Raw genomic sequence first — 57,671 nt, forward strand, 5'->3', positions numbered from 1 at the left:
ATAAGTCGCTGGGGGCATAATTGCAGCTAACGGCCTGCATCATGAAAGACGACAGGTAAATTATTTGCCGCGCACCAGAGGCAAGTTTTCGCCAGCCCAGCCAGCGACGCCGTCTTTCAGCACGAATACTTGCGCAAAACCAGCTTTCGTCAGCGCGTTTGCAGGCTCCTGGCACTGCATGCCAGAACCGTCTACCACGATAACCGGTTTGTCTTTGTGCTTCTCAAGCTCACCAACATTGTTGGCTTTGATTTCGCTCGGCAACAGATTGATAGATCCTGCGATATGGCCTTTACGGAAGTCATCACGCTGACGTAAATCCACAACCACAGCGTCTTCTTTGTTGATCAGACGCGTAGCTTCACCACGAGTAATCACCTTAACTTTCGAGGTCAGGCTCTTAAACGTAGTGACAAGAACCGCCACCAGTAACGCGATCCAGGCGATACTCAGTATGGGATGACGGCCAACAAATTGCATAATTTCTTGCATGGGGGGTAACAACTCCCGACGTAGTGATTAAAAAACCAGGAAAGGAGTATACCTGCGCAGTGCGGCAAATACAGCCAGCGCGTTAACTGGAATGCAATTTTGCGGGGCGCTACGAAAAAAAATCGCAAATCTGGCATCGGCTTGCCGCGAGCGGTCGTATATTTTGATCTTCAGAGGCTATTTTATCGATTCAGCTGTAGTAAAATTACGCAAATTTTGACTCTTGAGTATGAGGTTGTCGCAATGTCGGTTTCTAAAAAACCTATGGTACTGGTGATTCTGGATGGCTATGGCTATCGCGAAGAACAGCAGGATAACGCCATTTTTAGTGCTAAAACCCCGGTAATGGATGCACTGTGGGCCAATCGTCCGCATACCCTGATCGACGCTTCCGGTCTGGAAGTCGGTCTGCCTGACCGTCAGATGGGTAACTCCGAAGTAGGTCACGTTAACCTGGGTGCCGGCCGCATCGTGTATCAGGACCTGACTCGTCTGGACGTTGAAATCAAAGATCGCGCTTTCTTTGCTAATCCGGTGCTGACTGGTGCGGTAGATAAAGCGAAAAATGCGGGCAAAGCAGTACACATTATGGGTCTGCTCTCCGCAGGGGGCGTACACAGCCACGAAGATCACATCATGGCGATGGTAGAACTGGCAGCTGAACGCGGTGCAGAAAAAATCTACCTGCACGCATTCCTTGACGGTCGCGACACTCCGCCGCGCAGTGCTGAATCTTCGCTGAAAAAATTCGAAGAGAAATTTGCCGCACTGGGCAAAGGTCGCGTAGCGTCCATCATTGGCCGTTACTACGCGATGGACCGCGACAACCGTTGGGATCGCGTTGAAAAAGCTTATGACCTGCTGACTCTGGCGCAGGGTGAATTCCAGGCCGATACTGCCGTTGCTGGTTTGCAGGCTGCTTATGCTCGCGACGAAAACGACGAATTCGTGAAAGCGACCGTTATTCGTGCAGAAGGCCAGCCAGATGCAGCAATGGAAGACGGCGACGCGCTGATTTTCATGAACTTCCGTGCTGACCGTGCGCGTGAAATCACTCGTGCATTCGTGAACGCTGATTTTGACGGCTTCGCGCGTAAGAAAGTGGTTAACGTCGATTTCGTGATGCTGACCGAATACGCCGCTGACATCAAAACCGCAGTGGCTTACCCACCGGCTTCCCTGGTTAACACCTTCGGCGAGTGGATGGCGAAAAACGACAAAACTCAGCTGCGTATTTCCGAAACTGAAAAATATGCTCACGTCACTTTCTTCTTTAACGGTGGTGTAGAAGAGTCGTTCAAAGGCGAAGACCGCATTCTGATCAACTCGCCGAAAGTCGCTACCTACGACCTGCAGCCGGAAATGAGCTCCGCAGAGCTGACCGAAAAACTGGTTGCGGCAATCAAGAGCGGCAAATACGACACCATTATCTGTAACTATCCGAACGGCGACATGGTAGGTCACACCGGGGTGATGGAAGCGGCGGTTAAAGCGGTAGAAGCGCTGGATCACTGTGTTGAAGAAGTGACAAAAGCCGTTGAGTCCGTGGGTGGACAACTGCTGATCACCGCTGACCACGGTAACGCTGAACAGATGCGCGATCCGGCAACGGGTCAGGCACACACGGCACACACCAACCTGCCAGTTCCGCTGATTTACGTTGGTGATAAGAACGTGAAAGCGGTTGAAGGCGGTAAGCTTTCTGACATCGCACCGACCATGTTGTCGCTGATGGGGATGGAAATCCCACAAGAGATGACTGGTAAGCCGCTGTTCATCGTGGAATAATCCCTCCCCATGAGGGGAAAGGCGATTAATACCATGACACGGGCCACGAAACCGCGCAGGTTTGCAGTCAGGCCCATCATTTACGCCAGCGTTCTTAGCGCTGGCGTATTGTTGTGCACGTTTTCCGCCCACGCGGATGACCGCGATCAACTCAAATCTATTCAGGCCGATATCGCCGCGAAAGAGCGCGCGGTACGCCAACAGCAGCAACAACGCTCAAGCCTGCTTGCTCAGCTGAAAAAGCAGGAAGAGGCGATCTCCGAAGCCACCCGCAAGCTGCGCGAAACGCAAAACACGCTCAATCAACTGAATAAACAGATTGATGAGATGAACGCGTCGATTGCCAAACTGGAGCAGCAAAAAGCCGCCCAGGAACGCAGCCTCGCCGCGCAACTGGATGCCGCGTTTCGTCAGGGTGAACATACCGGTATTCAGCTGATTCTCAGCGGTGAAGAAAGCCAGCGCGGTCAACGATTGCAGGCTTACTTCGGCTATCTCAACCAGGCGCGACAAGAAACCATCGCCCAGTTGAAGCAAACGCGTGAAGAAGTCGCCATGCAGCGTGCTGAACTGGAAGAGAAACAAAGCGAGCAACAAACGCTGTTATATGAGCAGCGTGCCCAACAGGCGAAACTGACTCAGGCGCTGAACGAGCGTAAAAAGACGCTGGCGGGGCTGGAATCTTCCATCCAGCAAGGTCAGCAGCAGCTAAGTGAACTGCGTGCCAACGAATCCCGTCTGCGTAACAGCATTGCCCGTGCAGAAGCGGCAGCGAAAGCGCGTGCTGAACGTGAAGCGCGCGAAGCCCAGGCGGTTCGCGACCGTCAGAAAGAAGCGACGCGTAAAGGCACCACCTACAAACCGACTGAAAGCGAAAAATCGCTGATGTCCCGTACCGGTGGTCTGGGCGCGCCGCGCGGTCAGGCATTCTGGCCGGTTCGCGGGCCAACGCTGCATCGCTATGGCGAACAGCTACAAGGCGAACTGCGTTGGAAAGGGATGGTTATCGGTGCTTCTGAAGGTACTGAAGTTAAAGCGATTGCCGACGGTCGGGTGATTCTGGCTGACTGGCTGCAAGGCTACGGTCTGGTGGTGGTGGTTGAGCACGGTAAAGGCGACATGAGTCTTTACGGCTATAATCAGAGCGCACTGGTGAGCGTTGGTTCGCAGGTTCGCGCGGGCCAGCCAATTGCACTGGTGGGCAGCAGTGGTGGTCAGGGTCGACCTTCACTCTATTTCGAAATTCGCCGCCAGGGTCAGGCGGTCAATCCACAACCGTGGTTGGGAAGATAAGTTTTGTTTCCATTTCGTCGTAACGTTCTTGCATTTGCCGCGCTGTTGGCGCTCTCCTCCCCCGTAATTGCTGGCAAACTAGCCATCGTCATTGATGATTTTGGTTATCGCCCGCACAACGAAAACCAGGTGCTGGCAATGCCCTCCGCGATCTCCGTCGCCGTGTTACCCGATTCACCGCACGCCAGAGAGATGGCGACCAAAGCGCATAACAGCGGTCACGAAGTGTTGATCCATCTGCCAATGGCACCGTTGAGTAAACAGCCGCTGGAGAAAAACACGCTGCGCCCGGAGATGAGCAGCGACGAAATTGAGCGCATTATTCGTAGTGCGGTCAATAACGTGCCCTATGCCGTGGGAATCAACAACCACATGGGCAGCAAAATGACCTCTAACCTGTTTGGTATGCAGAAAGTGATGCAGGCGCTGGCGCGTTACAATCTTTACTTCCTCGACAGCGTAACCATCGGTAATACCCAGGCGATGCGCGCCGCACAAGGCACTGGCGTGAAGGTTATTAAACGGAAGGTGTTCCTCGACGATTCGCAAAATGAAGCGGATATTCGTGTACAGTTTAATCGTGCAATTGACCTGGCGCGTCGCAACGGTTCGACCATCGCCATTGGTCATCCACATCCCTCAACGGTACGCGTATTGCAACAAATGGTTTATAACCTGCCGCCAGACATTACGCTGGTGAAAGCCAGCAGCTTGCTGAATGAACCACAGGTCGATACATCTACACCGCCGAAAAATACTGTGCCCGACGCACCGCGTAATCCGTTCCGTGGCGTGAAGCTGTGTAAACCGAAAAAACCGCTGGAGCCAGTTTATGCAAATCGCTTCTTTGAAGTATTAAGCGAAAGCATCAGCCAGAGCACGCTGATCGTTTACTTTCAACATCAGTGGCAAGGCTGGGGCAAACAGCCCGAAGCGGCGAAGTTTAACGCTAGCGCAAATTAAAGGCGCTACGCGTAATGCGATGGTGCGATCGTGTTTTGTCGCGCCATTGCCATAAGCGGAAAGACCACAGTAATGCCTGATAACCCACCTTTACGCTGCGGACATTAGTAATCAGGCGCTTATACATGCCGGAAGTAAATATCTCAGCAATCATCCGTTGGCGGATAATAATATCTGGCTCTTTGCGTACCGCATGGCAAACACGCAATGCTTCGTAAGTTATTTGCTGATGAAATTCCGGATAAATTGTAATTTTGTCGGCATAATTTCGATTTAATTTCTCCAGCAGGCGGGTAATCTTAATATAGTGACGTTGATAATTAAGGTTTTTATTCCCTTGTCTATTCAACCGACTCACTGACGTATTATGCAGATAATATTTATATAACGATTGCTCGGTATATCGCGCACGCAGCGCGTTAAACATAAATTCTGTTGTCCAGACAATATCCTGATGATGTAATCCGGTAATAAATTTAATGTTATTTTTTACAATAACATCGCGGCGATAAACACCCATCCAGACAACGTGAGTCCAGCGGCGAGAAGAAAGTCCCATCCGCAGCCAGTCCGGGCCGGTTAATACGCCGGTTGAGCGTATGCGATCGGTGGGAATGGATTGCCAGGTTTCCCCCGTTTCACGAAAACACCAGTCAGCGTTGCACTGCGCCACGTCGAGATCGTCCTCTAACGCCATGGTCATCAGCGTTTCATACATGGTGGGATAGACTTCATCATCAGCATCGACAAAAGCAACATATTTGCCCGTCGCTGCCTCGATCCCGCGATTACGCGCCACCGATGCGCCAGCATTCGCCTGATGCAGCAAGCGAACATGTGGATGTTTTTCTGCGTAATGCTTTGCTATTTCAACAGAATTATCCGTTGATCCATCGTTAATAATAATAATTTCCAGAGCAGTCCAGGTTTGCGCAATTAAAGATTCCATGCAAGCGTTGAAATCATCTCCCGCATTATATAACGGGATAATAACACTTAGTTTATAGGTGCTGTTCATCATAAATTACCGACGACCTCTGAAGTTACCCTAACGTTGTACAGGCTTTGTATTAAGAAACCATTAAGCTTGTGAAATATTATTTTTACGGGTGAGAAAGTCACTTCAGGCTAGAGAGATAATGAAAGCAGCAATATAAGATAACAGCGCAATTACGATATCTTTATTACACTGACAGGATTTTACATATTTAACGGATTATCCTCAGGAGAAAGGGCTGGAATACCAGCCCTTGTTCGTGTTAATCCCAGCTCAGAATAACTTTCCCGGACTGGCCAGAACGCATGGCATCAAAGCCTTTCTGGAAATCGTCGATGGAGAAACGATGGGTAATGATTGGCGAGAGATCCAGACCAGACTGAATCAGCGCCGCCATCTTGTACCAGGTTTCAAACATCTCACGACCGTAAATACCTTTAATGAACAGGCCTTTAAAGATCACTTTTGTCCAGTCGATAGACATATCAGACGGCGGGATACCCAGCATCGCAATACGACCACCGTGATTCATGGTGTCCAGCATCGTGCGAAACGCTGACGGCGCACCAGACATCTCCAGACCAACATCAAAGCCTTCAGTCATGCCCAGTTCTGCCATCACGTCATTGAGGTTTTCTTTGGCGACGTTAACCGCACGAGTGATGCCCATTTTGCGCGCCAGCCCCAGACGGTATTCGTTAACATCAGTGATCACCACGTTGCGTGCACCAACGTGTTTCGCTACCGCCGCGGCCATAATACCAATTGGGCCTGCACCAGAAACCAGCACATCCTCGCCGACCAGATCAAACGATAGCGCCGTATGCACCGCATTTCCGAACGGGTCAAAAATTGCGGCTAAGTCATCGGAAATATTGTCGGGGATTTTGAAGGCGTTGAACGCCGGGATCACCAGATATTCGGCGAAGCAGCCCGGACGGTTAACGCCGACGCCGATCGTGTTGCGGCACAGATGGGTACGACCGCCACGACAGTTGCGACAGTGACCGCAGGTGATATGGCCTTCGCCAGAAACGCGATCGCCGATCTTGAAGCCTTTCACTTCCTGACCGATGCCAACCACCTCACCGACATATTCATGGCCTACAACCATCGGTACTGGGATGGTTTTTTGCGACCACTCATCCCAGTTATAGATGTGAACGTCAGTCCCGCAGATGGCTGTTTTACGGATTTTAATCAGCAGATCGTTATGTCCGAGTTCCGGTTCAGGAACGTCGGTCATCCAGATGCCCTCTTCCGCTTTCAGTTTGGATAACGCTTTCATCTCACATCCTCACTCAGGCGATTACGCCCAGTTGTTTACCAATACGCGTGAACGCTTCTACCGCACGCGTAATTTGCTCAGGGGTATGCGCCGCAGACATCTGGGTACGAATACGCGCCTGACCTTTCGGAACGACCGGATAGAAGAAACCGGTGACGTAAATGCCCTCTTTTTGCAGCTCACGAGCAAATTTCTGCGCCACTACCGCATCGCCAAGCATGACCGGAATAATGGCGTGATCGGCTCCCGCCAGGGTAAAGCCCGCTGCCGACATTTGCTCACGGAACTGACGCGCGTTCGCCCACAGACGGTCACGCAGCTCGCTACCCGCTTCGACCATCTCCAGCACTTTGATGGATGCGGCAACAATGGCCGGTGCCAGCGAGTTGGAGAACAGATACGGACGAGAACGCTGGCGCAGCCACTCAACCACTTCTTTGCGCGCCGCGGTATAACCACCAGAACGCCCCGCCCAGCGCTTTACCAAGCGTACCGGTGATAATATCGACCCGGCCCATCACATCGCAGTATTCATGGGAACCACGACCATTTTCACCGACAAAACCGACCGCGTGGGAGTCGTCTACCATCACCAGGGCATCGTATTTATCTGCCAGATCGCAAACGCCTTTCAGGTTGGCAATCACGCCGTCCATCGAGAACACACCATCGGTGGCAATCAGCACATGACGCGCACCGGCTTCACGCGCTTCTTTCAGACGTGCTTCCAGCTCCTGCATATCGTTGTTGGCATAGCGATAGCGTTTAGCTTTACACAGACGCACACCATCAATAATAGACGCGTGGTTCAGTGCGTCGGAGATAATGGCGTCTTCCGCGCCCAGCAGCGTTTCAAACAGGCCACCGTTAGCATCAAAGCAGGAAGAGTAGAGAATCGCATCTTCCATCCCCAGGAATGCCGCCAGTTTTTGTTCAAGCTCTTTATGGCTGTCCTGAGTGCCGCAAATAAAACGCACCGAAGCCATGCCGAAACCGTGAGAATCCATTCCCGCCTTTGCCGCCGCAATCAGATCCGGATGATTCGCCAGTCCGAGATAGTTATTGGCACAAAAGTTTATGACGTGACTTCCATCAGCCACAGTGATGTCTGCTTGCTGCGCAGACGTAATAATGCGTTCTTCTTTAAACAACCCTTCCGCCCTTGCGGTTTCCAGATCGTTAGTTAACTGCTGATAAAATTCTCCACGCATTGCGATTCTCCAGACAGGGCAATTTCCAGCACATATTACCCAAACTTATAGTTCGCGACGAGATGACGCGTTAACACTTCTGTAAAATTTAGAATAAATAACGTCCATCCCCCTCACTTTCGGCGAATGGCTGAAGCCAACGCCGTGTAGTGATATGATAGAAGTATTCGTGTCTGAGATTGTCTCTGACTCCATAATTCGAAGGTTACAGTTATGATCATCGTTACCGGCGGCGCGGGCTTTATCGGCAGCAACATCGTTAAGGCCCTGAATGATAAAGGCATCACCGATATTCTGGTGGTGGACAACCTGAAAGACGGCACCAAGTTTGTGAACCTGGTGGACCTGAACATCGCGGACTATATGGATAAGGAAGACTTCCTGATCCAGATTATGGCGGGCGAAGAGTTCGGCGATGTCGAAGCGATTTTCCACGAAGGTGCGTGCTCTTCCACTACCGAGTGGGACGGCAAGTATATGATGGATAACAACTATCAATACTCCAAAGAGCTGCTGCACTACTGTCTGGAGCGCGAAATCCCGTTCCTGTACGCCTCTTCCGCAGCCACTTACGGCGGTCGCACCTCCGACTTTATTGAATCCCGCGAGTACGAAAAACCGTTGAACGTCTACGGTTACTCAAAATTCCTGTTTGATGAATATGTTCGTCAAATCCTGCCTGAAGCGAACTCGCAGATTGTTGGATTCCGTTATTTCAACGTTTATGGACCGCGTGAAGGCCATAAAGGCAGCATGGCGAGCGTCGCTTTCCATCTCAACACCCAGCTTAACAACGGTGAGTCTCCGAAACTGTTCGAAGGTAGCGAGAACTTTAAACGCGACTTCGTCTACGTGGGCGACGTGGCTGATGTGAATCTGTGGTTCCTGGAAAATGGCGTTTCCGGCATCTTCAACCTCGGCACCGGTCGTGCGGAATCCTTCCAGGCAGTAGCAGATGCTACGCTTGCTTATCACAAGAAAGGCCAAATCGAATACATTCCGTTCCCGGATAAACTGAAAGGCCGCTACCAGGCGTTTACTCAGGCAGATCTGACTAATCTGCGCGCTGCGGGTTACGACAAACCGTTCAAAACCGTTGCTGAAGGTGTAACGGAATACATGGCCTGGCTGAATCGCGACGCATAAGAGCTCTGCATGAAAATACTGGTGATCGGCCCGTCTTGGGTTGGCGACATGATGATGTCGCAAAGTCTCTATCGCACGCTCCAGGCGCGCTATCCCCAGGCGATAATCGACGTGATGGCACCGGCATGGTGCCGTCCATTATTATCGCGGATGCCGGAAGTTAACGAAGCTATCCCTATGCCTCTCGGTCACGGGGCGCTGGAAATCGGCGAACGCCGCAAACTGGGTCATAGTCTGCGTGAAAAGCGCTACGACCGCGCCTACGTCTTACCCAACTCCTTCAAATCCGCATTAGTGCCTTTCTTCGCGGGTATTCCTCATCGCACCGGCTGGCGCGGCGAGATGCGCTACGGTTTACTCAACGATGTACGTGTGCTCGATAAAGAAGCCTGGCCGCTAATGGTGGAACGCTATGTGGCGCTGGCCTATGACAAAGGCGTGATGCGTACCGCACAAGATCTACCAAAACCGTTGTTATGGCCGCAATTGCAAGTGAGCGAAGGTGAAAAATCATATACCTGTAATCAATTTTCGCTTTCATCAGAACGTCCGATGATTGGCTTTTGTCCGGGCGCGGAGTTTGGCCCGGCGAAACGCTGGCCACACTACCACTATGCAGAGCTGGCAAAGCAGCTGATTGATGAAGGTTATCAGGTGGTTCTGTTTGGCTCGGCGAAAGATCATGAGGCGGGCAATGAGATTCTTGCCGCTTTGAATACCGAGCAGCAGGCATGGTGTCGGAACCTGGCGGGGGAAACACAGCTTGAGCAGGCAGTCATTTTGATTGCCGCCTGTAAAGCCATTGTCACGAACGATTCTGGCCTGATGCACGTTGCTGCGGCGCTCAATCGTCCACTGGTTGCTCTGTATGGGCCGAGCAGTCCGGACTTTACGCCGCCGCTTTCCCATAAAGCGCGCGTGATCCGCCTGATTACCGGCTATCACAAAGTGCGTAAAGGTGACACTGCAGAGGGTTATCACCAGAGCTTGATCGACATTACTCCCCAGCGCGTACTGGAAGAACTCAACGCGCTATTGTTACAAGAGGAAGCCTGACGGATGCGGGTATTGATCGTTAAAACATCGTCGATGGGCGATGTTCTCCATACGCTGCCCGCACTCACCGATGCCCAGCAGGCAATCCCGGGGATTAAGTTTGATTGGGTGGTGGAAGAGGGATTCGCACAGATTCCTTCCTGGCACGCCGCCGTTGAGCGGGTTATTCCGGTGGCGATACGTCGCTGGCGCAAAGCCTGGTTCTCGGCCCCCATAAAAGCGGAACGGAAAGCGTTTCGTGAAGCCCTTCAGGCAGAAAACTATGACGCAATTATCGACGCCCAAGGGCTGGTAAAAAGCGCAGCGCTGGTGACACGTTTAGCACATGGCGTTAAGCATGGAATGGACTGGCAAACCGCTCGCGAGCCTTTAGCCAGCCTGTTTTACAATCGCAAACATCATATTGCGAAACAGCAGCATGCCGTAGAACGTACCCGTGAACTGTTCGCAAAAAGCCTTGGGTATAGCAAACCGCAGGCCCAGGGCGATTATGCTATTGCGCAGCATTTCCTGACAAATCCTCTACCGGATGCTGGGGAGTATGCTGTATTCCTTCATGCGACCACCCGCGATGATAAACACTGGCCGGAAGAGCACTGGCGAGAATTAATTGGTTTACTGGCAGGTTCAGGGATTCGAATTAAACTACCGTGGGGAGCGCCGCATGAAGAAGAGCGGGCAAAAAGGCTGGCGGAAGGCTTTGATTATGTCGACGTACTGCCGAAGATGACTCTGGAAGGCGTTGCCCGTGTGCTGACTGGAGCTAAATTTGTTGTGTCGGTCGATACAGGATTAAGCCATTTAACTGCGGCACTCGATAAACCCAATATCACAGTTTATGGGCCTACAGACCCTGGATTAATTGGCGGTTATGGGAAGAATCAGGTAGTTTGCATGGCACCGGGGAAAAGTTTAATTAATCTCAACGGTCAAGCAGTTTTGGAAAAATTATCATCATTATAAAGGTAAAACATGCCAACCTTCATTAAACTTCATTCATGGAAACCTTACACTCTGAAATCATCTATGATTTTAGAGATAATGACTTATATATTATGTTTTTTTTCATTGATAATTGCATTCGTCGATAACACTTTCAGCATAAAGATATATAACATCACTGCTATGGCTAGCTTATTATCACTAATTTTACGTGGCAGACAAGGAAATTATCATATAAAAAACCTTATTCTTCCACTTTCTATATTTTTTATAGGATTGCTTGATTTAATTTGGTATTCTGTGTTTAAAGTAGACAACTCTCCATTTCGTGCTACTTACCACAGTTATTTAAACACTGCCAAAATATTTATATTTGGATCTTTTATTGTTTTTTTGGCACTAACTAGCCAGCTAAAAACAAAAAAAGAAAGTGTGTTATACATTTTATATTCCCTGTCATTTATAATTGCTGCATATGCAATTTATATTAATAGCATTCATGAATATGACCGCATTTCTTTTGGTATAGGAGCGGCAACAGGAGCGGCATATTCAACAATGCTAATAGGGATAGTTAGTGGTGTTGCAATTCTTTATACTAAAAAAAACCATCCTTTTTTATTTTTATTAAATAGTTGTGCGGTACTTTATGTTCTGGCACTGACACAAACCAGAGCAACTCTACTCCTTTTCCCTGTAATTTGTGCTGTTGCACTAATTACATATTACAACAAATCCCCCAAAAAATTCACTTCCGCTATCGTTCTACTAATTGCCATATTGGCCAGTGTTGTAATTATATTTAATAAACCAATTCAATATCGCTATAACGAAGCATTAAATGATTTAAACAGTTATACCAATGCTAATAGCGTGACTTCTTTAGGTGCAAGACTGGCAATGTACGAAATTGGTTTTGATTTATTCAAAGAATCGCCTTTTTCATTTAGATCTGCAGAGTCGCGCGCTGAAAGTATGAATTTGTTAGTCGCAGAAAACAATAGACTAAGAGGAGCATTGGATTTTGCTAACGTACACCTACATAATGAGATAATTGAAGCAGGGTCACTGAAAGGTCTGATGGGGATTTTTTCCACCCTTTTCCTCTATTTTTTCACTATTTTATACAGCATATAAAAAAACGCGCATTGGGTTTGTTGATATTAACGCTTGGCATTGTGGGGATTGGACTCAGTGATGTGATCATATGGGCACGCAGCATTCCAATTATCGTTATATCCGCGATAGTCCTCTTACTCGTTATTAATAATCGTAACAATACTATTAATCAAGAATAGACAAGTTTAAGAAGTGAGTTAAAACTCACTTCTTATCTATACAACTTAATCTCTTTACTGAATCAGTTAAAGTTTCAGTATCGATATCTTTTATCGTAAATGTTGGGGATACTATTTGTATAGATTGATGATTATTCGGTGCCCAAATTAAATGTGAGGGATATTCCGGAGTACGTGAATTAGGATAAAATGCAAGCGTTGGTTTATGATAAGCCGCAGCGATATGAACAAGAGCTGTATCAACAGAAATGACAAAATCACTATACCGGGTCAAAGCAACAGTATAAATAAACTCGTCAAATGGTAGTGTTTCAATTTCAGGTATTGGTATTGTCAATAAATCTTGCGGTAACCCGGTAAATATCACTCGATAATTTTCAAACTGTGCTTTCACTTCTTGATATATAATTTTTATTTGCTCAAACGTAAGTCGGCATATTTTTTTTGCACCTAATGGGTTAATGATGACTATTCTTGTATTTCCAATAAAATCTTTTATTTTATTTTCAACATCTACAGGTAAATGCAAGTCGTAGTCGGTGGAAAATTCACCCTCACCATAAATATGCTTCAGGATTTCTGTTGCTCGTGTACTCATATGTTCTTTTAAACATTCATCGTGGGGATGGTAAAATGAATAGTAACGCTTATACCATTGATCAAAACCCAGAATGTAAGAATCTTTTAAACTTGATAATATTAAACTATGCTTAAATGAGGGCATTGTTTCAAAGGGGTCTAATACAATATCGAACTGTAAATCCCGCAGATGCTTACATAGAGTAAGCATTTTAAGGGAACCCGTAGATTCTTTGATACAGAACTCAAATATATTTTTATTATTAGAGAGAAACTCCCCACCCTTTCTATTTGTGAGAATGGTTATTTTAACTCCTTTACTATAAAGCTCACGATAAATCGAACTTAATACAATTAGATCACCGAGTTTATTATTATCATGAATGATTAGGCATGATTTAATTTGTGCTGGTTCTGTAACTTGGTCATTGATTTTCTTACGAAATAAAAAAGAAAGGAAATTAATTTTGATTTTGTTTATATAAAATCTTTTCTTTTTGTGAAAAGTTCCTAAACGCATTTTTATACCATATTATTTTAGTTTCAGGATGACTAATTAGCATAAGAATCAGTTGAAGCTTTATATTGCATTTTTTTTCTTGTCTTATCCTTTGACTCTTCTGTACTGATATCTTGAAGTTTAATAAATGGAATTACATCGTAAGAAATAGCCGTATCATCCGACAAATTATAAATATTAATATCATCTATATTATCACGCATAAAACGGAAAAATGGCAAAATTTTAAATAAATCTCTACTCAATTCCGAAGGCATAGGATTCTTATTTTCATCATAGAAACGCGAACAACTACCAGTTAAATCAAGACCAGAACAAATAATTCGTGCATACTTAAGTGAATATGCTATTTGAATTGCAGCAAAAGCAATAGTATGGCATGAGCAATAACCAAGACTAATGTCCTTGCAAAATCCGACCAGACGACCTTTTTTTAGACAACGGTACAGAGATCAGCAGTTCTTTGTGAATCTGGCTCAAAATATTAAATTTAATCTTCTTTATCAAACCGCCTTTTTCTCGGCGGTAAAAGGATCGTAATACGAGGCAGTTCTGGAGGATATATAGTTTATCTTCTTTGGAAGCGTGTTCATAAACGTCAACGTTTACTATGGTATAACGACTTCTCTGGCTAAATTTATAAAAATCATCACGACGCTGATGTAAAAAGCGGACATCTGTAAGTACATAAATGAAAGGAACGATATTATGACTTAACAAATATTGCGCAGAACCATTGACAGCAATAATATCCTTTGTTCGTAATGCTGACAAAGGTGTTTTTTGCGATGTAGGGCCAGAAAGAAAAATAATAACATCATCAGATGTTCTATTTTCAATCAGGTTTTCAACATCTTTTTTGTCAATGTATCTAATATTCTTCATGATAAACCTGTGAAATAAATAACTCCGCTTAAAACTGTCCGGGTGAAGACACGTAATTGTGGGTATTTCTATTTTAGCGCGCTGGTTTCCCTTTCAAACGCCGCATAAAATTGCGCATTTTTTTTACGATATACTAAAAGATAATAGCCTAGATCTTTAATCTCATTTTTAATACCGTAATGACGCTCTAAGTCAATACGATCTTTCGCTTTACGCTGCGCTGAAGCACGTTTTCCGGAGAGATCAATAATTCGAACCTCACCATTTTTTATAATGAAGTTACCACGATGGGGGTCGCCAGAAACCATGCCATGTTGATGTAAGGAATTAATTGATTGCTGAATTTTATTTTTTAGCACATCATCAATATCAGGCATATCACACAACTCTATGCCATCAATATACTCGATGATCATGATATAAGTATGGACAAATCGTAAGGTTTTCCGTTCAGCCAATAAATAAAAATCATTGAGTGTATTTAACCCTTCATTTCGTACTTTTTGGGTTTGCTCAAAAAGGCGTTCGTAATAATCACCTTTTAACAGAGACTTAAAGAAACGTTCGTTACGCTTAACTTTCGGAGAAAAAACCTTAAGAATCAATTTACCGTAATCGGTATCAATAAGCATAACTTTTGTATCATCAATAGAACGAAAAACCTTGATGATATTTATATTATAAGACAAGAAGTCATTTAATACATTGAGATACTTTGAATTGTTTTCATCGGTAAAAACAACCAAGTCTTTGATCTTGCTCTTCTGAATCATAATAAACCAGTTAAATGTTATTTACGGTAATATTTTCGGCCAAGATAACAGACTCCTGCTATAATTCCTGAGATATATTTATGCTGCACTAAAAGATGTTTATATCGTTTTTTAAATTCAATAATTGATTTTGCATCTCGCGGAGAGTCATCTTTCCACGGTGAATTTTCTAAAGCTATTTTATAGTATTTTACCGATGGATAAATTGCCCATTTGTGCCACGGTTTAGTTGCACCTGTATAATGAATAAGCAGAGTACTTTCTGTAATCAGCTTTTTATAGTTTTGATGTGTTTTGTCTTTTAATTCACTTTTAATTGTATAAATTGTATTATACTCACGAGGCAAAAATATTGTCATCCCTTTCAGTAAGATATTCATAACATCCTGATCAGGGTATTTATAAACATTATCTTTACTCATAAGAATAGACAACGCTTTTTCTGTTAGTTTTGCGTCAGCCCATTTTTTTAAGTCTAAATAAACGACGCCGGAATTAAAGTACTGCCCAAGTAATTCAGGATCGGACAACCTGGATACCGCCTTTTCCTGCATTGGCTCAACATCTTTAACAACAGCAGCGACCGCTCCGTTTAAATCCAGATGCAATAGTTGGCTAATATCGCCTTTACAAACAACATCTGCATCAAGATAAAGCAAACGATCAAGCGTTAAACCCAATAATTGAAATGCAAATAAACGGAAGTACATTGCTCTTGACCAGACCTGTGTACAAGGCAAGCACTGGAGCTTATCAGTGTTAATTCTATATAACGTGATTCTTAATTGGTATTGCTCTGCAAGCTTTGCGACTTTTTGAAAAAAACCATCATTATAAACGTCAGCAATAATATAAAAATCAAGATTAATATGTCGATTGTTTAGGACAATTGATGTGATGGAAACACCTACACCATCAAGATAATTAGCATCGACACCATAGGCAACATTTAAACATTCAGAAGTATTTATATTAACTAGCCGATAATCCCAGGCTTTAACTTTATCTATCTCTATGGCAGGAAATGCGTCCACAATGCTACCCTTATATCATTACTTTATAGTTTCCCAGTTTTAATGCTTTATCTTTTCAATAAAATAAAAAAGATAATTGCTAAATCCTTTTAGATATCTATGCTTTTTAAGCATATGTTTTGCGCTATATCTTAATTGATTGCTATTGTTCGGTTTCAGCAACGCCGTACTCTTCCATGGCGAAGCATTTTTTGCCTCCATAAAGGCTTGTGATACAGGATAATCCCAGGCCCAATCATGCCAGGGCTTGGTTGGACCGATATAGTGGATAAAAATAGTATCGTTGGTTACTGGGTTTGTAAAACTTTCTTTGAGTTGATAGTTTAAGCTAAACTGGGTGTTATATTTTATATCAGCAAAAATAAGTCTGTCTGCCAGCAACATATTTAATACATCCTGATCAGGATGTGTTATTTTTTTGACTATTTCTGGATCATTTAGCATTGCAATGGCTCGTGCAGAAACCTGCTGAGCAGCCCATTGGTCAGTATTAATCAATAAAAAACCGGAGTTAAAGTAACCTTTAGCAATTCCCGCAACACCTAACGAATGTGCGCGTTTTTCCCACCAGTCAGTTTGCCCTTCTGTAACAACCATTGCGACTTTATTGTCAGGAAATGAGAAATTAATTAGTGGCTCAATACTCCCCTGACAAATGATATCTGCATCCAGATAAAGGACTTTAGACGCCTTATTAATAAAGTAATCTGCAATAACAAAGCGAAAATATATTGCATGAGTCCAGTTCTTAGTGCTAGGCAATGAGCGGAGTCGATCAGCATTAATCAGATATATTTTAATTCTGGTTTTATACTGCAGCGCCAGGGCATCAAAATACTTACGATCATCATCACCAAAATAGTCAGTAAAAATATGGAAACACAATCGAATTCCTTCATTATACTTTAATATTGAAGCAATCGAAATTCCGCAACCAAATAGAAAATTTTTGTCAGTTCCATAAGCGATGTCCAGACAAAGATTTTCTGTTTCTACTTTATGATTATAATCAATAACTGAATTAAGAAACTCAGTTTCCTGGAAAAACACCTGCTGCATTATTTCCTCCGGGAAATAGCAGAAATAATTATCTTATGTAATCTATCGTAATACTTCGATTGGTAAAATTTATCGATCGACGCAGGAATTTTTTTCATGTTCGATATAAATTTCACCTGCTATATATTTATTGAGAAGAGATACAAAACCAGCAATATCTCCCGGTTGATACAGATGACCATTAACATCAGGTTGAATAATGTCAGCAGGCCCGGAGACACAATCGGCGCTGATGCAAGGAATTCCCCATGACAAGGCTTCAAGTAGGGTCATTGGGAAACCTTCAAAAGATGACGTGAGCAATAATGCACTCACTTTTTTAATATCTTGCTGGACCAATTCCCAGGGATGTTGTTGCCAACCATACCAGACTATTCGATCATCAATATTTAATTCTCTACCATAAGCCTGGCATTTTTCGAAATCGGAACCATCACCCAATACATGGAGTTTCCAGTTACCTTGCGCTTGTGATAAGCCATCAAGGAGGTCTTTAACCCGCTTCTGGCCCTCGAATTTCATACGCCCAACATAAATGAACGTTGCCGTTTCGCCTTCCTCAGGCGCAGGAATGACTGTGCCTTTAGCTTCGACTGGATTAAAAATAACATTTATCGTCGATTCTGGTACACCCCGATTAATCATTTGCTGTTTAATGCCAGAGCTGATTGCTAAATGATAGTCGGCACAGGTGATATATTCAGCATGTTTTTTGTGATCTAAAGAAAAATGCGGCCATGAAAATACTGGCACATCAATTCCTGATTTTTTACGTGCTTTGGCCGCATACAAACACGAGATAACGTCAATACAAATAACAACATCTGGCTGATAATTCTGAAGCCATTTGCTTAAAGCATGAATATGTTTCGCCCGACGCAAAAAACCTAAGCGAATATTGGAAAATGAACACGAGTACTTAATACCTTCCAGCCATCCCTTATCCATTTTATCATTACGACAAAAGAAAAACATTTCACTTTGGATATGTTGTTGCCTGAAGGTAGTAATAACATCACGAATGACTGTTTCCATGCCGCCAAATCCAGAAACAGCTTCGCCGATAAATGCTATTTTCATTGAAACTCTCATTAATTGAGTAAAACTCACTGTTTTAACGGTTTTATTTTTCTATAAAATCAGAAACAATTGTTGACATCATTTTATCAGGGCTGAATTTATATAAACTATCATAATCCATTGGTTTAACAGATGAGTTAATAAAATACTCTAACTTATCCCAATCATCATGACCTATTATAAAAAAACGAGACTCACTATAGATTTCTGAGCCAAGTATATTTATATTATTAGTAATTAATTTTTTATTGAAAAATAGTGCCTCAAGTATACGAAGAGTCCAGCCAGATTGGTTTTCTTTAGTTATATCAACAATTATATTAGCATTTAATGTTCTTCTAATATTCTCTTCGTACGGTATTTGTTTTTCAATCAAATACTTTGAAGTCGGAGATGATGTTTTATCTTTGACAACATTAAAATCCAGTTTACATCCTAGTGTTGTTAATCTATCGGCTAATTCATTAATTATTTGAAGACGTCCTTTATCACGACCAAGAAAAAAACATATTGGCTGACTGTTATTTTTGTCAGATAAACTATAATTTCTAATTTCATCCATTCCTATAGGAAAAAATTGTTCTATTGCCTTGGTCTTTTCATTCCCTATAAATCTATGCTCAAAATCATAGATAATATCAAAATAATTAGTGTTATCAAAAATAAAATCTTCGTTGACAGTATTTCTTAGAAGTAATAGCTTATGACAATTAATATTTATTAATATTTGCTTGTTAATACCTTTATTAATGACACTGTCATTAAAGATAATTATATCATCCTTTTTTACAGCATTTAGGTGATGTTTGATAAATAATCGTCCCAGCCATGCATTATCCATCCCTAATTTCGAAATTTTCTTATTAACCCAGTTGTATTTTTTGGTGTTGTTATATTTTTTATCTTGTACTTTTTTTTCAGGTACTGGATCATTTTTAATTCATAATCTGCAACCCAGTTTATAAAATAAATAGTCATAATGAAGTTAGTTCCAGTACATACTGATAAATATTTTTTATAATCCTTTACGTTGTGTTCGCTCTTTAATATGCTCGGCCTTAACACTTGCCATGTTCAATAAATTCCGTTCAAGAGATAATATATTACGTAAAGGCATCCCAAAATAAACCTTCATAAATCGCCAGATATCTCTCTGCGTCAGCCCAATATTCATTGATGAGAAATACAAACCAATTAAATCTTTATCCCGCCAACGACGCGGTACTTTTGCCCGTATCTGTGCCCGATGCAGATCGATAACCGAAATTTTTAATTCATCTTCCCGGCCAGTAAATGGCAAATGAAGCAAAAAGTGGCAAATATAACAGTCGCGGTGGTTTATCCCTGCGGCGTGCATTTTACGCACCATGGTTGCCACACGCGCGATCAGCATACGTTTAACACGTATATCTGGAGGATTAACGGCCCAATCAGCACAATAATCTTCAAGGCTAATCGTGGGAGTGAGATCTTCGGTAATAATAAATGATGTGCGAGTTAATGGATTTAACCCTTTTTCACCAAACCCAATGCCCTTCATTGTATCAACGCCAACATCACTCAGGCGATGAATAGCGTGCCACTCTCTGTCTGCGCCTAAAACGGGCATCCGCAATGAGAGCAGGTTTTTTATAATTTCTTTTAAAGTCGTCCCTTTGTGCCATTTGAGGAAATAGCTTTTCCCGGCCAGTTCAAAGCGTAATGTGCGACGCGTCTCGAGTTCACGAAAGACCTCGCCATTTAGTTTTTTGACTTCTGCAAAAGCATCTTTACCACGCCAAAGTGTGGCAAGCGGCTCTTTTAATTCAACCATCTAAACCACCTGTAATGATATCTGCGGCTTTCTCTGGCAGGCTATACAAATCCTGAGTATCGGCATAATGGCGAGCATTCTCCGCCCAGGCCATTCGTAATGGAGACTGAGTTAACGCTTTACGTAAAACTTCATTTAATTGTTCCTGGGAGAAAGGTTCAGCAATGACCGTTCCACAATTGGCATCTGCAATATAATGCGCATACCCACATACTGCAGTTGTTAAAACAGGTAATCCAGCAGTGATCGCTTCAAGAAGAACGATACCCGCGGCTTCCTGATAAGCGGGATGCAGTAATAAATCAGCGGCTGCCATTAATTCTGACACATCATTGCGGCCAGAGAAGAAATGCACATTGCTCCGCACGCCGAGTTTTTCTGCCAACGCTTCAAATTTCCGCGGTTTATCCTGACCAACAACAAATAAAAGCGTATTGTGACGTAATGATTCCGGTAACGATGCCAAAGCCTCAATTGAGCGATCCACACCTTTACGGCCAAAATCTGATCCAACCTGCAGTAATAAGTTTTGTTGCTCTTTTATGCCATTTTTCTGGCGATAAATTTCACGACTGTTTGGGATTTGCTCGCTGTATTTTCTGTCCGGATAAATACCGGGAGGAAGAATTTGAAAACGTTCAGATTCAGTTTGATAATGCTTCTGGAAATCGGCGATTTGCTTATCGGTCAGCATCATAAGTTTCGTCGATTTACCCTGCTCGAAAGTCGCTCGCTCAAATGCGGCATAATGGCGATATCGTGATGTTAAACGATATAAAAAACCTTTTTCTTGCGCAACTTTCTCGGCGTAACAAACATCAGCGGCAAAATAAACATCCAACCCTGGCATCTTATTAAACCCAACAACGCGATCAGCGGGATGCGCTTTGAGATGATTTTGTACCCAGGCATAATATTCTGCATTGCGTCCATGGTTGGTATGGGACTTAACTGGCACCTGAATAAGCTCAAATGCTTTCGGGCAATCACCTTCCCACGACTGCGTATAGATCCGAACATGGTGGCCCCGTGCGGCAACTGTTGATGCAATGCGCATAAAGTCACGTTGAAGCCCACCAAATGGAAAATATTTATATAAACAAAACGCCACGATCATAATTGTGCATTCCTGTCAGCTGAAGGGACAGCTTCTGGCAACAGCTTTTCCGTAGCGGCGATCACATCTTCCGCTGGAATAACAGAAAGATATTTTTTGTTGCGGTCAAGTTCATGCCGGGTCGGCATTTTCTGATAATTCCCCGCCCAGAACTGAATAATATTCTCGGTCCATGGGCGCCAGAATACATGATCAGTGGCCCCAAATAGGCTAATAACTGGCGTCTTCACCGCCGCCGCAATATGCCCCGGCGCAGAATCCACGCCAATAAAAAGCACAGCATGATCAATTAATGCGCCTAGTTCAGGAAAACGTGTTTTACCTGCAAGGCCAGTAATGGGTTTCGTTTCGCAACCTCGTGCAATCTCATCTACACAAGCGAGATCATCTGCCGAAGGCCCACAGGTCAGGACAACCTGATACCCTCGCTGTTGCAGCGCATCGATAACCTTAGAAAATTTATCGTTATCCCAGCACTTAAATATCTGACGCGCTGTCGGTTGGATGACAACATAATGATCTTTTACGCCCAGGGCATCTAACTCCTGGCGCATCTTCTTCCAGCAATCTTCGGCGTAACTCATTGTTGTGTCGGTGTAGAAATCGGTAATACCTAATGGCTCAAGGACCGATAAATTACGCTCAACAATATGTGTGCCGTGTATTGGCGCTAAGTGTGTTGAAGCTTTTTTTCCAAATGCCATGCTGCCGATGACCATAAAGTTGCGATATTTTCATCCGTGCGGGTAAAAAACGTACCAGCAGCGCCACCATCCACTGATCCGTAAGATTAATGACCAAGTCATAATTATTCGCACGCAGAGTTTTTATCAACGAAAGCACATTTTTAATTTTATCGAATGTTCCCGCACCTTTATTGCTTATCCCGTAGAGCGCATTAATTTCCGGGTTTTCAGACAAAATAGGGATGGTATCCTGATAAAGCAGCATATCGATTTTTGCATCAGGATAATTCTGCTTGAGCGTACTGATGACAGGAGTAGTTAATAACATATCTCCATGATATCGCATCTTTATGACCAGGATTTTTCGAAATGGCTTTTCCACTAGCGACTCTTTTGTGTGATTGTCTGGTTAAGTTAAGCAGAAAAAAGCACGCTACCGCCCCAGGCTCAACAGCTACCTGAATACTGATAACGCACTTACTTGACGTGCTAGTGTATCATTTCTTTCGCAGCAATCCGACCCGAATGATTTTTATACACAAAATATGTTTTAATCATATAAATCAAATAGATAATAAACAGCATGTCGATAATGTCGGTACGGCCAATGTAGAGTTGAAAATGGGGCCGAGTTTCAATGATTCGCATAAAAATACAAAAAAAATGAAGATGTAGCGGCAGATCAGACCAAACTGAAGCTATTTAAGTCAAAAACGGGAAAAGTAATGGTAAAGCCACCGTTAAATACATAGAATCCCCAGCACATCCATAAGTCAGCTATTTATTATGCTCGAATTGCTTTACACCGCCCTTCTCTACCTTATTCAGCCGCTAATCTGGATACGGCTCTGGGTGCGCGGACGTAAGGCTCCGGCCTATCGAAAACGCTGGGGTGAACGTTACGGTTTTTACCGCCATCCGCTAACACCAGGCGGCATTATGCTGCACTCCGTCTCCGTCGGTGAAACCCTGGCGGCAATCCCGTTGGTGCGCGCGCTGCGTCATCGCTATCCTGATTTACCAATCACAGTCACGACTATGACGCCGACTGGTTCGGAGCGCGTACAATCGGCTTTTGGAAAAGATGTTCAGCACGTCTATCTGCCTTACGATCTGCCCGATGCGCTCAACCGTTTCCTGAATAAAGTCGACCCAAAACTGGTGTTGATTATGGAAACCGAACTATGGCCTAACCTGATTGCGGCGCTACATAAACGTAAAATTCCACTGGTTATCGCTAATGCGCGACTCTCTGCACGCTCTGCCGCAGGTTACGCCAAACTGGGTAAATTTGTTCGTCGCTTGCTCCGCCGTATAACACTGATTGCTGCGCAAAATGAAGAAGATGCTGCGCGCTTTGTGACGCTAGGTGCAAAAAATAATCAGGTCACCGTCACCGGTAGCCTGAAATTCGATATTTCAGTGACGCCGCAGTTGGCCGCTAAAGCAGTAACACTGCGCCGCCAGTGGGCGCCGCATCGTCCGGTATGGATTGCAACCAGTACTCATGATGGCGAAGAGAGCGTAGTGATTGCCGCCCATCAGGCGCTGTTACAACAGTTCCCGAATTTATTGCTCATCCTGGTACCCCGTCATCCGGAACGCTTCCCGGATGCGATTAACCTTGTCCGCCAGGCTGGACTAAGCTATATCACACGCTCTTCCGGAGAGGTCCCTTCCGCCAGTACACAAGTGGTGGTTGGCGATACGATGGGCGAACTGATGTTGCTGTACGGTATTGCCGATCTCGCGTTTGTTGGCGGTTCACTGGTTGAACGCGGTGGGCATAATCCGCTGGAGGCCGCCGCACACGCTATCCCGGTGTTGATGGGGCCGCATACCTTTAACTTTAAAGACATTTGCGCGCGGCTGGAGCAGGCAAGCGGGCTGATTACCGTCACCGATGCCACTACGCTTGCAAAAGAGGTTTCCTCTTTACTCACCGACGCCGATTACCGTAGTTTCTATGGCCGTCATGCCGTTGAAGTGCTGTATCAAAACCAGGGCGCGCTACAGCGTCTGCTTCAACTGCTGGAACCTTACCTGCCACCGAAAACGCATTGAGGTTGTTATGCAAAAACGGGCGATTTATCCGGGTACTTTCGATCCCATTACCAATGGTCATATCGATATCGTGACGCGCGCCACGCAGATGTTCGATCACGTTATTCTGGCGATTGCCGCCAGCCCCAGTAAAAAACCGATGTTTACTCTGGAAGAACGTGTGGCACTGGCACAACAGGCAACTGCGCATCTGGGAAACGTTGAAGTGGTCGGATTTAGCGATTTGATGGCAAACTTCGCCCGCAATCAACACGCCACTGTGCTGATTCGTGGTCTGCGTGCGGTGGCAGATTTTGAATATGAAATGCAGCTGGCGCATATGAATCGCCACTTAATGCCAGAACTGGAAAGTGTGTTTCTGATGCCTTCAAAAGAGTGGTCGTTTATCTCTTCATCGCTGGTTAAAGAAGTGGCGCGCCATCAGGGCGATGTCACCCATTTCCTGCCGGAGAATGTCCATCAGGCGCTGATGGCGAAGTTAGCGTAGCGTTTATGCCGGATGGTATGCCATCCGGCAAGCATCAATTATTTCTGGCAGTGCTTGCAATAAAACGTTGCCCGCTGCGCATGTTTAGACGCCACAATCGGCGTACCGCACACCCGACACGGCTCGCCTTTTCGCCCGTAAACCTGCAATTCCTGCGCGAAATAGCCCGGTTTACCGTCGCTTTGCAGAAAATCTTTCAGCGTTGTACCGCCCTGCTCAATCGAACGCAGTAACACCGCTTTAATCACCCGAGCTAACAATTCACATTCTGCCAGCGACAGTGATGACGCCAGCCGATCCGGATGGATCCCCGCCGCAAACAGAGATTCGCTGGCATAGATATTCCCTACGCCTACCACCAGTTTGTTATCCATCAGCCACGGTTTAATCGCCGTTTTTTTCTTCGCGCACTTCTGATGCAGGTACTCACCGTTGAAATCGTCGCTAAGCGGCTCCGGCCCAAGATGTGCCAGCACATTGTGGCCTTCCAGCTCTTTGGTCCACAGCCAGGCACCAAAGCGACGCGGATCGGTGTAGCGCAGCACTTTGCCGTTGCTCATCACCAAATCAACATGGTCATGCTTTTCGGGGGGAAGCTCTTCTGGAAGGATGCGCAGGCTGCCAGACATCCCCAAATGAATGATAATCCAGCCCTCAGGCAGCTCCAGCAGCAGATATTTAGCACGGCGCTGTACACTTAGCACTGGTTGATCGCTTAAACGGTAGATTTCTTCCGAAACCGGCCAGCGCAAGCGTCCGTTGCGCACCACCGCATGAAGAATGGTTGCACCAACGAGATGCGGTTCTATGCCGCGACGGCTGGTTTCAACTTCGGGTAATTCAGGCATAGCATCTCCAGGAATGAACAGATGCAGTCAATATGGGGGCAGGCAGATAACAAAAAACCCCGCCGTAGCGAGGTTTTTCGTTACATCAAAGCGAAAATTATTTGATTTTCGCTTCTTTGTAGATCACGTGCTGGCGAACAACTGGATCGAACTTTTTCAGTTCCAGTTTTTCCGGCTTAGTACGTTTGTTCTTCGTAGTGGTATAGAAGTGACCAGTACCAGCAGAAGAAACCAGCTTGATTTTCTCACGAATACCTTTAGCCATGATTTATTTCCTCTAAGTACTTAGTACTTTTCGCCACGGGCACGCAGTTCAGCCAGAACTGTATCAATGCCTTTTTTATCGATTACACGCATACCTTTAGCAGATACGCGCAGGGTGACAAAACGCTTCTCGCTCTCAACCCAGAAACGGTGAGAGTGCAGGTTCGGCAGGAAACGGCGTTTAGTCGCGTTCAGTGCGTGGGAACGGTTGTTACCGGTCACCGGACGCTTGCCAGTAACTTGGCAGACTCGGGACATGTCTATTCTCCAAAAATCAAATTAGCTCGAGCTTCGTATGGGGTATTGGCGCCTCGTCAGGCTTTACAGCCCGGTCATCGCAGTTCTATGTGAACTCTCGATTGCCAGGCCCAAATGCCAAACCCGAGATTCTCAAAGGTGGCGTAGTATACGCTGACTCGGCGATGTGCTCAAGTCCCGAACAGACAAAGATCCCGAAGGATCGCGCATAGCGGATTAAATCCAGCCGCGTTCGGCAAAAGAAACATATTCTCCACGCCCAATCACGATATGGTCGAGCACGCGTAAATCCATGAACTGACAACTTTTTATTATCCGTTCGGTAATGAGTTTATCCGCTTTACTGGGTTCAGCACAACCAGAAGGGTGATTATGGGCAAGGATCAGCGCCGAGGCGTTTATTTTTATCGCTTCACGAATAATTTCTCGTGGATGGACTTCCACATGATTTAACGTGCCGGAAAAGAGTCGGCTGTGAGTAAGGACCCGGTGTTGGGAATCGAGAAAGATCACCATAAAGATCTCTCGTTCCTCTCCCGTAAGTTGGCTTTGTAAAAACTCCCTCGTCATCTCCGGGCTGAGCAACGGGCTTTCTTCGCGCATCCGCACGTTGTAGTAACGCCGCGCCAGTTCCGCAACTCCCTTTAACTGGGCGAATTTCGCCACACCAATTCCATGAACGCCACTAAATTGTTCATATTCAGAGGATAACAAGCCGTATAGCGACCCAAAATTCTCCAGCATCTCTTTCGCCAGGGTTAACACATCCTTACCGCGCGTCCCCGTACGCAGAAATAACGCCAGCAGTTCAACATCCGTTAACGCGCCAATGCCCAACTTCAGCATTTTTTCGCGCGGCATCAACAATTCTACCTTGTTTTTCACCTTCACCTCCTTTGTGGAGGGCGCATGCTGTCATAGTCGTTTGGTTAAATCGACGGCCAGTTTTCAATCCTGGAAAGCGCCTCGCAAAGTGATTCTCAGGTGAAAGCACGACAACAAAAGTATTGTGATAAAATCGCCAACTTCTGGTGTCCCCCTACAGGAAAAATCATCATGAGCCTGGCCGGTAAAAAAATCGTTCTCGGCGTCAGCGGCGGTATTGCTGCCTATAAAACCCCTGAGCTGGTGCGTCGTTTGCGCGATCGCGGAGCAGACGTCCGCGTAGCCATGACCGAAGCGGCAAAAGCCTTTATCACCCCACTTAGCTTGCAGGCGGTTTCGGGTTATCCCGTTTCCGATAGTCTGCTGGATCCAGCAGCCGAGGCGGCTATGGGTCATATTGAGCTGGGTAAATGGGCTGATTTAGTGATTCTCGCCCCAGCCACCGCTGATTTGATTGCCCGCGTAGCTGCCGGGATGGCGAATGATCTGGTATCAACGATTTGCCTGGCCACGCCTGCGCCTGTTGCCGTACTGCCAGCCATGAACCAGCAGATGTATCGTGCTGCGGCTACCCAACATAATTTAGAGGTACTTGCCTCACGTGGTTTGCTGATCTGGGGGCCAGATAGCGGCAGTCAGGCCTGTGGTGATATCGGCCCTGGGCGAATGCTCGATCCATTAACCATTGTGGATATGGCGGTAGCGCATTTTTCGCCCGTCAACGACCTGAAACATCTGAATATTATGATTACCGCCGGCCCGACGCGTGAACCGCTCGATCCCGTGCGTTATATCTCTAATCACAGCTCCGGCAAGATGGGCTTTGCTATCGCCGCTGCCGCTGCCCGTCGCGGAGCGAACGTTACACTGGTTTCCGGACCGGTTTCGCTACCGACACCGCCGTTTGTTAAACGTGTTGATGTGATGACCGCACTGGAGATGGAAGCCGCTGTGAAGGCCTCTGTACAGCAGCAAAATATTTTTATCGGTTGCGCCGCCGTGGCTGATTATCGCGCAGCCACTGTCGCCAGTGAAAAAATCAAAAAGCAGGCGACTCAGGGGGATGAATTAACAATAAAAATGGTCAAAAACCCTGATATCGTCGCCGGAGTTGCCGCACTAAAAGACCAAAGGCCTTATGTTGTTGGATTTGCGGCCGAAACAAATAATGTGGAAGAATACGCCCGGCAAAAACGTATTCGTAAAAACCTTGATCTGATCTGCGCGAACGATGTTTCCCGGCCAACTCAAGGATTTAACAGCGACAGCAATGCATTACACCTTTTCTGGCAAGACGGAGATAAAGTCTTACCGCTTGAGCGCAAAGAGCTCCTTGGCCAATTATTACTCGACGAGATCGTGACCCGTTATGATGAAAAAAATCGACGTTAAGATTCTGGACCCGCGCGTTGGGAAGGAATTTCCGCTCCCGACTTATGCCACTTCTGGTTCTGCCGGACTTGACCTGCGCGCCTGTCTCGACGACGCCGTAGAACTGGCGCCGGGCGACACCACCCTGGTACCTACCGGGTTGGCGATTCATATTGCCGACCCTTCACTGGCGGCGATGATGCTGCCGCGCTCCGGGCTGGGCCATAAGCACGGCATCGTGCTCGGTAACCTGGTGGGATTGATCGATTCTGACTATCAGGGCCAGTTGATGATTTCCGTGTGGAACCGTGGTCAGGACAGCTTCACCATTCAACCTGGCGAACGTATCGCCCAGATGATTTTTGTTCCGGTGGTACAGGCCGAATTTAATCTGGTGGAAGATTTCGACGCCACCGACCGCGGTGAAGGCGGCTTTGGTCACTCTGGTCGTCAGTAACACATACGCATCCAAATAACGTCATAACATAGCCGCAAACATTTCGTTTGCGGTCATAGCGTGGGTGCCGCCTGGCAAGTGCTTATTTTCAGGGGTATTTTGTAACATGGCAGAAAAACAAACTGCGAAAAGGAACCGTCGCGAAGAAATACTTCAGTCTCTGGCGCTGATGCTGGAATCCAGCGATGGAAGCCAACGTATCACGACAGCGAAACTGGCCGCCTCTGTCGGCGTTTCCGAAGCGGCTCTGTATCGCCACTTCCCCAGTAAAACCCGCATGTTCGATAGCCTGATTGAGTTTATCGAAGATAGCCTGATTACTCGCATCAATCTGATTCTGAAAGATGAGAAGGACACCACAACGCGCCTGCGTCTGATTGTGTTGTTGCTCCTCGGTTTTGGTGAGCGTAATCCTGGCCTGACCCGCATCCTTACCGGGCATGCGCTGATGTTTGAACAAGACCGCCTGCAAGGGCGCATCAACCAACTGTTCGAGCGTATTGAAGCGCAGTTGCGTCAGGTATTGCGTGAAAAGAGAATGCGTGAGGGTGAAGGTTACACCACCGATGAAACGCTGCTGGCAAGCCAGTTGCTGGCATTTTGTGAAGGTATGCTTTCACGCTTTGTCCGCAGCGAGTTTAAATACCGCCCGACGGATGATTTTGACGCCCGCTGGCCGCTAATTGCTGCGCAGTTGCAGTAATTCTCCCCTAAACGTTCAGGCAGAAACGTCTGCCTGACGCTTTTCTTACCATGCCACCAGCATTCGCTTTACACTTTCCCTCGCCTGTTTAAAGGCCTCATCCTCAGGGTTGATTTGCAATAACCAGTTTATTCTTCCCTGCAAAGCATACAGATACGCCGTTGCCTGTGCGTGGAGATCGCCTGAAGGATCAAGTTCACCACGATGACTAAGATGCGAAATAACGCCATATTTTTGGCACAAATGCACCTCCTGACGCAGCGCCCGGCGAGCTTCACGGGCAAGCTGTGGTTTGTGATTAACAACAATCCCGGTTACCTGCTGGCGCTTACAGGCACCTATCAGGCAGCTTTTGCGTTGATTGAGGCTCAGGCCCAGTTCCGCTAACAATCCGCACACTTTATTTTTAACCTGGCGGGCATTGAAGTGACCGGAAAAGGTCATGTCATCGCAGTAGCGGGTGTAGGTAATTCCCCGAGTCTGACACCATTCCCCTATGCGCTCATCAAAACAGCGCATCACAAGATTGGAAATGGCAGGCGAAGTTGGTGCCCCCTGCGGTAACGCGTCGTTATAACAACAAAGCCAGGTCAGCATGGTTACCACATTACGTGGCAACTGGGCCTGGCGAAATACACGCCAGACCTGTAACCAGCTAATGCTATCGAAAAAGTTTTCGATATCGAGTTTCAGGATCTGCGGCTGTTGGCAGTGTGGCTGCGCGTTGCTGACGATTGGGCAACCCGGTCGGTAGGCGGTAGCAAAAGAGGAAAGTGGAAATTGTGAAAGGACGTTCTTAAGAATGTTGCGCTGTACGGTTTTGAGCAAGTAATCAGGGGCTAGCAGCATCCGCTGACCACCGTGGCGCTTAGAAAGAATAATGCGTCGGTAATGGCGTCCGACATGATTACTGAGCGCATACAGCCGCTGTATTTCTTTATCGGCACTCCAGCCCGGCGAGCCGAACAAATCGAGCGCCAGAAGGGTTATCCGGGTAGCATCCATTCCACTCTCCACATCACGGCGGCCAAAAGAGGCACCAACAGCGGCAATACCATCAAACCATCCCGAAGGCGCGTAACTGTACTGAGCGCGTCAGCGCGACGTACGCGAAGCGTACTTAAGTACAATGAAGCGGCTTTGGGTATATGGACAAACTACTGGCGTTAAGTCGGCGACTCGCCGACCCTCCCGGCACAAAAGGCCGGAAACGCTATCGCCACTGCTGGCGAAAGCAGATTAACACGATATCTTAAAGCACATCACGCTGCGCACAGCAAAAACCCTGCGCAGCGCATATTTTTAAACGCCAAACTCTTCGCGATAGGCCTTAACCGCCGCCAGATGTTCCGCCATTTCTGGTTTCTCTTCCAGATAGGCAATCAGATCTTTCAGGGTGATGATAGAGATCACCTTGCAGTTGTAATCACGCTCAACTTCCTGAATCGCCGAAATTTCGCCGCGACCCCGTTCCTGACGATCGAGCGAAATCAGCACGCCAGCAAGCGTCGCGCCATTGGCCTGAATAATTTCCATCGACTCGCGAATCGCCGTCCCGGCGGTGATCACATCATCCACCAGCATCACACGGCCTTGTAACGCGCTACCAACCAGATTGCCGCCTTCACCGTGATCTTTTGCTTCTTTGCGGTTAAAGCAGTATGGCAGGTCCAGGTCATGATGCTCCGCCAGCGCCACGGCGGTTGTGGTGGCAATCGGGATCCCTTTGTAAGCAGGGCCAAACAGCAGATCGAACTCAATGCCGGAATCCACCAATGCTTCAGCGTAAAAACGGCCTAACAGTGCCAGGTCGCGCCCGGTATTAAACAGCCCGGCGTTGAAGAAATAGGGGCTTTTACGCCCGGATTTCAGCGTAAACTCGCCAAACTTTAACACCTGCTTGCTAAGCGCAAATTCAATAAACTGGCGCTGATATGGTTTCATGCCTTCGCTCCTCATCTTACTTTTCTACAGACAAAAAAAAGGCGACTCATCAGTCGCCTTAAAAATCAGTTTGCCAGCGCCGCCTTCTGCGTCGCTACAATGGATTCGATTCCCCCTCGAGCCAAGGCCAACAAGGTGAGTAGCTCTTCATGGGTGAACGGCTCGCCTTCTGCCGTCCCCTGCACTTCAATGATGCGCCCGTCTTCGGTCATCACTACGTTCATGTCCGTTTCAGCCGCTGAGTCTTCAACGTATTCCAGATCGCAAATCGCTTCGCCGTTAACAATACCGACAGAAACCGCGGCTACCATCCCTTTCATTGGATTGGTTTTCAGCTTGCCATTTTCAACCAGCTTATTCAGGGCATCGGCTAGTGCAACACAAGCACCGGTGATAGAAGCAGTGCGGGTGCCGCCATCGGCCTGAAGTACGTCGCAATCCAGCGTAATAGTAAACTCACCGAGGGCTTTCAAATCTACTGCGGCGCGCAATGCACGGGCGATCAGACGCTGGATTTCCATCGTGCGGCCGCCCTGTTTACCCTTCGCCGCTTCACGGGCATTACGGGTATGAGTAGAACGCGGCAGCATACCGTATTCTGCGGTGATCCAGCCCTGGCCCTGACCTTTCAGGAAGCGCGGCACGCCTTCTTCAATAGAGGCGGTACACAGCACTTTGGTATCGCCAAATTCGACCAGCACCGAGCCTTCTGCATGTTTTGTATAGTTACGAGTCAGGGTAACGGGACGCACCTGATTATTGCTACGGCCTGCTGGACGCATATTGAAATCTCCGGCTTGAAACAAATGTGGCTGCGCATTATACGGACTTCCGGCGGTTATTCCTATCCTGACAAGGCATCGATGGCTATAATCCTTCCACCTCTCCTTTTATAAACAGGAACGTCTATGATCCGCAGTATGACCGCCTACGCCCGGCGTGAAATCAAGGGTGAATGGGGGAGCGCAACCTGGGAAATGCGCTCGGTAAACCAGCGTTATCTGGAAACTTACTTTCGTCTGCCGGAGCAGTTCCGTAGCCTTGAACCTGTCGTTCGCGAGCGTATTCGTTCTCGCCTGACGCGCGGTAAAGTGGAATGTACCCTGCGCTATGAACCCGATGTCAGCGCGCAAGGTGAGCTGATCCTCAACGAAAAAACTGGCTAAACAGCTGGTAACTGCTGCGAACTGGGTAAAAATGCAGAGCGATGAAGGGGAAATCAACCCGGTTGATATCCTGCGCTGGCCGGGCGTGATGGCAGCCCAGGAGCAGGATCTTGACGCCATTGCCGCTGAAATTCTTGCTGCTCTTGATGGTACGCTGGATGACTTTATCATCGCGCGCGAAACCGAAGGACAGGCGCTGAAAGCGTTGATCGAGCAGCGTCTGGAAGGCGTCACCGCCGAAGTGGTCAAAGTCCGCGCCCATATGCCGGAAATCCTGCAATGGCAGCGCGAGCGTCTGGTCGCAAAGCTGGAAGATGCCCAGGTACAGCTGGAAAATAACCGTCTGGAGCAGGAGTTGGTTCTGCTGGCACAACGAATTGACGTTGCCGAAGAGCTGGACCGCCTCGAAGCGCATGTTAAAGAAACGTACAACATTCTGAAGAAAAAAGAAGCGGTTGGCCGTCGTCTGGACTTTATGATGCAGGAATTTAACCGCGAGTCGAACACTCTTGCGTCGAAATCTATCAATGCCGAAGTAACAAACTCCGCCATCGAGCTGAAAGTGTTGATCGAGCAAATGCGCGAGCAGATTCAGAACATCGAGTAAGCGACATATCTCCGTAGGCCGTTGTTGATTACAGCGGCGCTACGCATATAGTTTCGTCCTCATATTTATTTACTCCATACTTTTTCTAATGCATTTTACTTATCACAAAATCAGAAAAATGCATTCTTACTACAGAAAATAGCAATTTCACATAACTACAAGTTATCAATCCATTCTCTCCTTAAAAAATCTCAATCGTGACAATGCACACAAATCGCTACCCTGCCAGGCAGATTTTTAGGGAGAGAACCATGCTGTTACACATTTTGTATTTGGTTGGCATTACTGCCGAAGCAATGACAGGGGCGCTGGCGGCCGGACGGCGGCGCATGGATACATTTGGCGTAATTATCATTGCTACCGCCACCGCAATTGGCGGAGGATCAGTACGTGATATTCTGCTGGGCCACTATCCGCTTGGCTGGGTCAAACACCCGGAGTATGTGATTATCGTCGCCACCGCCGCCGTGTTCACCACCATCGTTGCTCCCGTGATGCCTTACCTGCGTAAAGTCTTTCTGGTGCTCGATGCACTCGGACTGGTGGTTTTTTCTATCATTGGCGCACAGGTCGCGCTGGATATGGGACACGGCCCGATCATTGCCGTTGTCGCGGCTGTGACGACTGGCGTGTTTGGCGGCGTTTTGCGCGATATGTTCTGTAAACGCATCCCACTGGTATTCCAGAAAGAGTTGTACGCCGGGGTTTCTTTTGCTTCCGCCGTGCTGTATATCGCACTGCAACACTATGTTTCCAACCATGATGTGGTGATTATTTCCACCCTGGTATTCGGCTTTTTCGCTCGCTTGCTGGCGCTGCGTCTTAAACTGGGATTACCGGTTTTTTATTACAGCCACGAAGGCCACTAAGGCACAAAACCTGTGATCTGCTGGGCAGCCAGCCAGTTGCCCAGCATCTTGATTTGCGCATTATTCTTCCATTCCATAACCTGACTTGCGCGACGCAGCCCTGTCCCCGGTAGTTGCTGCCAATACTGTTCGCTTCTCTGCAAAAGTTGCGCCCAGGAGCTGAAGTCGTTGGCATTAAGCGCCGTTTGGGTTAACGGTATTCCCATTGCCATCACCCAGCGAGTAAAAGGCTGCTGACGTGCCAGGTTAAACTGATGCCACAACTGCTCACCTTTACTCTTCGCGATCCCCGGCGTGTGCTGCAATTGCTCTGGCGTTAATGAAAGCCAGGAAAAAATATGCTCAAAGCGATGCGTCTGATGTAGCGAGCGCCAGCCAGATTCACCGATGCCCTCCAGCCCCAAAACCTGTTTTGATCCCAGCCAAACTAATCGCGATATGAATTGTTCCTGACAAACATCAGAAGCGAAGTAGCAGGTCAACGCGTTAAAACGGTTTTCTGGCGGCGTCGGTTTTGTGCGTTCTGCTCCGCGCCAGACCACTTCATCAATGCGTGGAATACCCTGACCGGCAAGACTCACAAGGATTTGATCGTCAGGTGCAATGTCCCACTCCTGCCAACGTCTGACGGAACCAATGTTCACCCGCTGGACTTTTTTATCATCCAGCATGACAGGCGCGAGTGACGCCACCACCGAGATTTTTCCGCTCTTACCGACAGCAAACTGTATCGCGTTTACTTCAGTAACCTGGGCCACAGGCTGATATTTCCACGCTATCAGCCAGTCCGCCTGACCCGGTAGCCAATGACGGGATTCGGGTTCCTTAGCCGCTCGCACCACCACGCCATCGGTGACGAAGGGCAATTTCGCTTTCCACCACTCATTACGTGCTCGCTCAACCTCGTCTGCGCTTTTCACCGCAAGGGTATACTTCTGCGTCAAAGTAAAGCCCGCAGTAGCAAGCTGCTGTAATCGCTCGGCCATCAACTGTGGTCCATCCGGCCATGCCCAGATAAACACGCCCAGTGAATGCAGCGTGTCGCTATTGTCCTGGCGCATCAAAATGCCAGCGACCTTTGAACGGGCATTCATTCCTCCCATTTGTTGTTGGATATGCCCCTCACGCTGGAGAAATATCTCACCCTGCAGGGTGCTGTTGGCCAAAGCTCCGCTAACAGATTGCGGTACAGAAGGAATCAAGCGTATTTTCTGCGTCCAGTCCTCACCTTTAAGCCCATTGCCACGACTGATCGCTTTAATCAGTTTTCCATCACGGTAGACCAGTGTTACCGCAACGCCATCAACTTTTGGCTGCACCCAAAGATCGCTGTGCTCATGCATCCACAGACGTAACGCATTTTTATCCACTAACTTACGTACCCCCGTATGCGCAACCGGATGGATAACCGTGCCACTCAACGGCGGCGGCATAGCGTCACCCGTTGTCTCTTCGCCAAAACAGCGTTGCCACTGTGCAAGGCGGGCGCTTAACTGATCGTAAACCCCATCTTCCACGTCACTTTTCCCTTTTTTCCAGTAATCATCGTCCCACTGTTTTACTTGCTGTTGTAGACGGGAGATTTCTTCATGCGCTCTGGCTGGAGACCAGGCCGGGCAGACCGCCTTCGCTGATGATTGCCAGCACAAAATACTCATTAACACTGCAATCCATACTTTCATCGTCACCTCCGCTGTAGTCAGGCGGGCAGATATACAACGAGATGAATGCAAAACCGAGGGGCAAAAATAAAGTGTGAGATGACGCTTCCAGAGAATCGTCTTTGTTGCAGTAAATGACCGGGAATTGCGGAAACAGGTACGCAAAACGCAACAACTTTGCGCAAAAAGTGTGAGCAAGGGCTACGTCACATGGCCGCGCCGTGTATAATAAGCCCGTATGTAGGCTTTATTTCGCTTAATCACATACGAAAGATACTCATGGCTCAAGGCACGCTTTATATTGTTTCTGCCCCCAGTGGCGCGGGTAAATCCAGCCTGATTCAGGCTTTATTAAAAACCCAACCGTTGTACGACACTCAGGTTTCTGTTTCACATACCACGCGCGCACCGCGTCCGGGTGAAGTACATGGCGATCACTACTTCTTTGTTAATCATGATGAATTTAAAGAGATGATTAGCAGAGATGCATTCCTTGAGCACGCGGAAGTGTTCGGTAATTACTATGGCACTTCACGCGAGGCCATTGAGCAAGTATTGGCGAGCGGCGTGGATGTTTTTCTGGATATTGACTGGCAGGGCGCGCAGCAAATTCGCCAGAAAATGCCGCATGCGCGGAGTATCTTTATTCTACCGCCGTCAAAAATTGAGTTAGACCGCCGTTTACGGGGTCGAGGTCAGGACAGCGAAGAGGTCATTGCAAAGCGTATGGCGCAAGCAGTTGCAGAAATGAGCCATTACGCCGAATATGATTATTTAATAGTGAATGATGATTTCGACACCGCTCTGGGTGATCTAAAAACTATCATTCGCGCCGAACGCTTGCGCATGAGCCGCCAAAAGCAGCGTCATGACGCTTTAATCAGCAAATTGTTGGCAGACTGAACCTTCTTTCAGTATCATGCCCAGTCATTTCTTCACCTGTGGAGCTTTTTAAGTATGGCACGCGTAACTGTTCAGGACGCTGTAGAGAAAATTGGTAACCGTTTTGACCTGGTACTGGTCGCCGCGCGTCGCGCTCGTCAGATGCAGGTAGGCGGAAAGGATCCGCTGGTACCGGAAGAAAACGATAAAACCACAGTAATCGCGCTGCGCGAAATCGAAGAAGGTCTGATCAACAACCAGATCCTCGACGTGCGCGAACGCCAGGAACAGCAAGAGCAGGAAGCCGCTGAATTACAAGCCGTTACCGCTATTGCTGAAGGTCGTCGTTAATCACAAAGCGGGTCGCCCTTGTATCTGTTTGAAAGCCTGAATCAACTGATTCAAAACTACCTGCCGGAAGACCAAATCAAACGTCTGCGGCAGGCGTATCTCGTTGCACGTGATGCTCACGAGGGGCAAACACGTTCAAGCGGTGAACCCTATATCACGCACCCGGTAGCGGTTGCCTGCATTCTGGCCGAGATGAAACTCGACTATGAAACGCTAATGGCAGCGCTGCTGCATGACGTGATTGAAGATACTCCCGCCACCTACCAGGATATGGAACAGCTTTTTGGTAAAAGCGTCGCCGAACTGGTAGAGGGAGTATCAAAGCTTGATAAGCTCAAGTTCCGCGATAAGAAAGAAGCGCAGGCCGAAAACTTTCGCAAGATGATTATGGCGATGGTGCAGGATATCCGCGTCATTCTCATCAAACTCGCAGACCGTACCCACAACATGCGCACGCTGGGCTCACTTCGCCCGGACAAACGTCGCCGCATCGCCCGTGAAACTCTCGAAATCTACAGCCCGCTGGCGCACCGTTTAGGCATCCACCACATTAAAACCGAACTCGAAGAGCTGGGTTTTGAAGCGCTGTATCCCAACCGTTATCGCGTAATCAAAGAAGTGGTGAAGGCCGCGCGCGGCAACCGTAAAGAGATGATCCAAAAAATCCTCTCGGAAATCGAAGGGCGTTTGCAGGAAGCGGGAATACCGTGCCGCGTCAGTGGTCGCGAAAAGCATCTTTATTCGATCTACTGCAAAATGGTGCTCAAAGAGCAGCGTTTTCACTCGATCATGGACATCTACGCCTTCCGCGTGATCGTCAATGATTCCGACACCTGTTATCGCGTGCTCGGCCAGATGCACAGCCTGTACAAGCCGCGTCCGGGTCGTGTGAAAGACTATATCGCCATTCCCAAAGCGAACGGCTATCAGTCTTTGCACACCTCGATGATTGGCCCGCACGGTGTGCCGGTTGAGGTCCAGATCCGTACCGAAGATATGGATCAGATGGCGGAGATGGGTGTTGCCGCGCACTGGGCTTATAAAGAGCACGGCGAAACCAGCACCACCGCGCAAATCCGCGCCCAGCGCTGGATGCAAAGCCTGCTGGAGCTGCAACAGAGCGCCGGTAGTTCGTTTGAATTTATCGAGAGCGTTAAATCCGATCTCTTCCCGGATGAAATTTACGTTTTCACACCGGAAGGGCGCATTGTCGAGCTGCCAGCCGGTGCAACGCCTGTCGACTTCGCTTATGCGGTGCATACCGATATCGGTCATGCCTGCGTGGGCGCACGCGTTGACCGTCAGCCTTACCCGCTGTCGCAGCCGCTTACCAGCGGCCAGACGTTGAAATCATTACCGCACCTGGCGCTCGCCCGAATGCCGCATGGCTGAATTTTGTCGTCAGCTCGAAAGCGCGCGCCAAAATTCGTCAGTTGCTGAAAAACCTCAAGCGTGATGATTCTGTAAGCCTGGGCCGCCGCCTGCTCAACCATGCGTTGGGTGGTAGCCGTAAGCTCAATGAAATCCCGCAGGAAAATATTCAGCGTGAACTGGACCGCATGAAGCTGGCTACGCTTGACGATCTGCTGGCGGAAATTGGTCTTGGCAACGCGATGAGCGTGGTGGTCGCGAAGAATCTGCAACATGGGGACGCTTCCATTCCACCGGCGACCCAAAGTCACGGACATCTGCCAATTAAAGGTGCCGATGGCGTGCTGATCACCTTTGCGAAATGCTGCCGCCCTATTCCTGGCGACCCGATTATCGCCCACGTCAGCCCCGGTAAAGGACTGGTGATCCACCATGAATCCTGCCGTAACATCCGTGGCTACCAGAAAGAGCCAGAGAAGTTTATGGCTGTGGAGTGGGATAAAGAGACGGCGCAGGAGTTCATCACCGAAATCAAGGTGGAGATGTTCAATCATCAGGGCGCGCTGGCAAACCTGACGGCAGCGATCAATACGACCAACTCCAATATTCAAAGTTTGAATACAGAAGAAAAGGATGGTCGCGTCTACAGCGCCTTTATTCGTCTGACCGCCCGTGACCGTGTGCATCTGGCGAATATCATGCGCAAAATCCGCGTGATGCCAGACGTGATTAAAGTCACCCGAAACCGAAATTAATGTTTTATGAACCCAACACGTTATGCACGTATCTGCGAAATGCTCGCCAGGCGGCAGCCTGATCTGACCGTCTGCATGGAGCAGGTCCACAAACCCCATAACGTTTCTGCGATCATTCGTACCGCAGATGCCGTTGGCGTACACGAAGTCCACGCCGTCTGGCCTGGCAGCCGGATGCGCACTATGGCTTCAGCTGCGGCTGGCAGCAACAGTTGGGTACAGGTGAAAACGCACCGTACCATTGGCGATGCCGTCGCCCATCTGAAAGGCCAGGGCATGCAGATTCTGGCAACCCATCTTTCTGATAGCGCTGTCGATTTCCGCGAAATTGATTACACCCGCCCGACCTGTATTTTGATGGGTCAGGAGAAAACGGGCATCACTCAGGAAGCATTAGCCCTGGCGGATCAGGACATCATCATTCCGATGATCGGCATGGTGCAGTCGCTGAATGTTTCCGTTGCCTCAGCCCTCATTCTTTACGAAGCCCAGCGCCAGCGGCAAAACGCAGGCATGTACCTGCGTGAAAACAGTATGTTGCCGGAAGCAGAGCAACAACGTTTGTTGTTTGAAGGCGGCTATCCGGTGCTGGCGAAAGTCGCAAAACGCAAAGGTCTGCCTTACCCCCACGTCAATCAGCAAGGCGAAATTGAAGCCGATGCCGACTGGTGGGCCACGATGCAGGCCGCAGGGTAAGCGCCATGAAAGGTCGCCTGTTAGATGCTGTCCCGCTCAGTTCCCTAACGGGCGTGGGCGCAGCGCAAAGTAACAAACTGGCGAAAATCAACCTGCATACCGTGCAGGACTTGTTATTACACCTTCCCCTGCGCTATGAAGATCGCACCCATCTCTACCCCATCGGTGAGCTACTGCCGGGCGTTTATGCCACGGTGGAAGGCGAAGTGCTGAACTGCAATATCTCCTTCGGCGGTCGGCGAATGATGACCTGCCAGATTAGCGACGGTTCCGGCATTCTCACCATGCGCTTTTTCAATTTCAGCGCGGCGATGAAAAATAGCCTGGCGACGGGCCGCCGCGTGCTGGCCTATGGCGAAGCAAAGCGCGGTAAATATGGTGCGGAGATGATCCACCCGGAATACCGCGTACAGGGCGATCTCAGTACGCCAGAGTTGCAGGAAACGCTCACGCCGGTTTACCCAACCACCGAAGGCGTAAAGCAGGCGACGCTTCGAAAACTGACCGATCAGGCGTTGGATCTGCTCGACACCTGCGCCATTGAAGAACTCCTGCCGCCGGAACTGTCACAAGGAATGATGACGTTACCGGAAGCGTTGCGCACTCTGCATCGCCCACCGCCAACGCTGCAACTTAGCGATCTGGAAACCGGGCAGCATCCGGCGCAACGTCGTCTGATTCTGGAAGAACTGCTGGCGCACAACCTTAGCATGCTGGCGTTACGCGCCGGAGCGCAACGTTTCCATGCCCAGCCGCTTAGCGCCAATGACGCGCTGAAAAATAAACTCCTCGCCGCCTTACCGTTCAAGCCAACGGGCGCACAGGCACGCGTAGTGGCGGAGATCGAGCGCGATATGGCGCTGGATGTGCCGATGATGCGTCTGGTACAGGGCGATGTAGGTTCCGGTAAAACGCTGGTCGCCGCCCTCGCCGCGCTGCGTGCGATTGCGCACGGCAAACAGGTGGCGCTGATGGCACCAACCGAGTTACTTGCCGAGCAGCACGCCAATAACTTCCGCAACTGGTTTGAACCGCTCGGTATCGAAGTGGGCTGGCTCGCCGGTAAGCAGAAAGGTAAAGCGCGACTGGCTCAGCAAGAAGCCATCGCCAGCGGTCAGGTGCAGATGATTGTTGGCACCCATGCCATTTTCCAGGAACAGGTGCAGTTTAACGGCCTGGCACTGGTGATTATCGATGAACAGCATCGCTTTGGCGTGCATCAGCGTCTGGCATTGTGGGAGAAAGGCCAGCAACAGGGCTTCCATCCACATCAGTTGATCATGACCGCCACGCCGATCCCCCGCACGCTGGCAATGACCGCGTATGCCGATCTCGACACCTCGGTCATTGATGAACTGCCGCCAGGACGTACCCCAGTGACGACAGTGGCAATTCCTGATACCCGCCGTAACGATATTATCGACCGCGTGCGCCACGCCTGCATGACTGAAGGTCGTCAGGCGTACTGGGTTTGTACGTTGATTGAAGAATCGGAATTACTGGAAGCGCAGGCGGCGGAAGCCACGTGGGAAGAATTAAAATTGGCGTTGCCGGAACTGAACGTTGGTCTGGTGCACGGGCGGATGAAACCAGCCGAGAAACAGGCGGTGATGGCGTCGTTTAAACAAGGCGAGCTACACCTGCTGGTTGCCACAACCGTTATTGAAGTCGGCGTTGATGTGCCTAACGCTAGTCTGATGATTATCGAAAACCCGGAGCGTCTCGGTCTGGCGCAGTTACACCAGCTTCGCGGGCGTGTAGGTCGTGGCGCGGTGGCTTCTCACTGTGTCCTGCTCTACAAAACACCGCTCTCCAAAACGGCGCAAATCCGCCTGCAAGTGCTGCGTGACAGTAACGACGGTTTTGTGATTGCGCAGAAAGATTTGGAGATACGCGGACCGGGTGAACTGTTAGGCACACGTCAGACGGGTAATGCCGAATTTAAAGTGGCAGATTTACTGCGCGACCAGGCGATGATCCCGGAAGTTCAGCGCCTGGCGCGACATATTCATGAACGTTACCCACAGCAGGCAAAAGCCCTGATAGAACGCTGGATGCCAGAGACTGAACGTTACTCGAATGCGTAAAAGGCGGCGGTGAGAAGACCGCCGTTTCAGGTTGATCTACCTTCCTGCCGGATGCGGCGTGAGCGCCTTATCCGGCCTACGGTTATGTTCCGGCTCGTTGGCCTGATAAGACGCATCGCATCAGGCAACAGGCTGCCGGATGCGGCGTGAACGCCTTATCCGACCTACGGTTATGTTCCGGCTCGTTGGCCTTTGGCAACGATTATCTAATGAGATTGGGGCAATTACGCGCCATCGTCAAATCATTGCGCTTTTTCTTTACGCGGTTGGCGCAATACTTCGTTGATTTGCGGAGCGTCCAGCGGACCAGAAATGTGGTAGCGCAAAATGGAGACTTTGCTCCACAGCGGCCCCAGCACTTTACTGGCAGCAAACACCGCCGCACCGACAATGGGATTAACCGCAAAGGCCGCAGCCACACCCACCGTCGCGGAAATTTCTGGTGCGACAACCGCCTCCATATTCAGATCGCGGCGTACCAGATTTACCGACCCTTTCATGGCGATATCCGCTTCCAGGCCATCCACCAGCGTGTCATCAGTGTGCATAACACCGTCTTTAATCCACGCCGTGCTGCGAATGGAGTCAAAATAGAAACCTTCGCCAAAGGTATCCCTGAAATCAAAGCGCAGCTTACGCATCAGAGCATCGACGCTCAATAAGCGCAGCAATTGCCCGGCATGTCCGGTGCTGATGTCGGTAATTTCACCTTTGCCCAGTTGAGTATGGATGATGCCATTCAACGTTGCCTCATCCGGCTGCCACGGCGCTTTCCGCCAGTGTAAATCGTAATCCACATTAAATGACGACTGGCGTATTGGCGTCGTGACACCAAAAAATTCAGCAGCGGCATCAATTTTCTGCCCGCGTAATTTTCCTTTCAGCGAGGTACGTTCATTCCCCGGATTGTTAACCCATTCACCCTCGGCAGTAAGCCGCGAGAAACCGGTATCAATCAGTCCATTAGCCAGCGTTAACGTATCGCCAGAAATGGTGATATCGCTGTCGATGCGACCGAATTTTTGCCCCCAGAACCAGCACTCTGCGCAACGTATTTGCGCATCCGGCCAACCACGGAAGCTAATGCGCGCCGTAGTTGGGAAAGGTGACGACGGCGTGGAGTCACCACTGGTTTTCGCCACGCTGGGGTTGTAATAGAGATATTTAATCGTCGCCAGCCACGGCGCGTTATTGCGCATTGCCAGCGTAGCGTTGATTTCACGTCCTTGCGCCTCGACCTGAGTGCCATTTGCCATCGGTTGCGAAACAATACTCAGGTTATTCCATTGCTGATTTCCCAGCGACAACGCTGGCGTACGCAACGTAATGTGCTGGGGAAAACTCACCGCACTACCGACTTTATCCGTCGCGCCTTTCTGGAAAAGCGCCAGCCACTCGGCACCATCCATCGGTGGCATATTTAACTCAACACCGCTTTGTTCCGGTAACGGCGGAAGCGTTTTACTGTCTGCCGCCCAGATAGCGCGATCGAGCGTCAGCTTTTGACCGAGCAACCAGCGGCTGTTGAAATGGTTATCCGCGCCGGCCTGTCCGGTTAATTCAAAGCTATTGAGGTTGCCATCGACCTTGATGTTAACCGGCAGCGATTCGCCAGCGGGTTTGGCTAACGGCGAAGGTAAGTGACTACTCACATTCTTCAGATCACCGTTCAGTTCTACGTTATACGTTGCGCCAGCATGATAAGGCAGCTCAATGCCCACTTTACCATCCCAGGCCACGCTGCCGCTTAATGCTTCATTTACCGCTTCAGGCAGAACGTCAGTTTTCGCTGGTTGCCAGTTACCGTTGAGATTCACCGCGACCTGGTAGGCTTTCGCCCCTTCTTTGGTGGAAAAATCCACGTTCAGTGGCTGATTAAACCAACTTGCTGTCAGTGGTTCGCTTTGCAGATCGCCATTGATAAAGCTGAATTTGCCGCTCAAATTTTTCAGTGTGCTATCAAGTGGTTTGATAAACAGACTGTTATTACGCAGCGTCACTTCGCCTTTCGCTGTAACCAGTTCGCCGTTCAGTGGGATATCGAGATGTAAGCGAGCATTCACATCGCCGTCGAGCTGGAGTTCTTGCAGGGTTGCTCCCAGAGAGTCTTTCAGCGGCGTCTCATCAAAGTAAGGACCAACAGCTTTGCCCGGACCTTTAATGTCAGCATCAATCAGCAATTTTTCTTTCGAGTAGTCAGGGATCACTGCGGTGAGATTACTCGCACGCACGCCGCCCAGATTGACGCCATCGGTTTTCATCCATAAACCGTCGTTTATGAAGTCCAGTTCAATATCGAGATTAGTTAATGCTGGCCAGTCCGGCTGGAAGGCAAACTTCGCGTTACGCAGCGGCACCAGCACCTCAAACTGACCTTCGTTGTGTTTATAGGGGAAAAGTTGCGGATTGCCGCCATAAACCAGCGTCGCGTTATCCGCTTCACCGCCCTGAATTGCGCCACTTAAGTAATCGACTAACTCTTTCCCCATCAGATTTTCTGGGAAATAGCGCCACGCTTGTGAACCATCATCGGTACTGATACCCGCCAGAATGCCCAGCCAGGGTTCATCATTAGTCGGTTGCAGGTAGCGGAAACCACCGCGTGCATGGACGGCTTTGGCTTTAACATCTATGTTGCGGCCATCAAGCTGGAAACCTTTGTCGTTATTCAGCCAGCTTAGGGTCGCCTTACCGTCAGCAATTTCCAGCGGTGCGCGGAAAACTGTTTCATAAGGCATTTTCGCCTGTTTCATGGACGCGGTCAGTAAACCATTTTCTACACTACCGGAAAGCGTCCCGGAGAAATGTTCCGCGCCCGGCAGTAATTTCCATTGCTTCCAGGCCAGATCGCTCCACGATGCCTGAAAGCGAGTTTTGTCTGCTGCCTGAAGCGGGATATCCAGCGCCAGGGTGTTGATCTTGCCGCTCGGTTGCGTAGACCGCCAGATATCGCCCAGCGCAGGTGAAAGTTTTGCTGCCAGCGGACGAATACCTTCCAGTCCCGCCAGTTCCAGATTGCTGGCGCGAATCCGCAGTTCGTCACTGCGTTTATTGTCTTTGCCGCCAACATCCTGTTCCGGTATCCAGGCCAGCGTCAATGCCCCACTCGGCCAGCGTTTGCCATCCATCGTGATCCGGGTATCGGGAATAGAAAACTGCCAGCCGGGATGTTCACGCGTAATGTGTGCGGTGAGATTATCTACCGCCAGTGAATGCGTTTGCTTCTCGCCCAACCAGCTGGCACCGCCCTGTTTCAGCCAGACGTCACCGCCGGTTACATCGCCTTTGTCGATCGTCATCCAGCCTTCGAGGGAGAACTGCGCCGTTTCCAGCGCAATGTTGTCCTGCATCCATTTACCCAGCCACGGCTTCAGGTCAATATCATCAGCCTGTAGCCAGACGCGGCCGTTGCTTAACAGCCCTTCGTCATCACGCAGATCCATACGAACTTGCATCACGCCGTGCTGCCCGGTGAGGCTGGAGAGACTTACCTGACCTTCCGCACGGTGTCGGCGCGGATTGTTAAGCCAGGTGAGTTGCGGGATCGCCAGTTCGGCGCGCTGACCGGATGGCGTGAGGAAACTGACTTCGCTGTCGCGAAGATCGAAGTGATCAAACTGACGAAGAAACAGGTCGCTGATGTGGCTGGCTTCCAGACCATCATTACCACCACCGCTGGTGATGGGGGTATTGGTGCGGAAACGCAGTTGCCAGAAAGTCAGATCGCGAAACTGCCAGCGCATATGCAGCAGGCTCTGCCAGACATCCAGCGCCAGAGTGACGCGTTTGACAGAAAACTCACCGCCATCTTTCAGCTCCGCGCGAATGTCGCGCGCTTCAAGCGTGGGGCCAAAATTCTGCCAGCTGGCGGAAAGCTGGCTGGCTTCTACCGGCATGCCGGTAGCGGATTCAATTTTATTGAGGATTTCTGGACGCCAGGCATCAAGATGCGGCAAAGCAATACGCAGGCCGCTGACCAGCAGCGCAGCGATCACAACGAGCGCGGCTCCAGTAAGCAGTAAAATCCCCGGCAATCGCCTCACCCGTCACTCCTTGTCTGCTAAAAATGTGACTCAAAAAACATTGCCGGATGGCGGCCCAGCATTTGTTTACATCATGACGACGTCAAACTGCTCCTGGTTGTAGAGCGGTTCGATTTGTACTTTAACCTGCTTACCCACAAAAATTTCCACTTCCGCCAGCGAGTGCGACTCTTCGCCTTTCAAGGCCTCGGCAACTGCCGGAGAAGCATAGACCAGGAAACGGTCAGAGTCGTAAGCATGGTGCACGCGAACAATCTCGCGCATGATTTCATAGCACACGGTTTCCACGGTTTTCACCGTTCCGCGACCGTGGCAAGTTGGGCATTCGTTACACAATACATGTTCAATGCTTTCGCGGGTGCGTTTACGCGTCATTTCCACCAGCCCCAGCGCAGAGAAGCCGTTAACGCTGGTTTTCACCCGGTCTTTGCTCAACGCCTGCTCCAGCGAATGCAGTACCCGACGACGGTGATCTTCATTATTCATGTCGATGAAATCAATAATGATAATTCCGCCCAGGTTACGCAACCGTAACTGGCGAGCAATGGCCTGCGTCGCTTCAATATTAGTATTGAAGATGGTGTCGTCCAGATTGCGATGACCGACAAACGCCCCGGTATTGATGTCCACGGTGGTCATCGCTTCGGTCTGGTCGATAATCAGATAACCGCCAGACTTCAACTCAACTTTGCGTTCCAGCGCCCGCTGAATCTCGTTTTCGACGTCAAAGAGATCGAAAATCGGCTGGCGCCCCGTGTAATGCTCCAGCTTGCTGGTCATTTCCGGAATGTACTCAGAAGTGAACTCAAGTAATGCTTCGTAAGTCAGCCGTGAATCAACGCGAATGCGGTCCAGCTCGGCATCGGCAAAATCACGCAGCACACGCTGCGCCAGCGCCAGTTCACCGTACAGTTGATAACGCGTCTGTGGGCGCTTTTTACGCTCCATGACTTTGGTCCAGACACGCTTCAGATAAGCGGCATCGGAGGCTAGTTCAGCTTCGCCTACACCTTCTGCCGCGGTACGGATGATAAATCCGCCCTGCTCGTCGCAATACTCGGCGACCACTTTTTTCAGGCGTTCACGTTCGGATTCACTTTCGATACGTTGGGAAACCCCAACATGAGACGCTCCTGGCATAAACACCAGATAGCGAGATGGCAGCGTGATATCCGTGGTCAGGCGCGCGCCTTTGGTACCAAGCGGATCTTTCACCACCTGTACCATCAGATCTTGCCCCTGACGGACCAGTTCCGAGATGTCACGCACCGTAAATTGTTTTTGTTCCTCACCAGCCACACATTCGGTGTGCGGCATGATGTCAGAAGCGTGTAGAAACGCAGCTTTATCCAGCCCAATATCTACAAAAGCCGCCTGCATACCCGGAAGTACGCGACTTACACGACCCTTGTAGATATTGCCTACTATTCCGCGTCGCGCCTCACGTTCAATATGAATTTCCTGCAGAATACCGCCATCAATATACGCCACTCGTGTTTCCGAAGGCGTTACGTTTACCAACAATTCAGCCGTCATGTTTATCCCTTTTCTCACGCAGTGCGTTAAAATTACTCAATAATTCACACGTTTCAACCAGCGGTAAGCCGACTACGGCGTGATAGCTGCCATTTATCTTCCTGACAAAACAACCACCAAGCCCCTGAATACCGTATGCACCTGCTTTATCTAACGGTTCACCGCTGGCGACATAGCCCGCGATATCTTCATCTGTTAACGTTCTGAAAGTCACATCGGTGACCACCAGGCAATCGAGAATGTGCTGACTGTCGGCCAACGCCACTGCCGTCATTACCTGATGAGTCTGTCCCGATAATTTGCGCAACATCTGCGCCGCATGATCTGCATCACGCGGTTTCTCCAGTACTTCGCCGTTCAGAATCACAATGGTATCCGCACCCAACACAGGGAGATCCTGCGCCGTTTGCGCGACGCCCGCCTGAGCTTTCTCGCGCGCCAGACGCACAACGTATTGCTGCGCGCTCTCCTGCGGAAAGCGTTGCTCCTCAATGCCCGTAACGATGCGTTCGAAGGAAACGCCAAGTTGCGCAAGTAACTCCTGCCGACGCGGAGAACCGGAAGCTAAATACAGAGAAGTCATAGATACCTTTATTGCACTGCAAACTGCTGACGAATCTTGCGCATCAGCATGAAAATCCACGGCCAGAGCACGCCATTGACAACACTACTCCAGAACACTTCCGGTCTGAAAGAGACGTTGATCACTAAAAACTCTGCCCAGAAAACAATAATATCCACAACCAACGAAAGCAACATGACGACCAGCGCCTGCTGCCACAATGCCAGATTACGGAAAAGCTGGAATTTCAGCGCGACCAGATAAGCAATGATACTCATCGATAACGCCCGTACACCGAGCGTGGAGCCACTGATCAGATCCAGTATGGCACCCATCACAAAACCTGTGCCCACATTTACGCGATGGGGCAAGGCGAGGCTCCAATACAATAAGATGAGCAAAACCCAGTTAGGCCGGAAAACGATAAGATTATCCGGCCAGGGCATAATTTGCAGTAATAACGCAATGAGGAAAGAGAGCCAGATAACCCAGCGCCCCTGGCTACGATAGCTCGCCACTATTGCCCTCCTGGCGTACGCGCAGGTGGTTGAGTACCACTCTGCGGCGGCGTAGCCCTTTGTGGAGAGCGGTCAGCGGCAGTACCTGTTGCAGGTTGCTGCGGGCTTGGCTGGGTAATTCCCGTTGCCGGTTCAGGCAGTTTTGGCCCCATTGCATCTGGCGAAGGCAACACCTGCGGCATCATTTGCATCAGGCGTTCATTAGCAACGCGATGCACCTCTTCCGGCGTCATCGGGTTGGCCCCGTTACGATCCGCCCCCCACAACAGAAGCAGATAACGTAAACGTTGCAGTCCCGCAGTCGGACGCGCCTGAATCACGGTATATGCGCGCTGGGTATCGAGTTTCACGGAAGAGACAACCGCCACCGGATAACCTTCCGGGAAACGACCGCCCAGACCTGAAGTCACCAATACATCACCAACACGAATATCAGTATTCGCTGGCAGGTGCTCAAGCTGTAAATCATCAGTACAGCCATTACCCGCCGCGATAACGCGGATATCATTACGCAGCACCTGAATCGGCAGCGCATGGGTCGCGTCGCAGATCAGCAGTACGCGGCTGGTCAGTTTTGCGACCGCCACCACCTGGCCGACCACACCTTTATCGCTAATGACTGGCTGGCCTTCGTAAACACCGTTGACACTGCCTTTGTCAATAACAACCTGATCGCTGTACGGATCGTTAACAGTAGAGATAACCTGGGTCACCATCTTCTGCTCGTCCTGACGCAATGGAGAACCCAGAAGCTCACGCAAGCGCGCGTTCTCCTGTTTATATTGTCCCAACATCAGCAGATCGCTGTTTTTCAGCAGCAACTCCTGACGTAACGCCCGGTTTTCAAGTTCTAGTTGGTCACGCGAGGCCAGCGTCTGCGATACGCCATCCAGCAATTCACGAGGAGCATTGGAAATAAAGTAGAAAGGACTGACAGCGGTATCCATATAGGTACGGATTTGACTGAAAGTCCCCAGGCGGCTGTCGGCAATAATAATGCCGAGCGCCACCAGCACCGCCAGAATAAGGCGAATCTGTAGCGACGGGCCACGGCTAAAAATTGGCTTCATAAGTTATGCGTATTCTCGTATCAGACCAGGCAGGATAAACAAACGCTTCCCCTGCCTGCATCCGATTACTCTTCGCTGAACAGGTCGCCGCCGTGCATGTCGATCATTTCCAGCGCCTTGCCGCCACCGCGCGCCACACAGGTCAGCGGATCTTCAGCAACAACGACTGGAATGCCGGTTTCTTCCATTAATAAACGGTCAAGGTTACGCAGCAATGCGCCACCGCCAGTGAGCACCATTCCGCGCTCAGAGATGTCGGAAGCCAGTTCCGGCGGACACTGTTCCAGCGCAACCATCACTGCGCTAACGATGCCGGTCAGCGGCTCTTGTAGCGCTTCGAGGATTTCGTTGGAGTTCAGCGTAAAGCCGCGCGGAACGCCTTCAGCCAGATTACGACCACGAACTTCAATTTCACGCACTTCATCGCCCGGATAAGCCGAACCGATTTCGTGTTTAATACGCTCTGCTGTCGCTTCACCGATTAAGGAGCCGTAGTTACGACGAACATAGTTGATAATGGCTTCGTCGAAGCGGTCACCGCCGATGCGTACAGAAGAGGAGTAAACCACGCCATTCAGCGAGATTACGGCAACTTCAGTAGTACCACCGCCGATATCAACCACCATGGAACCGGTCGCTTCAGAAACCGGCAGACCGGCGCCAATTGCTGCGGCCATCGGCTCTTCAATCAGGAACACTTCACGGGCGCCAGCGCCCTGCGCGGATTCACGAATTGCGCGGCGTTCAACCTGGGTTGCGCCAACCGGCACACAGACCAGAACGCGCGGGCTTGGGCGCATAAAGCTGTTGCTGTGCACTTGCTTAATGAAGTGCTGGAGCATTTTTTCAGTCACGAAGAAGTCAGCGATTACGCCATCTTTCATTGGGCGAATAGCAGCAATATTGCCCGGCGTACGGCCCAGCATCTGCTTCGCGTCATGACCAACTGCAGCCACGCTTTTTGGTGAACCGGCACGATCCTGACGAATGGCCACAACGGAAGGCTCATTCAATACGATGCCTTGTCCTTTTACATAAATGAGGGTATTCGCAGTACCCAAGTCAATGGACAAGTCATTGGAAAACATGCCACGAAATTTTTTCAACATACTAAGGGATAATCCTGAAAGCTGGGGCGGAAAAGAAAATCCGCTTACTTTACCAACCACACGCAGCAGCGACAAGGCGCAAAAATCATCTGCTACGGTGAAAATTAGTGCAGTTCGTTTCCTTTGTTACAAATCTCTGCCTGAGTCCAGATAAGGCTAAATGCGTCAACAGCATTCCTCGCCTGTTTGCAACTGCGTAAGGTCATTCATCTGCATATGTGCTGCAACAATCTGGCGAGCAGATAAGCACACTCCCACGAAACGCAGCGCGCGTTATTCTACGTGAAAACGGATCAAACGGCAGGTTAAACCGAGTATCTTTGTGAATATTTTTTCACGTTAGTATCAAGTGGCTGTGAGGACGCGAAAAAATCCCCCTGGCCACCCAAAACCCCGCGCTGAATCAGGGTCTGCCACTCGCTTCGCGAACGTACGCCAGTCGCGTAAACCTGGGTGTTGGTCCCGGAACAGGCTTCTACCATGCTCTGAACCAACAATTGGTTTTCCGTTCGCTTCTCAATATTTCTTACCAGCCCCGGATGAAGCTTGAGTAATTCGACATTAAGTTCTTTGATCCAACTGGTACTTACCAGCGTCAATCCCGCCTGGTTAACGGCAACTCGAACCCCTAAAGCATTCACCAAACGAATGACAGGTTGCAAGCGACCGATATGTTGACCAACATCAGCCTCTGCAAGTTCAATAATTATGCGTTTTCGTTGCGATTTTTCACACTGCATCAACGTATCGCGCAGCCAACGCTGGAAACGCGGGCGGATCAACGACTCAACGGTCACCTGAATCGCCAAATTTTCTTGCGGCCAATAGCGTAACAGCGGGATGAGACGACTGATTTGCAGGCGGTCATACTCTTCCGATAAACCAAACTGCAACACCATCGGCATATATTCCGCCGAGCTTACCTCTTCATTACCATCAAAGATGCGACACATAATTTCGCGATGATGAACCTGCCCCTCCCGGGTGACCGCAGGTTTTTGATAAAGCCTGGGCCCACCACGACTCAACATTTGTTCGATTAGCGTACGCCAGCGAACGTTGCCGCGCCCTTTTTCTGGTAATGAGTCATCGTAAATCGCCCAGCTATTACCCCCCTGTAATCCCGCATTACGCGTGGCGGATTCGGCATGATCCATCACTTGTTCTGTTTCCTGGCCGCTACGCCAGGCACAGATGCCGATATGAATCATATCTTCACGATCGAGCATTTTATTGCTCGGTAAGGTATCAACCGCTTTGATCAACTGCCCGGCAATGCTCTCCGCCTCTTTTAAAGTCCGATGCGGCAACAGCGCGGCAAAATCGCTACGGTGATAGCGCGCCAGCAGTGCGCCTGGATAGCGCATCATAAATGTCGACAGCAGATTCGTCAGAGTGAAGAGCTGTTCTTCGGCCTGGCTGTGTCCCCACGTGTCGCTCAACATATTGAAATCAGGTAGACGGATCATCATCACGATCCCGTGAGTCCCTACCTTCTCTTGATCTTCCAGTAATGTAGCCAACTGGTTGTCGAAAAAGAGACGGTTATTGAGGCCGGTTTTGATGTCCTGCGCGGCGTAAGAGCGAATCAGCGTATCAAGACGGCTGTGCTGTTCACGCGCATTCTGAATTTCTGAAAGCAGCATATCCAGCGCACTGCTGGTCCCTGGCGGCCATTCATAGATGGAGCCAAGCACATTCGGCCCACGCTCCCCGTTTAAGATACGCGCCGAGCGAGTTTCCAGTAGTTCTTGCCCGGCAAGTTGCCGTTGCAACCAGCGTACTGCAAGGAAGAGCATAATAATGATAAAACCAATTGCCCCAGTGAGCGGCGCGGTGGTCATCAGCGAGTGAAAATAGTTTCCCATCGGGTCCTGATAAACCAGATGTAGCGACATTCCTGGATGTTTAACTAACGGAACGGTCAGTTCGCGAAACAGATCGCTGGTGCCAACAGGGCGGTAACTCCCCTGGCGGGAAAGGGTATAAACCTGTTTGTTATTGTGTAACAGGTCCACGCGAACGATATCTGCTGACATCATCAGTTCACTGATTTGTGGCCTCAGCGAGCTGAAATCAGACGACACCAGATGCGTATCGATCGCCGTCGCCACCGCCTGAACGCGATGGCTAAACTTATACTGAATCGCGTTATAGAAACTTAACGAGCAGCCCATCAGAGTCACAAAGATCGTTAACCCGGTGAGCAGCGTGACAAAGGCCGAAAATTTCGTCGTTAATCTCATCCTTGTGTTAACTCCGATAGTGAGGAAGCGGGCATACTAGCAAATCAGATTTATCTCGCAATTTATTGCGCTTCATCGACTTTGCTTTTCAATTAGCGAGTATAGTCTTCAGAAATTATTTTCCAATCCATCATGCACATGAGGACTTCTTATGCAGGCGTTACTTTTAGAACAGCAGGACGGTAAAACCCTCGCATCTGTACAGACTCTGGACGCAAGTCGCCTGCCGGAAGGCGATGTGACGGTCGATGTCCACTGGTCGAGCCTGAATTATAAAGATGCGCTGGCAATAACCGGTAAAGGAAAAATAATCCGCAATTTTCCGATAATTCCTGGCATCGACTTCGCCGGAACCGTACGCGCCAGTGAAGATCCTCGTTTTCATACTGGTCAAGAAGTGTTACTCACGGGCTGGGGAGTTGGTGAAAATCATTGGGGCGGGCTGGCAGAACAAGCACGCGTGAAAGGCGACTGGTTGGTTGCCATGCCGCAAGGTCTGGACGCGCGTAAAGCGATGATTATTGGTACTGCTGGGTTTACCGCCATGCTGTGCGTGCTGGCCCTGGAAGATGCCGGTATTCGTCCACAAGATGGCGAGATTGTGGTAACGGGCGCCAGCGGCGGCGTTGGTAGTACTGCCGTGGCGCTGTTGCATCAGTTAGGTTATCAGGTGGTTGCTGTTTCCGGTCGCGAAAGTACCCATGAATATCTGAAAAGTTTAGGTGCCAGCCGAATTCTGCCGCGTGATGAATTTGCTGAATCCCGTCCACTGGAAAAACAGCTTTGGGCTGGGGCGATTGACACCGTCGGCGACAAAGTGCTGGCGAAAGTGCTGGCGCAAATGAATTACGGCGGCTGCGTGGCGGCCTGTGGTCTGTCGGGTGGTTTTACTCTGCCAACCACGGTCATGCCATTTATTCTGCGTAATGTCCGTTTGCAAGGGGTGGATTCAGTGATGACGCCACCAGCACGCCGTGCGCAAGCCTGGCAGCGTCTGGTTGCCGATTTACCGGAATCATTCTATACCCAGGCAGCAAAAGAGATTTCACTGTCTGATGCACCTAAATTTGCCGAGGCCATTATTAACAATCAGATCCAGGGCCGTACGCTGGTAAAAATTAACTAAGCGTTAGTATAAAATAATTTACATATCGTTAACGAATTTTAGCAGCACTTTGACATTCTCCCTGCCATAGTAATCATGAGCATACCGGGAGTCTGTTATGAAAAAAATTCGTCAACTTACAGAAGCCGATGTCACTGCCGAATCGGCTTTTTTTATGCAACGTCGGCAAGTTTTGAAAGCATTAGGCATCAGCGCCGCCGCCCTCTCTTTACCAAATGCCGCCCACGCGGATTTACTTGGCTGGTTCAAAGGGAACGATCGCCCGCCCGCGCCTGCCGGAAAACCCCTGGAGTTCAGCAAGCCTGCTGCCTGGCAAAATAACCTGCCACTGACGCCGGAAGATAAAGTTTCCGGCTACAACAATTTCTATGAATTTGGGCTGGATAAAGCCGATCCCGCCGCGAATGCTGGCAGCCTGAAAACCGATCCGTGGACGTTGAAAATCAGTGGTGAAGTCAGTAAACCATTAACCCTCGACCACGATGCGCTAACCCGTCGATTCCCGTTAGAAGAGCGGATTTACCGGATGCGCTGCGTGGAAGCGTGGTCGATGGTGGTGCCGTGGATTGGTTTTCCGCTGCATAAACTGCTGGCGCTGGCAGAGCCGACCAGCAACGCGAAGTACGTCGCTTTCGAAACAATTTATGCACCGGAACAAATGCCCGGCCAGCAGGACAGGTTTATCGGCGGCGGTCTGAAATATCCCTATGTAGAAGGATTACGTCTCGACGAAGCGATGCATCCGCTCACGCTGATGACCGTCGGCGTCTACGGCAAGGCGCTACCGCCGCAAAATGGCGCGCCGATACGCCTGATTGTGCCATGGAAATATGGCTTTAAAGGCATCAAGTCGATAGTGAGCATTAAGCTGACCCGAGAACGCCCACCAACCACCTGGAATCTTTCGGCCCCCAACGAATACGGCTTTTACGCCAACGTTAATCCGCATGTTGATCACCCTCGCTGGTCGCAGGCCACTGAGCGATTTATCGGTTCCGGTGGCATCCTGGATGTGCAACGCCAGCCGACACTGCTATTTAACGGCTACGCCGATGAAGTCGCGTCACTTTATCGCGGACTGGATCTACGGGAGAACTTCTAAGTGCGTTTGACTGCAAAACAGGTTACCTGGCTGAAATTTTGCCTGCATCTTGCCGGATTTTTGCCGTTTGTCTGGCTGGTTTGGGCAATCAATCATGGCGGGCTAAGTGCCGACCCGGTGAAAGATATTCAGCATTTTACCGGTCGGACTGCGCTGAAATTTTTATTGGCGACGTTGTTAATTACCCCGCTGGCGCGCTACGCTAAGCAGCCATTATTGATACGCACCCGCCGCCTGTTAGGTTTATGGTGTTTCGCCTGGGCGACGCTGCACTTAACCAGTTATGCATTGCTGGAACTTGGCGTGAACAACCTGGCGTTATTCGGTCAGGAATTAATCACCCGACCTTATTTAACCCTGGGTATTATCAGTTGGTTGATTTTGCTTGCTTTAGCATTCACGTCTACACAAGCGATGCAGCGAAAACTAGGCAAACACTGGCAACAGTTGCATAACTTCGTCTATCTTGTTGCGATCCTGGCCCCCATACATTATCTGTGGTCAGTGAAGGTTATCTCACCGCAGCCGATCATCTACGCCGGGCTGGCATTACTGCTTTTAGCCTTACGTTATAAGAAGTTCCGTCAATGGTGGCGCTAATTTCGTGAACTGTGCGGCTTATTGCAAATTACGCGACGTTGAAAGTTATTTACATGTTAGCTGTTGATTATCTTCCCTGATAAGACCAGTATTTAGCTGCCATTTGCTACGAAATCGTTATAATGTGCGACCTCGTTCTCCCTGAGGCAGCTTTTAAGCTGCTGAAAAGGTGACAATGGCGCAACGAAGGTATATTTTGTTTTTTGCCGGAGGATAGCAGCAGATCGCTGCACAATGTCCGTCAAGTCTCACATTGACACTCTGGGGCAAAATAGACCGGCGTCCCGGCCTGCTGGAATTTACCGCTATGCATACAGCTGTCGGGGCATACGCTTTACAGACGGCGGTGAAACGCCTGTCACAATCACACTAAACAAAGAGTACGGAACCCACTCATGGATATTCGTAAGATTAAAAAACTGATCGAGCTGGTTGAAGAATCAGGCATCTCTGAACTGGAAATTTCTGAAGGCGAAGAGTCAGTACGCATCAGCCGTGCAGCACCTGCCGCAAGTTTCCCGATGATGCAACAAGCTTACGCTGCACCAATGATGCAGCAGCCAGCTCAATCTAACGCAGCCGCTCCGGCGACCGTTCCTTCCATGGAAGCGCCAGCAGCAGCGGAAATCAGTGGTCACATCGTACGTTCCCCGATGGTTGGTACTTTCTACCGCACCCCAAGCCCGGACGCGAAAGCGTTCATCGAAGTGGGTCAGAAAGTGAACGTGGGCGATACCCTGTGCATCGTTGAAGCCATGAAAATGATGAACCAGATCGAAGCAGACAAATCCGGTACTGTGAAAGCAATTCTGGTCGAAAGTGGACAACCGGTAGAATTTGACGAGCCGCTGGTCGTCATCGAGTAACGAGGCGAACATGCTGGATAAAATTGTTATTGCCAACCGCGGCGAGATTGCATTGCGTATTCTTCGTGCCTGTAAAGAACTGGGCATCAAGACTGTCGCTGTGCACTCCAGCGCGGATCGCGATCTAAAACACGTATTACTGGCAGATGAAACGGTCTGTATCGGCCCTGCTCCGTCAGTAAAAAGTTATCTGAACATCCCGGCAATCATCAGCGCCGCTGAAATCACCGGCGCAGTAGCAATCCATCCGGGTTACGGCTTCCTCTCCGAGAACGCCAATTTTGCCGAGCAGGTTGAACGCTCCGGCTTTATCTTCATCGGCCCGAAAGCAGAAACCATTCGCCTGATGGGCGACAAAGTGTCCGCAATTGCGGCGATGAAAAAAGCGGGCGTTCCTTGCGTACCAGGCTCTGACGGCCCGCTGGGCGATGATATGGATAAAAACCGCGCCATTGCTAAACGCATTGGTTATCCGGTAATTATCAAAGCCTCTGGCGGCGGCGGCGGTCGCGGTATGCGTGTAGTGCGCGGCGACGCTGAACTGGCACAATCCATCTCCATGACCCGTGCGGAAGCGAAAGCTGCTTTCAGCAACGATATGGTTTACATGGAGAAATACCTGGAAAATCCTCGCCACGTCGAGATTCAGGTGCTGGCTGACGGTCAGGGCAACGCTATCTATCTGGCGGAACGTGACTGCTCCATGCAGCGCCGCCACCAGAAAGTGGTCGAAGAAGCGCCAGCACCGGGCATTACCCCGGAACTGCGTCGCTACATCGGCGAACGTTGCGCTAAAGCGTGTGTTGATATCGGCTATCGCGGTGCAGGTACGTTTGAGTTCTTGTTCGAAAACGGCGAGTTCTATTTCATCGAAATGAACACCCGTATTCAGGTAGAACACCCGGTTACCGAAATGATCACTGGCGTTGACCTGATCAAAGAACAGCTGCGTATCGCTGCCGGTCAACCGCTGTCGATCAAGCAAGAAGAAGTTCACGTTCGCGGCCATGCGGTAGAGTGCCGTATCAACGCCGAAGATCCGAACACCTTCCTGCCAAGCCCGGGCAAAATCACCCGTTTCCACGCGCCAGGCGGTTTTGGCGTGCGTTGGGAGTCTCATATCTACGCGGGCTACACCGTGCCGCCG

46 protein-coding genes and 8 pseudogenes (1 of these 54 cut by a window edge) are annotated in these 57,671 nt (G+C 49.2%); 24 read left to right on the plus strand and 30 right to left on the minus strand.

Features of this window, described 5'->3' with window-relative positions:
* Positions 1-60: 60 nt before the first annotated feature.
* Positions 61-492 carry a rhodanese-like domain-containing protein gene (locus CRI63_RS08890; protein ID WP_130215194.1) on the minus strand — a complete coding sequence of 144 codons (432 nt, stop codon included), beginning with the start codon at positions 490-492 and terminating at the stop codon, positions 61-63.
* 243 nt (positions 493-735) lie between these two features.
* On the opposite strand from CRI63_RS08890, the gene gpmM reads away from it, so the two are divergent.
* The 3 genes from gpmM to CRI63_RS08905 are packed head-to-tail and all read left to right on the plus strand — an operon-like array spanning position 736 to position 4,536.
* Positions 736-2,280, plus strand: coding sequence for a 2,3-bisphosphoglycerate-independent phosphoglycerate mutase (gene gpmM, locus CRI63_RS08895; protein WP_064526112.1), 1,545 nt, complete (start codon positions 736-738; stop codon positions 2,278-2,280).
* Positions 2,281-2,313: 33 nt separating this feature from the next.
* Positions 2,314-3,573, plus strand: coding sequence for a murein hydrolase activator EnvC (gene envC / locus CRI63_RS08900; RefSeq protein WP_001626259.1), 1,260 nt, complete (start codon positions 2,314-2,316; stop codon positions 3,571-3,573).
* Positions 3,574-3,576: 3 nt separating this feature from the next.
* Entirely contained in the window at positions 3,577-4,536 is a 960-nt protein-coding gene (locus CRI63_RS08905; RefSeq protein WP_130215190.1) for a divergent polysaccharide deacetylase family protein, read from the plus strand.
* Here the strand turns inward: CRI63_RS08905 and waaH are convergent.
* The 3 genes and pseudogenes from waaH to kbl form a co-directional block, all read right to left on the minus strand.
* Entirely contained in the window at positions 4,523-5,557 is a 1,035-nt protein-coding gene (waaH, locus tag CRI63_RS08910) for a UDP-glucuronate:LPS(HepIII) glycosyltransferase (protein ID WP_135519259.1), read from the minus strand. The two genes, CRI63_RS08905 and waaH, sit on opposite strands and share 14 nt — an antisense overlap.
* A gap of 238 nt (positions 5,558-5,795) precedes the next feature.
* Positions 5,796-6,821 (minus strand): L-threonine 3-dehydrogenase, encoded by a 1,026-nt coding sequence (gene tdh / locus CRI63_RS08915; protein ID WP_130206693.1) that lies wholly within the window; start codon positions 6,819-6,821, stop codon positions 5,796-5,798.
* Positions 6,822-6,834: 13 nt separating this feature from the next.
* A pseudogene (gene kbl, locus CRI63_RS08920) lies at positions 6,835-8,032 on the minus strand (glycine C-acetyltransferase).
* A gap of 213 nt (positions 8,033-8,245) precedes the next feature.
* On the opposite strand from kbl, the gene rfaD reads away from it, so the two are divergent.
* The 4 genes from rfaD (at position 8,246) to CRI63_RS08940 (ending at position 12,313) form a co-directional block, all read left to right on the plus strand.
* Complete coding sequence (gene rfaD / locus CRI63_RS08925) at positions 8,246-9,178, plus strand: ADP-glyceromanno-heptose 6-epimerase (RefSeq protein WP_000587764.1); 933 nt, start codon at positions 8,246-8,248, stop codon at positions 9,176-9,178.
* A 9-nt stretch (positions 9,179-9,187) separates the two neighbouring features.
* Complete coding sequence (rfaF, locus tag CRI63_RS08930) at positions 9,188-10,234, plus strand: ADP-heptose--LPS heptosyltransferase RfaF (RefSeq protein ID WP_135519262.1); 1,047 nt, start codon at positions 9,188-9,190, stop codon at positions 10,232-10,234.
* A gap of 3 nt (positions 10,235-10,237) precedes the next feature.
* The gene (rfaC, locus tag CRI63_RS08935; protein ID WP_135519265.1) at positions 10,238-11,197 is read left to right on the plus strand and encodes a lipopolysaccharide heptosyltransferase RfaC; all 960 of its coding nucleotides are present in this window, start codon (positions 10,238-10,240) and stop codon (positions 11,195-11,197) included.
* Positions 11,198-11,359: 162 nt separating this feature from the next.
* Positions 11,360-12,313, plus strand: a complete 954-nt coding sequence (locus CRI63_RS08940; protein ID WP_240782736.1) for an O-antigen ligase — start codon at positions 11,360-11,362, stop codon at positions 12,311-12,313.
* Here the strand turns inward: CRI63_RS08940 and CRI63_RS24325 are convergent.
* The 11 genes and pseudogenes from CRI63_RS24325 to rfaQ form a co-directional block, all read right to left on the minus strand.
* Entirely contained in the window at positions 12,294-12,398 is a 105-nt protein-coding gene (locus CRI63_RS24325; protein WP_240782737.1) for a hypothetical protein, read from the minus strand. The two genes, CRI63_RS08940 and CRI63_RS24325, sit on opposite strands and share 20 nt — an antisense overlap.
* 101 nt (positions 12,399-12,499) lie before the next feature.
* The gene (locus tag CRI63_RS08945) at positions 12,500-13,573 is read right to left on the minus strand and encodes a glycosyltransferase family 9 protein (RefSeq protein WP_130258367.1); all 1,074 of its coding nucleotides are present in this window, start codon (positions 13,571-13,573) and stop codon (positions 12,500-12,502) included.
* Positions 13,574-13,605: 32 nt separating this feature from the next.
* Positions 13,606-14,458 (minus strand): annotated as a pseudogene (waaZ, locus tag CRI63_RS08950) (3-deoxy-D-manno-oct-2-ulosonate III transferase WaaZ).
* Between the two features lie 73 nt (positions 14,459-14,531).
* A pseudogene (gene rfaY, locus CRI63_RS08955) lies at positions 14,532-15,231 on the minus strand (lipopolysaccharide core heptose(II) kinase RfaY).
* A gap of 17 nt (positions 15,232-15,248) precedes the next feature.
* Positions 15,249-16,265, minus strand: coding sequence for a lipopolysaccharide 1,2-glucosyltransferase RfaJ (gene rfaJ / locus CRI63_RS08960; protein WP_135403699.1), 1,017 nt, complete (start codon positions 16,263-16,265; stop codon positions 15,249-15,251).
* Positions 16,266-16,304: 39 nt separating this feature from the next.
* Positions 16,305-17,324, minus strand: a complete 1,020-nt coding sequence (waaO, locus tag CRI63_RS08965) for a lipopolysaccharide 3-alpha-galactosyltransferase (RefSeq protein ID WP_135519271.1) — start codon at positions 17,322-17,324, stop codon at positions 16,305-16,307.
* Positions 17,324-18,404 (minus strand): annotated as a pseudogene (gene waaB / locus CRI63_RS08970) (lipopolysaccharide 1,6-galactosyltransferase). The gene waaO and the pseudogene waaB overlap by 1 nt, the downstream one beginning before the upstream one ends.
* 43 nt (positions 18,405-18,447) lie before the next feature.
* Positions 18,448-19,382, minus strand: a pseudogene (gene rfaS / locus CRI63_RS08975) (LPS core biosynthesis protein RfaS).
* 37 nt (positions 19,383-19,419) lie between these two features.
* On the minus strand, positions 19,420-20,217 hold the full coding sequence (gene rfaP, locus CRI63_RS08980; RefSeq protein WP_130222434.1) for a lipopolysaccharide core heptose(I) kinase RfaP: 798 nt from the start codon (positions 20,215-20,217) through the stop codon (positions 19,420-19,422).
* Complete coding sequence (gene rfaG / locus CRI63_RS08985) at positions 20,210-21,334, minus strand: lipopolysaccharide glucosyltransferase I (RefSeq protein ID WP_130258375.1); 1,125 nt, start codon at positions 21,332-21,334, stop codon at positions 20,210-20,212. The genes rfaP and rfaG overlap by 8 nt, the downstream gene beginning before the upstream one ends.
* Positions 21,331-22,402 (minus strand): annotated as a pseudogene (gene rfaQ, locus CRI63_RS08990) (lipopolysaccharide core heptosyltransferase RfaQ). Before rfaQ ends, rfaG begins: the two are co-directional and overlap by 4 nt.
* A gap of 404 nt (positions 22,403-22,806) precedes the next feature.
* Here rfaQ and waaA point away from each other — a divergent pair.
* Positions 22,807-24,084, plus strand: coding sequence for a lipid IV(A) 3-deoxy-D-manno-octulosonic acid transferase (gene waaA, locus CRI63_RS08995; protein WP_130215160.1), 1,278 nt, complete (start codon positions 22,807-22,809; stop codon positions 24,082-24,084).
* Positions 24,085-24,091: 7 nt separating this feature from the next.
* Complete coding sequence (gene coaD / locus CRI63_RS09000) at positions 24,092-24,571, plus strand: pantetheine-phosphate adenylyltransferase (protein WP_001171866.1); 480 nt, start codon at positions 24,092-24,094, stop codon at positions 24,569-24,571.
* A gap of 38 nt (positions 24,572-24,609) precedes the next feature.
* Here coaD and mutM read toward each other — a convergent pair whose 3' ends face one another.
* The 4 genes from mutM to radC all read right to left on the minus strand — a co-directional run bounded on the left by mutM (position 24,610) and on the right by radC (position 26,826).
* Positions 24,610-25,419 carry a bifunctional DNA-formamidopyrimidine glycosylase/DNA-(apurinic or apyrimidinic site) lyase gene (gene mutM / locus CRI63_RS09005; protein ID WP_130222440.1) on the minus strand — a complete coding sequence of 270 codons (810 nt, stop codon included), beginning with the start codon at positions 25,417-25,419 and terminating at the stop codon, positions 24,610-24,612.
* Between the two features lie 97 nt (positions 25,420-25,516).
* Positions 25,517-25,684: a 50S ribosomal protein L33 gene (rpmG, locus tag CRI63_RS09010; RefSeq protein ID WP_001051798.1), complete on the minus strand. Its 168-nt coding sequence runs from the start codon at positions 25,682-25,684 to the stop codon at positions 25,517-25,519.
* A gap of 20 nt (positions 25,685-25,704) precedes the next feature.
* Positions 25,705-25,941: a 50S ribosomal protein L28 gene (rpmB, locus tag CRI63_RS09015; RefSeq protein ID WP_000091955.1), complete on the minus strand. Its 237-nt coding sequence runs from the start codon at positions 25,939-25,941 to the stop codon at positions 25,705-25,707.
* 216 nt (positions 25,942-26,157) lie between these two features.
* Positions 26,158-26,826, minus strand: coding sequence for a DNA repair protein RadC (gene radC, locus CRI63_RS09020; RefSeq protein WP_135403705.1), 669 nt, complete (start codon positions 26,824-26,826; stop codon positions 26,158-26,160).
* Positions 26,827-26,997: 171 nt separating this feature from the next.
* On the opposite strand from radC, the gene coaBC reads away from it, so the two are divergent.
* The 3 genes from coaBC (at position 26,998) to slmA (ending at position 29,357) form a co-directional block, all read left to right on the plus strand.
* Complete coding sequence (coaBC, locus tag CRI63_RS09025) at positions 26,998-28,218, plus strand: bifunctional phosphopantothenoylcysteine decarboxylase/phosphopantothenate--cysteine ligase CoaBC (protein WP_135403706.1); 1,221 nt, start codon at positions 26,998-27,000, stop codon at positions 28,216-28,218.
* A complete protein-coding gene (gene dut / locus CRI63_RS09030) occupies positions 28,196-28,654 on the plus strand; it encodes a dUTP diphosphatase (RefSeq protein WP_000976070.1) in 459 nt (152 codons plus the stop codon). The genes coaBC and dut overlap by 23 nt, the downstream gene beginning before the upstream one ends.
* A 106-nt stretch (positions 28,655-28,760) precedes the next feature.
* Positions 28,761-29,357: a nucleoid occlusion factor SlmA gene (slmA, locus tag CRI63_RS09035; RefSeq protein ID WP_130206731.1), complete on the plus strand. Its 597-nt coding sequence runs from the start codon at positions 28,761-28,763 to the stop codon at positions 29,355-29,357.
* 45 nt (positions 29,358-29,402) lie between these two features.
* Here the strand turns inward: slmA and CRI63_RS09040 are convergent, their stop codons facing one another.
* From CRI63_RS09040 to rph, 3 genes are all read right to left on the minus strand, one after another.
* A complete protein-coding gene (locus CRI63_RS09040; protein WP_135519276.1) occupies positions 29,403-30,362 on the minus strand; it encodes a reverse transcriptase family protein in 960 nt (319 codons plus the stop codon).
* A gap of 297 nt (positions 30,363-30,659) precedes the next feature.
* On the minus strand, positions 30,660-31,301 hold the full coding sequence (pyrE, locus tag CRI63_RS09045; protein WP_000806177.1) for an orotate phosphoribosyltransferase: 642 nt from the start codon (positions 31,299-31,301) through the stop codon (positions 30,660-30,662).
* Between the two features lie 65 nt (positions 31,302-31,366).
* Positions 31,367-32,083, minus strand: coding sequence for a ribonuclease PH (rph, locus tag CRI63_RS09050; protein ID WP_001247086.1), 717 nt, complete (start codon positions 32,081-32,083; stop codon positions 31,367-31,369).
* A 126-nt stretch (positions 32,084-32,209) separates the two neighbouring features.
* Between rph and CRI63_RS09055 the strand changes: the two are divergent.
* Positions 32,210-33,074 (plus strand): annotated as a pseudogene (locus CRI63_RS09055) (YicC/YloC family endoribonuclease).
* A gap of 251 nt (positions 33,075-33,325) precedes the next feature.
* Positions 33,326-33,943, plus strand: coding sequence for a trimeric intracellular cation channel family protein (locus tag CRI63_RS09060; protein WP_064526048.1), 618 nt, complete (start codon positions 33,326-33,328; stop codon positions 33,941-33,943).
* Here the strand turns inward: CRI63_RS09060 and ligB are convergent.
* Positions 33,940-35,625, minus strand: coding sequence for an NAD-dependent DNA ligase LigB (ligB, locus tag CRI63_RS09065; protein ID WP_135519279.1), 1,686 nt, complete (start codon positions 35,623-35,625; stop codon positions 33,940-33,942). The two genes, CRI63_RS09060 and ligB, sit on opposite strands and share 4 nt — an antisense overlap.
* A 258-nt stretch (positions 35,626-35,883) precedes the next feature.
* Between ligB and gmk the strand changes: the two genes are divergently transcribed.
* The 5 genes and pseudogenes from gmk to recG all read left to right on the plus strand — a co-directional run bounded on the left by gmk (position 35,884) and on the right by recG (position 41,746).
* Entirely contained in the window at positions 35,884-36,507 is a 624-nt protein-coding gene (gene gmk, locus CRI63_RS09070) for a guanylate kinase (RefSeq protein ID WP_135519282.1), read from the plus strand.
* Between the two features lie 54 nt (positions 36,508-36,561).
* Complete coding sequence (gene rpoZ, locus CRI63_RS09075; RefSeq protein ID WP_000135058.1) at positions 36,562-36,837, plus strand: DNA-directed RNA polymerase subunit omega; 276 nt, start codon at positions 36,562-36,564, stop codon at positions 36,835-36,837.
* A gap of 18 nt (positions 36,838-36,855) precedes the next feature.
* Positions 36,856-38,963, plus strand: a pseudogene (gene spoT, locus CRI63_RS09080) (bifunctional GTP diphosphokinase/guanosine-3',5'-bis pyrophosphate 3'-pyrophosphohydrolase).
* A gap of 6 nt (positions 38,964-38,969) precedes the next feature.
* Entirely contained in the window at positions 38,970-39,659 is a 690-nt protein-coding gene (gene trmH, locus CRI63_RS09085) for a tRNA (guanosine(18)-2'-O)-methyltransferase TrmH (RefSeq protein ID WP_130215148.1), read from the plus strand.
* Positions 39,660-39,664: 5 nt separating this feature from the next.
* Positions 39,665-41,746 carry an ATP-dependent DNA helicase RecG gene (gene recG, locus CRI63_RS09090; RefSeq protein WP_135519285.1) on the plus strand — a complete coding sequence of 694 codons (2,082 nt, stop codon included), beginning with the start codon at positions 39,665-39,667 and terminating at the stop codon, positions 41,744-41,746.
* A 242-nt stretch (positions 41,747-41,988) separates the two neighbouring features.
* On the opposite strand, the gene yhdP is transcribed toward recG, so the two are convergent.
* The 7 genes from yhdP to csrD all read right to left on the minus strand — a co-directional run bounded on the left by yhdP (position 41,989) and on the right by csrD (position 52,830).
* Positions 41,989-45,789 carry an AsmA2 domain-containing protein YhdP gene (gene yhdP, locus CRI63_RS09095; RefSeq protein ID WP_135519288.1) on the minus strand — a complete coding sequence of 1,267 codons (3,801 nt, stop codon included), beginning with the start codon at positions 45,787-45,789 and terminating at the stop codon, positions 41,989-41,991.
* 66 nt (positions 45,790-45,855) lie between these two features.
* Positions 45,856-47,325, minus strand: coding sequence for a ribonuclease G (rng, locus tag CRI63_RS09100; RefSeq protein ID WP_000123197.1), 1,470 nt, complete (start codon positions 47,323-47,325; stop codon positions 45,856-45,858).
* Entirely contained in the window at positions 47,315-47,908 is a 594-nt protein-coding gene (gene yhdE, locus CRI63_RS09105) for a nucleoside triphosphate pyrophosphatase YhdE (RefSeq protein ID WP_130219162.1), read from the minus strand. Before yhdE ends, rng begins: the two co-directional genes overlap by 11 nt.
* Before the next feature lie 8 nt (positions 47,909-47,916).
* On the minus strand, positions 47,917-48,405 hold the full coding sequence (gene mreD / locus CRI63_RS09110) for a rod shape-determining protein MreD (RefSeq protein ID WP_130204518.1): 489 nt from the start codon (positions 48,403-48,405) through the stop codon (positions 47,917-47,919).
* The gene (gene mreC, locus CRI63_RS09115) at positions 48,405-49,475 is read right to left on the minus strand and encodes a rod shape-determining protein MreC (protein WP_130204516.1); all 1,071 of its coding nucleotides are present in this window, start codon (positions 49,473-49,475) and stop codon (positions 48,405-48,407) included. Before mreC ends, mreD begins: the two co-directional genes overlap by 1 nt.
* A gap of 65 nt (positions 49,476-49,540) precedes the next feature.
* On the minus strand, positions 49,541-50,584 hold the full coding sequence (mreB, locus tag CRI63_RS09120) for a rod shape-determining protein MreB (protein ID WP_000913396.1): 1,044 nt from the start codon (positions 50,582-50,584) through the stop codon (positions 49,541-49,543).
* A gap of 305 nt (positions 50,585-50,889) precedes the next feature.
* Positions 50,890-52,830, minus strand: coding sequence for an RNase E specificity factor CsrD (csrD, locus tag CRI63_RS09125; RefSeq protein ID WP_130223738.1), 1,941 nt, complete (start codon positions 52,828-52,830; stop codon positions 50,890-50,892).
* 151 nt (positions 52,831-52,981) lie between these two features.
* Between csrD and CRI63_RS09130 the strand changes: the two genes are divergently transcribed.
* The 5 genes from CRI63_RS09130 to accC form a co-directional block, all read left to right on the plus strand.
* Complete coding sequence (locus CRI63_RS09130; protein WP_135519291.1) at positions 52,982-53,956, plus strand: oxidoreductase; 975 nt, start codon at positions 52,982-52,984, stop codon at positions 53,954-53,956.
* Positions 53,957-54,053: 97 nt separating this feature from the next.
* Positions 54,054-55,058, plus strand: coding sequence for a protein-methionine-sulfoxide reductase catalytic subunit MsrP (msrP, locus tag CRI63_RS09135; protein ID WP_130259122.1), 1,005 nt, complete (start codon positions 54,054-54,056; stop codon positions 55,056-55,058).
* Positions 55,059-55,658 carry a protein-methionine-sulfoxide reductase heme-binding subunit MsrQ gene (gene msrQ, locus CRI63_RS09140; protein ID WP_130259123.1) on the plus strand — a complete coding sequence of 200 codons (600 nt, stop codon included), beginning with the start codon at positions 55,059-55,061 and terminating at the stop codon, positions 55,656-55,658.
* 395 nt (positions 55,659-56,053) lie between these two features.
* Positions 56,054-56,524 carry an acetyl-CoA carboxylase biotin carboxyl carrier protein gene (accB, locus tag CRI63_RS09145; RefSeq protein ID WP_000354618.1) on the plus strand — a complete coding sequence of 157 codons (471 nt, stop codon included), beginning with the start codon at positions 56,054-56,056 and terminating at the stop codon, positions 56,522-56,524.
* A 10-nt stretch (positions 56,525-56,534) separates the two neighbouring features.
* A protein-coding gene (gene accC / locus CRI63_RS09150) for an acetyl-CoA carboxylase biotin carboxylase subunit (RefSeq protein WP_000884639.1) crosses the window boundary here: on the plus strand, positions 56,535-57,671 show its 5' portion. The gene runs 213 nt beyond the window's last position; 1,137 of the gene's 1,350 nt are visible here — the first part of the coding sequence; its start codon is at positions 56,535-56,537; the stop codon falls past the right edge of the window.

Source organism: Escherichia sp. E2661, from assembly GCF_004745185.1.
Taxonomy (GTDB): Bacteria; Pseudomonadota; Gammaproteobacteria; order Enterobacterales; family Enterobacteriaceae; genus Escherichia.

Bases quoted from the DNA above. Each gene is read 5' to 3' on its own strand.
- CRI63_RS08890 (WP_130215194.1), bottom strand. From the start codon at position 492: ATGCAAGAAATTATGCAATTTGTTGGCCGTCATCCCATACTGAGTATC.
- gpmM (WP_064526112.1), top strand. From the start codon at position 736: ATGTCGGTTTCTAAAAAACCTATGGTACTGGTGATTCTGGATGGCTAT.
- envC (WP_001626259.1), top strand. From the start codon at position 2,314: ATGACACGGGCCACGAAACCGCGCAGGTTTGCAGTCAGGCCCATCATT.
- waaH (WP_135519259.1), bottom strand. From the start codon at position 5,557: ATGATGAACAGCACCTATAAACTAAGTGTTATTATCCCGTTATATAAT.
- tdh (WP_130206693.1), bottom strand. From the start codon at position 6,821: ATGAAAGCGTTATCCAAACTGAAAGCGGAAGAGGGCATCTGGATGACC.
- rfaD (WP_000587764.1), top strand. From the start codon at position 8,246: ATGATCATCGTTACCGGCGGCGCGGGCTTTATCGGCAGCAACATCGTT.
- rfaF (WP_135519262.1), top strand. From the start codon at position 9,188: ATGAAAATACTGGTGATCGGCCCGTCTTGGGTTGGCGACATGATGATG.
- rfaC (WP_135519265.1), top strand. From the start codon at position 10,238: ATGCGGGTATTGATCGTTAAAACATCGTCGATGGGCGATGTTCTCCAT.
- CRI63_RS08940 (WP_240782736.1), top strand. From the start codon at position 11,360: ATGGCTAGCTTATTATCACTAATTTTACGTGGCAGACAAGGAAATTAT.
- CRI63_RS24325 (WP_240782737.1), bottom strand. From the start codon at position 12,398: ATGCTGCGTGCCCATATGATCACATCACTGAGTCCAATCCCCACAATG.
- CRI63_RS08945 (WP_130258367.1), bottom strand. From the start codon at position 13,573: ATGCGTTTAGGAACTTTTCACAAAAAGAAAAGATTTTATATAAACAAA.
- waaO (WP_135519271.1), bottom strand. From the start codon at position 17,324: ATGCAGCAGGTGTTTTTCCAGGAAACTGAGTTTCTTAATTCAGTTATT.
- rfaP (WP_130222434.1), bottom strand. From the start codon at position 20,217: ATGGTTGAATTAAAAGAGCCGCTTGCCACACTTTGGCGTGGTAAAGAT.
- rfaG (WP_130258375.1), bottom strand. From the start codon at position 21,334: ATGATCGTGGCGTTTTGTTTATATAAATATTTTCCATTTGGTGGGCTT.
- waaA (WP_130215160.1), top strand. From the start codon at position 22,807: ATGCTCGAATTGCTTTACACCGCCCTTCTCTACCTTATTCAGCCGCTA.
- coaD (WP_001171866.1), top strand. From the start codon at position 24,092: ATGCAAAAACGGGCGATTTATCCGGGTACTTTCGATCCCATTACCAAT.
- mutM (WP_130222440.1), bottom strand. From the start codon at position 25,419: ATGCCTGAATTACCCGAAGTTGAAACCAGCCGTCGCGGCATAGAACCG.
- rpmG (WP_001051798.1), bottom strand. From the start codon at position 25,684: ATGGCTAAAGGTATTCGTGAGAAAATCAAGCTGGTTTCTTCTGCTGGT.
- rpmB (WP_000091955.1), bottom strand. From the start codon at position 25,941: ATGTCCCGAGTCTGCCAAGTTACTGGCAAGCGTCCGGTGACCGGTAAC.
- coaBC (WP_135403706.1), top strand. From the start codon at position 26,998: ATGAGCCTGGCCGGTAAAAAAATCGTTCTCGGCGTCAGCGGCGGTATT.
- dut (WP_000976070.1), top strand. From the start codon at position 28,196: ATGATGAAAAAAATCGACGTTAAGATTCTGGACCCGCGCGTTGGGAAG.
- slmA (WP_130206731.1), top strand. From the start codon at position 28,761: ATGGCAGAAAAACAAACTGCGAAAAGGAACCGTCGCGAAGAAATACTT.
- CRI63_RS09040 (WP_135519276.1), bottom strand. From the start codon at position 30,362: ATGGATGCTACCCGGATAACCCTTCTGGCGCTCGATTTGTTCGGCTCG.
- pyrE (WP_000806177.1), bottom strand. From the start codon at position 31,301: ATGAAACCATATCAGCGCCAGTTTATTGAATTTGCGCTTAGCAAGCAG.
- rph (WP_001247086.1), bottom strand. From the start codon at position 32,083: ATGCGTCCAGCAGGCCGTAGCAATAATCAGGTGCGTCCCGTTACCCTG.
- CRI63_RS09060 (WP_064526048.1), top strand. From the start codon at position 33,326: ATGCTGTTACACATTTTGTATTTGGTTGGCATTACTGCCGAAGCAATG.
- ligB (WP_135519279.1), bottom strand. From the start codon at position 35,625: ATGAAAGTATGGATTGCAGTGTTAATGAGTATTTTGTGCTGGCAATCA.
- gmk (WP_135519282.1), top strand. From the start codon at position 35,884: ATGGCTCAAGGCACGCTTTATATTGTTTCTGCCCCCAGTGGCGCGGGT.
- rpoZ (WP_000135058.1), top strand. From the start codon at position 36,562: ATGGCACGCGTAACTGTTCAGGACGCTGTAGAGAAAATTGGTAACCGT.
- trmH (WP_130215148.1), top strand. From the start codon at position 38,970: ATGAACCCAACACGTTATGCACGTATCTGCGAAATGCTCGCCAGGCGG.
- recG (WP_135519285.1), top strand. From the start codon at position 39,665: ATGAAAGGTCGCCTGTTAGATGCTGTCCCGCTCAGTTCCCTAACGGGC.
- rng (WP_000123197.1), bottom strand. From the start codon at position 47,325: ATGACGGCTGAATTGTTGGTAAACGTAACGCCTTCGGAAACACGAGTG.
- yhdE (WP_130219162.1), bottom strand. From the start codon at position 47,908: ATGACTTCTCTGTATTTAGCTTCCGGTTCTCCGCGTCGGCAGGAGTTA.
- mreC (WP_130204516.1), bottom strand. From the start codon at position 49,475: ATGAAGCCAATTTTTAGCCGTGGCCCGTCGCTACAGATTCGCCTTATT.
- mreB (WP_000913396.1), bottom strand. From the start codon at position 50,584: ATGTTGAAAAAATTTCGTGGCATGTTTTCCAATGACTTGTCCATTGAC.
- csrD (WP_130223738.1), bottom strand. From the start codon at position 52,830: ATGAGATTAACGACGAAATTTTCGGCCTTTGTCACGCTGCTCACCGGG.
- CRI63_RS09130 (WP_135519291.1), top strand. From the start codon at position 52,982: ATGCAGGCGTTACTTTTAGAACAGCAGGACGGTAAAACCCTCGCATCT.
- msrP (WP_130259122.1), top strand. From the start codon at position 54,054: ATGAAAAAAATTCGTCAACTTACAGAAGCCGATGTCACTGCCGAATCG.
- accB (WP_000354618.1), top strand. From the start codon at position 56,054: ATGGATATTCGTAAGATTAAAAAACTGATCGAGCTGGTTGAAGAATCA.